Origin of the sequence: Streptomyces sp. NPDC059443, from assembly GCF_042750105.1 — a bacterium.
Lineage (GTDB): Bacteria > Actinomycetota > Actinomycetes > Streptomycetales > Streptomycetaceae > Streptomyces.
Map to the genome: position 1 here is coordinate 1 of NZ_JBHYVM010000048.1, position 54805 is coordinate 54805.

Annotated in this window: 53 protein-coding genes and 1 riboswitch; of the genes, 32 read left to right on the forward strand and 21 right to left on the reverse strand. The window is 70.8% G+C overall.

Translation table 11 applies throughout. From position 1 onward, the window contains the following. Positions 1-168 precede the first annotated feature (168 nt). From ACFXDJ_RS32970 to ACFXDJ_RS33015, 10 genes are all read left to right on the forward strand, one after another. Complete coding sequence (locus ACFXDJ_RS32970; protein ID WP_384663848.1) at positions 169-759, forward strand: CDP-alcohol phosphatidyltransferase family protein; 591 nt, start codon at positions 169-171, stop codon at positions 757-759. 100 nt (positions 760-859) lie between these two features. After that, complete coding sequence (locus ACFXDJ_RS32975) at positions 860-3355, forward strand: sugar phosphate nucleotidyltransferase (protein WP_384663846.1); 2496 nt, start codon at positions 860-862, stop codon at positions 3353-3355. 113 nt (positions 3356-3468) lie between these two features. Beyond that, positions 3469-4374: a DUF881 domain-containing protein gene (locus tag ACFXDJ_RS32980; RefSeq protein ID WP_384661772.1), complete on the forward strand. Its 906-nt coding sequence runs from the start codon at positions 3469-3471 to the stop codon at positions 4372-4374. Then, the gene (locus tag ACFXDJ_RS32985; RefSeq protein WP_112452698.1) at positions 4371-4703 is read left to right on the forward strand and encodes a small basic family protein; all 333 of its coding nucleotides are present in this window, start codon (positions 4371-4373) and stop codon (positions 4701-4703) included. Before ACFXDJ_RS32980 ends, ACFXDJ_RS32985 begins: the two co-directional genes overlap by 4 nt. A gap of 5 nt (positions 4704-4708) precedes the next feature. Continuing rightward, positions 4709-5611, forward strand: coding sequence for a DUF881 domain-containing protein (locus ACFXDJ_RS32990; protein WP_384661775.1), 903 nt, complete (start codon positions 4709-4711; stop codon positions 5609-5611). 189 nt (positions 5612-5800) lie between these two features. Continuing rightward, entirely contained in the window at positions 5801-6637 is an 837-nt protein-coding gene (locus tag ACFXDJ_RS32995; RefSeq protein ID WP_384661777.1) for an FHA domain-containing protein, read from the forward strand. A gap of 44 nt (positions 6638-6681) precedes the next feature. Next, positions 6682-7443 carry a MerR family transcriptional regulator gene (locus tag ACFXDJ_RS33000; protein WP_384661780.1) on the forward strand — a complete coding sequence of 254 codons (762 nt, stop codon included), beginning with the start codon at positions 6682-6684 and terminating at the stop codon, positions 7441-7443. Positions 7444-7539: 96 nt separating this feature from the next. After that, complete coding sequence (locus ACFXDJ_RS33005; RefSeq protein ID WP_330295267.1) at positions 7540-8013, forward strand: bifunctional nuclease family protein; 474 nt, start codon at positions 7540-7542, stop codon at positions 8011-8013. Positions 8014-8216: 203 nt separating this feature from the next. Continuing rightward, complete coding sequence (locus ACFXDJ_RS33010) at positions 8217-8873, forward strand: MerR family transcriptional regulator (RefSeq protein ID WP_384661782.1); 657 nt, start codon at positions 8217-8219, stop codon at positions 8871-8873. Positions 8874-8996: 123 nt separating this feature from the next. Continuing rightward, entirely contained in the window at positions 8997-10472 is a 1476-nt protein-coding gene (locus tag ACFXDJ_RS33015; RefSeq protein ID WP_384661785.1) for a DNA polymerase IV, read from the forward strand. Here ACFXDJ_RS33015 and ACFXDJ_RS33020 read toward each other — a convergent pair. Further along, positions 10469-10834: a PRC-barrel domain-containing protein gene (locus tag ACFXDJ_RS33020; protein WP_384661788.1), complete on the reverse strand. Its 366-nt coding sequence runs from the start codon at positions 10832-10834 to the stop codon at positions 10469-10471. The two genes, ACFXDJ_RS33015 and ACFXDJ_RS33020, sit on opposite strands and share 4 nt — an antisense overlap. A gap of 118 nt (positions 10835-10952) precedes the next feature. Continuing rightward, a riboswitch (glycine riboswitch) is annotated at positions 10953-11051 on the forward strand. Positions 11052-11247: 196 nt separating this feature from the next. Here ACFXDJ_RS33020 and gcvP point away from each other — a divergent pair. Continuing rightward, positions 11248-14133 carry an aminomethyl-transferring glycine dehydrogenase gene (gene gcvP / locus ACFXDJ_RS33025; protein WP_384851132.1) on the forward strand — a complete coding sequence of 962 codons (2886 nt, stop codon included), beginning with the start codon at positions 11248-11250 and terminating at the stop codon, positions 14131-14133. 125 nt (positions 14134-14258) lie between these two features. Here gcvP and ACFXDJ_RS33030 read toward each other — a convergent pair whose 3' ends face one another. After that, positions 14259-14465: a DUF5999 family protein gene (locus ACFXDJ_RS33030; protein WP_330295262.1), complete on the reverse strand. Its 207-nt coding sequence runs from the start codon at positions 14463-14465 to the stop codon at positions 14259-14261. A 292-nt stretch (positions 14466-14757) separates the two neighbouring features. Continuing rightward, on the reverse strand, positions 14758-15378 hold the full coding sequence (locus ACFXDJ_RS33035) for a hypothetical protein (RefSeq protein ID WP_384651572.1): 621 nt from the start codon (positions 15376-15378) through the stop codon (positions 14758-14760). Between the two features lie 508 nt (positions 15379-15886). Between ACFXDJ_RS33035 and ACFXDJ_RS33040 the strand changes: the two genes are divergently transcribed. Continuing rightward, entirely contained in the window at positions 15887-17422 is a 1536-nt protein-coding gene (locus ACFXDJ_RS33040) for a glutamate-cysteine ligase family protein (protein ID WP_384651570.1), read from the forward strand. A 159-nt stretch (positions 17423-17581) separates the two neighbouring features. Further along, a complete protein-coding gene (locus tag ACFXDJ_RS33045) occupies positions 17582-18364 on the forward strand; it encodes a CPBP family intramembrane glutamic endopeptidase (RefSeq protein ID WP_384651582.1) in 783 nt (260 codons plus the stop codon). Positions 18365-18374: 10 nt separating this feature from the next. On the opposite strand, the gene ACFXDJ_RS33050 is transcribed toward ACFXDJ_RS33045, so the two are convergent. Both ACFXDJ_RS33050 and ACFXDJ_RS33055 read right to left on the reverse strand, forming a co-directional pair. Further along, positions 18375-19220, reverse strand: coding sequence for a PhzF family phenazine biosynthesis protein (locus tag ACFXDJ_RS33050; protein WP_384651568.1), 846 nt, complete (start codon positions 19218-19220; stop codon positions 18375-18377). 79 nt (positions 19221-19299) lie between these two features. Next, positions 19300-19608, reverse strand: a complete 309-nt coding sequence (locus tag ACFXDJ_RS33055; protein WP_384651566.1) for a hypothetical protein — start codon at positions 19606-19608, stop codon at positions 19300-19302. Positions 19609-19806: 198 nt separating this feature from the next. Here ACFXDJ_RS33055 and ACFXDJ_RS33060 point away from each other — a divergent pair, with 198 nt between their 5' ends. Then, entirely contained in the window at positions 19807-20640 is an 834-nt protein-coding gene (locus ACFXDJ_RS33060; protein ID WP_384651564.1) for a PIG-L family deacetylase, read from the forward strand. 779 nt (positions 20641-21419) lie between these two features. Here the strand turns inward: ACFXDJ_RS33060 and ACFXDJ_RS33065 are convergent. Next, a complete protein-coding gene (locus ACFXDJ_RS33065) occupies positions 21420-21992 on the reverse strand; it encodes a hypothetical protein (protein ID WP_384651562.1) in 573 nt (190 codons plus the stop codon). A gap of 329 nt (positions 21993-22321) precedes the next feature. On the opposite strand from ACFXDJ_RS33065, the gene ACFXDJ_RS33070 reads away from it, so the two are divergent. Next, positions 22322-22924, forward strand: coding sequence for a PadR family transcriptional regulator (locus tag ACFXDJ_RS33070; RefSeq protein WP_384651560.1), 603 nt, complete (start codon positions 22322-22324; stop codon positions 22922-22924). 89 nt (positions 22925-23013) lie between these two features. On the opposite strand, the gene ACFXDJ_RS33075 is transcribed toward ACFXDJ_RS33070, so the two are convergent. After that, entirely contained in the window at positions 23014-23442 is a 429-nt protein-coding gene (locus ACFXDJ_RS33075) for an SRPBCC family protein (RefSeq protein WP_384651558.1), read from the reverse strand. Positions 23443-23623: 181 nt separating this feature from the next. Between ACFXDJ_RS33075 and ACFXDJ_RS33080 the strand changes: the two genes are divergently transcribed. Both ACFXDJ_RS33080 and ACFXDJ_RS33085 read left to right on the forward strand, forming a co-directional pair. Continuing rightward, positions 23624-24583 (forward strand): DMT family transporter, encoded by a 960-nt coding sequence (locus tag ACFXDJ_RS33080; RefSeq protein WP_384651556.1) that lies wholly within the window; start codon positions 23624-23626, stop codon positions 24581-24583. Positions 24584-24842: 259 nt separating this feature from the next. Beyond that, a complete protein-coding gene (locus ACFXDJ_RS33085) occupies positions 24843-25862 on the forward strand; it encodes a DMT family transporter (protein WP_384651580.1) in 1020 nt (339 codons plus the stop codon). Here ACFXDJ_RS33085 and ACFXDJ_RS33090 read toward each other — a convergent pair. Further along, complete coding sequence (locus ACFXDJ_RS33090) at positions 25844-26533, reverse strand: pyridoxamine 5'-phosphate oxidase family protein (RefSeq protein ID WP_384651554.1); 690 nt, start codon at positions 26531-26533, stop codon at positions 25844-25846. The two genes, ACFXDJ_RS33085 and ACFXDJ_RS33090, sit on opposite strands and share 19 nt — an antisense overlap. 37 nt (positions 26534-26570) lie before the next feature. Here ACFXDJ_RS33090 and ACFXDJ_RS33095 point away from each other — a divergent pair, with 37 nt between their 5' ends. After that, complete coding sequence (locus tag ACFXDJ_RS33095) at positions 26571-27902, forward strand: aminotransferase class I/II-fold pyridoxal phosphate-dependent enzyme (protein ID WP_384651553.1); 1332 nt, start codon at positions 26571-26573, stop codon at positions 27900-27902. Between the two features lie 44 nt (positions 27903-27946). Here the strand turns inward: ACFXDJ_RS33095 and ACFXDJ_RS33100 are convergent, their stop codons facing one another. Then, positions 27947-28918, reverse strand: coding sequence for a DMT family transporter (locus tag ACFXDJ_RS33100; protein ID WP_384651551.1), 972 nt, complete (start codon positions 28916-28918; stop codon positions 27947-27949). A gap of 74 nt (positions 28919-28992) precedes the next feature. Here ACFXDJ_RS33100 and ACFXDJ_RS33105 point away from each other — a divergent pair, with 74 nt between their 5' ends. Continuing rightward, a complete protein-coding gene (locus ACFXDJ_RS33105; RefSeq protein ID WP_384651549.1) occupies positions 28993-29892 on the forward strand; it encodes a LysR family transcriptional regulator in 900 nt (299 codons plus the stop codon). 9 nt (positions 29893-29901) lie between these two features. Here ACFXDJ_RS33105 and ACFXDJ_RS33110 read toward each other — a convergent pair whose 3' ends face one another. After that, positions 29902-30327 (reverse strand): pyridoxamine 5'-phosphate oxidase family protein, encoded by a 426-nt coding sequence (locus ACFXDJ_RS33110; RefSeq protein WP_384651578.1) that lies wholly within the window; start codon positions 30325-30327, stop codon positions 29902-29904. Between the two features lie 163 nt (positions 30328-30490). Between ACFXDJ_RS33110 and ACFXDJ_RS33115 the strand changes: the two genes are divergently transcribed. Next, positions 30491-31129 carry a cysteine hydrolase gene (locus ACFXDJ_RS33115; protein ID WP_384651547.1) on the forward strand — a complete coding sequence of 213 codons (639 nt, stop codon included), beginning with the start codon at positions 30491-30493 and terminating at the stop codon, positions 31127-31129. Here ACFXDJ_RS33115 and ACFXDJ_RS33120 read toward each other — a convergent pair. Both ACFXDJ_RS33120 and ACFXDJ_RS33125 read right to left on the reverse strand, forming a co-directional pair. Then, positions 31126-31482 carry a hypothetical protein gene (locus tag ACFXDJ_RS33120; RefSeq protein WP_384651545.1) on the reverse strand — a complete coding sequence of 119 codons (357 nt, stop codon included), beginning with the start codon at positions 31480-31482 and terminating at the stop codon, positions 31126-31128. The two genes, ACFXDJ_RS33115 and ACFXDJ_RS33120, sit on opposite strands and share 4 nt — an antisense overlap. A gap of 29 nt (positions 31483-31511) precedes the next feature. Continuing rightward, complete coding sequence (locus tag ACFXDJ_RS33125) at positions 31512-34106, reverse strand: ATP-binding protein (protein ID WP_384651576.1); 2595 nt, start codon at positions 34104-34106, stop codon at positions 31512-31514. Positions 34107-34591: 485 nt separating this feature from the next. Between ACFXDJ_RS33125 and ACFXDJ_RS33130 the strand changes: the two genes are divergently transcribed. After that, on the forward strand, positions 34592-35263 hold the full coding sequence (locus ACFXDJ_RS33130; RefSeq protein ID WP_384851134.1) for a hypothetical protein: 672 nt from the start codon (positions 34592-34594) through the stop codon (positions 35261-35263). 366 nt (positions 35264-35629) lie between these two features. On the opposite strand, the gene ACFXDJ_RS33135 is transcribed toward ACFXDJ_RS33130, so the two are convergent. After that, the gene (locus ACFXDJ_RS33135) at positions 35630-36352 is read right to left on the reverse strand and encodes a hypothetical protein (protein WP_384651541.1); all 723 of its coding nucleotides are present in this window, start codon (positions 36350-36352) and stop codon (positions 35630-35632) included. Positions 36353-36729: 377 nt separating this feature from the next. Further along, the gene (locus tag ACFXDJ_RS33140) at positions 36730-37197 is read right to left on the reverse strand and encodes a hypothetical protein (RefSeq protein ID WP_384651539.1); all 468 of its coding nucleotides are present in this window, start codon (positions 37195-37197) and stop codon (positions 36730-36732) included. Between the two features lie 374 nt (positions 37198-37571). Here ACFXDJ_RS33140 and ACFXDJ_RS33145 point away from each other — a divergent pair, with 374 nt between their 5' ends. From ACFXDJ_RS33145 to ACFXDJ_RS33175, 7 genes are all read left to right on the forward strand, one after another. Continuing rightward, a complete protein-coding gene (locus ACFXDJ_RS33145; protein WP_384651537.1) occupies positions 37572-38411 on the forward strand; it encodes a HipA family kinase in 840 nt (279 codons plus the stop codon). Beyond that, positions 38408-38791, forward strand: a complete 384-nt coding sequence (locus tag ACFXDJ_RS33150) for a DUF3037 domain-containing protein (protein WP_384651535.1) — start codon at positions 38408-38410, stop codon at positions 38789-38791. Before ACFXDJ_RS33145 ends, ACFXDJ_RS33150 begins: the two co-directional genes overlap by 4 nt. Positions 38792-38927: 136 nt before the next feature. Then, on the forward strand, positions 38928-39689 hold the full coding sequence (fabG, locus tag ACFXDJ_RS33155) for a 3-oxoacyl-ACP reductase FabG (protein WP_384651533.1): 762 nt from the start codon (positions 38928-38930) through the stop codon (positions 39687-39689). 47 nt (positions 39690-39736) lie between these two features. Beyond that, positions 39737-40495 carry an SDR family oxidoreductase gene (locus tag ACFXDJ_RS33160; protein WP_384651531.1) on the forward strand — a complete coding sequence of 253 codons (759 nt, stop codon included), beginning with the start codon at positions 39737-39739 and terminating at the stop codon, positions 40493-40495. A 152-nt stretch (positions 40496-40647) separates the two neighbouring features. Further along, entirely contained in the window at positions 40648-42231 is a 1584-nt protein-coding gene (locus ACFXDJ_RS33165; RefSeq protein ID WP_384651529.1) for an ABC transporter substrate-binding protein, read from the forward strand. 128 nt (positions 42232-42359) lie between these two features. Continuing rightward, the gene (locus ACFXDJ_RS33170) at positions 42360-43037 is read left to right on the forward strand and encodes a uracil-DNA glycosylase (protein WP_384651528.1); all 678 of its coding nucleotides are present in this window, start codon (positions 42360-42362) and stop codon (positions 43035-43037) included. 95 nt (positions 43038-43132) lie between these two features. Further along, on the forward strand, positions 43133-43621 hold the full coding sequence (locus tag ACFXDJ_RS33175) for a hypothetical protein (protein ID WP_384651526.1): 489 nt from the start codon (positions 43133-43135) through the stop codon (positions 43619-43621). Positions 43622-43637: 16 nt separating this feature from the next. Here the strand turns inward: ACFXDJ_RS33175 and ACFXDJ_RS33180 are convergent, their stop codons facing one another. Beyond that, positions 43638-44243 (reverse strand): hypothetical protein, encoded by a 606-nt coding sequence (locus ACFXDJ_RS33180; protein WP_384651524.1) that lies wholly within the window; start codon positions 44241-44243, stop codon positions 43638-43640. Between the two features lie 122 nt (positions 44244-44365). Next, positions 44366-44890 carry a DinB family protein gene (locus tag ACFXDJ_RS33185; protein WP_384651522.1) on the reverse strand — a complete coding sequence of 175 codons (525 nt, stop codon included), beginning with the start codon at positions 44888-44890 and terminating at the stop codon, positions 44366-44368. An 83-nt stretch (positions 44891-44973) separates the two neighbouring features. Between ACFXDJ_RS33185 and ACFXDJ_RS33190 the strand changes: the two genes are divergently transcribed. Further along, a complete protein-coding gene (locus ACFXDJ_RS33190) occupies positions 44974-45879 on the forward strand; it encodes a Gfo/Idh/MocA family protein (RefSeq protein ID WP_384651520.1) in 906 nt (301 codons plus the stop codon). Here the strand turns inward: ACFXDJ_RS33190 and lnt are convergent. The 4 genes from lnt to ACFXDJ_RS33210 form a co-directional block, all read right to left on the reverse strand. After that, positions 45824-47422: an apolipoprotein N-acyltransferase gene (lnt, locus tag ACFXDJ_RS33195; protein ID WP_384851136.1), complete on the reverse strand. Its 1599-nt coding sequence runs from the start codon at positions 47420-47422 to the stop codon at positions 45824-45826. The genes ACFXDJ_RS33190 and lnt overlap by 56 nt on opposite strands. A 101-nt stretch (positions 47423-47523) precedes the next feature. Then, entirely contained in the window at positions 47524-47994 is a 471-nt protein-coding gene (locus tag ACFXDJ_RS33200) for a nuclear transport factor 2 family protein (protein WP_384651518.1), read from the reverse strand. A gap of 357 nt (positions 47995-48351) precedes the next feature. Further along, positions 48352-49227 (reverse strand): undecaprenyl-diphosphate phosphatase, encoded by an 876-nt coding sequence (locus tag ACFXDJ_RS33205; protein WP_384651516.1) that lies wholly within the window; start codon positions 49225-49227, stop codon positions 48352-48354. A gap of 48 nt (positions 49228-49275) precedes the next feature. Beyond that, complete coding sequence (locus ACFXDJ_RS33210; RefSeq protein WP_384651514.1) at positions 49276-50016, reverse strand: TVP38/TMEM64 family protein; 741 nt, start codon at positions 50014-50016, stop codon at positions 49276-49278. A gap of 320 nt (positions 50017-50336) precedes the next feature. On the opposite strand from ACFXDJ_RS33210, the gene tuf reads away from it, so the two are divergent. From tuf to ACFXDJ_RS33225, 3 genes are all read left to right on the forward strand, one after another. Further along, positions 50337-51515 carry an elongation factor Tu gene (gene tuf, locus ACFXDJ_RS33215; RefSeq protein ID WP_384851138.1) on the forward strand — a complete coding sequence of 393 codons (1179 nt, stop codon included), beginning with the start codon at positions 50337-50339 and terminating at the stop codon, positions 51513-51515. An 85-nt stretch (positions 51516-51600) separates the two neighbouring features. Next, positions 51601-52506, forward strand: coding sequence for a patatin-like phospholipase family protein (locus ACFXDJ_RS33220; protein ID WP_384663890.1), 906 nt, complete (start codon positions 51601-51603; stop codon positions 52504-52506). 67 nt (positions 52507-52573) lie between these two features. Next, entirely contained in the window at positions 52574-53365 is a 792-nt protein-coding gene (locus tag ACFXDJ_RS33225; RefSeq protein ID WP_384663894.1) for a spermidine synthase, read from the forward strand. Here ACFXDJ_RS33225 and ACFXDJ_RS33230 read toward each other — a convergent pair. Next, positions 53352-54656: an MFS transporter gene (locus tag ACFXDJ_RS33230; RefSeq protein ID WP_384851140.1), complete on the reverse strand. Its 1305-nt coding sequence runs from the start codon at positions 54654-54656 to the stop codon at positions 53352-53354. The two genes, ACFXDJ_RS33225 and ACFXDJ_RS33230, sit on opposite strands and share 14 nt — an antisense overlap. Between the last annotated feature and the right edge of the window lie 149 nt (positions 54657-54805).

Below are 54805 nucleotides of genomic sequence, written 5' to 3' on the forward strand. Positions count from 1 at the left end.
AGGGGGGACCCTGTGGGAGAGTAGGACGCCGCCGAACAATCATTGTAGAGAGCCCCGTACCAGGGAACTGGTACGGGGCTTTTCTGCGTTTACGGCCGGGTCGAACGCCTCCTGTAGGGTCAGGGGGCATCGTTCGACGCTTTTTCTACAGTCAGTGGAGGCCCCCGGGTGGAGGTCCAGGAGACTCGGGTTCAGACCGACCGAATTTTCACCATTCCGAACATCCTGAGCATGGCTCGCCTTGCCGGCGTACCCTTGTTCCTGTGGCTGATCCTGGCCAAGCACGACGGCTGGGCGCTCGCCGTTCTCATGCTCAGCGGGGTCAGTGACTACCTCGACGGGAAGTTGGCCCGGCGCTGGAATCAGATCAGCAGCCTCGGCAGGCTGTTGGATCCCGCCGCCGACCGGCTCTACATCCTGTCCACCCTGTTCGGTCTCACGTACCGCGGGATTCTGCCGATCTGGCTCACGGCGGCCCTGCTCGCGCGGGAGCTGATGCTTCTGGTGATGGTCTGGATCCTGCGCCGGCACGGCTATCCGCCGCCGCAGGTCAACTTCCTCGGCAAGGCCGCGACCTTCAACCTGATGTACGCGTTCCCCTTCCTGCTCGTCAGCGAAGGGACGGGCTGGCTGGCCTGGACGGGGTCCGTTTTCGGATGGGCGTTCGCCGGATGGGGTACAACGCTCTATTGGTGGGCAGGAATCCTTTACGTGGTGCAAGTCCGCCGGCTCGTGAAGGCGGACGCCACGGCCGATTGAGCTCGCTCGGCGCCTGACTGACGCGGAGGAGTGTTCCAGTCACCGTCCGGGACGGGTGAGGTCGGCGAAGACGCCGTCTCTCAAGGAGGACTCTTCCGACATGAAGGCCGTCGTGATGGCTGGTGGCGAAGGCACTCGTCTTCGCCCCATGACCTCAAGCATGCCCAAGCCGCTCCTGCCGGTGGCGAACCGGCCCATCATGGAGCACGTGCTGAGGCTGCTCAAGCGGCACGGGCTCAGCGAGACCGTGGTCACCGTGCAATTCCTGGCATCGCTCGTCAGGAACTACTTCGGTGACGGCGAAGAGCTCGGAATGGAGCTCACCTATGCCAACGAGGAGAAGCCACTCGGGACCGCCGGAAGCGTGAAGAACGCCGAGGAGGCCTTGAAGGACGACACGTTCCTCGTCATCTCCGGCGACGCGCTGACGGACTTCGACCTCACCGACCTCATCGCCTTCCACAAGGAGAAGGGCGCACTCGTCACGGTGTGCCTGACCCGGGTGCCGAATCCGCTGGAATTCGGCATCACCATCGTGGACGAGGAAGGCAAGGTCGAGCGCTTCCTGGAGAAGCCCACCTGGGGGCAGGTCTTTTCGGACACCATCAACACGGGCATCTACGTGATGGAGCCCGAGGTCTTCGACTACGTGAGCCCGGACGTATCGGTGGACTGGTCCGGCGACGTCTTCCCCCAGCTGATGAAGGAAGGCCGGCCCATCTACGGCTACGTGGCCGAGGGCTACTGGGAGGACGTCGGCACCCACGAGAGCTACGTCAAGGCCCAGGCAGACGTGCTCGAGGGCAAGGTCCAGGTCGACATGGACGGCTTCGAGATCTCCCCCGGGGTCTGGATCGCGGAGGGGGCCGAGGTGAGCCCGGACGCGGTGCTGCGCGGGCCGCTGTACATCGGGGACTACGCCAAGGTCGAAGCCGGGGTGGAGATCCGCGAGCACACCGTCATCGGGTCGAACGTGGTCGTCAAGAGCGGCGCGTTCCTGCACAAGGCCGTCGTGCACGACAACGTGTACATCGGCCCGCACAGCAACCTCCGGGGCTGTGTCATCGGCAAGAACACCGACATCATGCGGGCCGCCCGGATCGAGGACGGGGCCGTCATCGGTGACGAGTGCCTCGTCGGCGAGGAATCGATCATCCAGGGGAACGTGCGGGTCTACCCCTTCAAGACGATCGAGGCCGGCGCCTTCGTCAACACGTCCGTGATCTGGGAGTCCCGGGGGCAGGCACATCTGTTCGGCGCCCGCGGGGTCAGCGGGATCCTGAACGTGGAGATCACCCCCGAGCTCGTGGTCCGGCTCGCCGGTGCGTACGCGACGACCCTGAAGAAGGGGGCGACGGTCACCACCGCCCGTGACCACTCGCGCGGCGCGAGGGCGCTCAAGCGCGCCGTGATCTCGGCCCTCCAGGCCAGCGCCATCAACGTCCGCGACCTGGAGAACGTACCGCTGCCCGTGGCGCGTCAGCAGACCGCTCGGGGCAGCGCGGGCGGGATCGTGCTGCGGACCTCGCCCGGTGTGCCGGACTCGGTGGACATCATGTTCCTCGACGAGCGGGGGGCGGACCTCTCGCTCCAGGGGCAGCGGAAGCTGGACCGGGTGTACGCGCGCCAGGAGTACCGGCGGGCGTTCCCCGGCGAGATCGGCGACCTGCAGTTCCCGGGCAGCGTCTTCGACGCCTACACCGGTTCGCTGCTGCGCCGGGTCGACATCACCGGGGTCGCGGATTCCGGTCTCAAGGTGGTCGTGGACGCCTCCAACGGCAGTGCCGGGCTCGTGCTCCCCAGCCTGCTGGGCCGGCTCGGGGTGGACGCCCTCACCGTCAACCCGGGGCTCGACGAGTCCCGGCCGACGGAGACCGTCGAATCCCGGCGGGCCGGGCTGGTGCGGCTGGGCGAGATCGTCGCCTCGTCGCGGGCCGCCTTCGGGGTGCGCTTCGACCCGGTGGGGGAGCGGATCTCCCTCGTGGACGAGCGCGGACGGATCATCGAGGACGACCGGGCCCTGCTGGTGCTGCTCGATCTGGTGGCCGCCGAGAAGCGCAGCGGCAAGGTGGCGCTGCCGGTGACCACGACCCGGATCGCCGAGCAGGTGGCGGCGTACCACGGCACCCAGGTGGAGTGGACGACGACCTCGCCCGACGATCTGACCCGGGTGGGCCGGGCGGAGAACACCATCTTCGGCGGCGACGGGCGGGGCGGTTTCATCGTCCCGGAGTTCAGCAGCGTCTTCGACGGGTCGGCGGCCTTCGTGCAGCTGATAGGGCTCGTGGCGAGGACGCAGCTCACCCTGAGCCAGATCGATGCCCGGATCCCGCGCGCGCACGTGCTCAAACGGGACGTGCCGACCCCGTGGGCGGTGAAGGGGCTCGTCATGCGGCGGGTCGTGGAAGCGGCCGGTGACCGGCAGGTGGACACCACCGACGGGGTACGGGTGGTCGAGGCCGACGGGCGGTGGGCGCTGGTGCTGCCGGACCCGGCGGAAGCGGTCACCCATCTGTGGGCCGAAGGTCCCGACGACGCGTCCGCACAGGCGCTCCTGGACGGCTGGGCAGCCGTGGTGGACGGCGCCGGGCACTGAGCACCGGGCACGCGGCGGCGTAGGTCCGCGAGACCGGTGGGCCGGGCGGGAGCATGTCCCCGCCCGGCCCACCGGTCGGGCGCATTCGGCGTGTGCGGTGCCGACATGCGACGATGTGCGGCATGTCGCAGCCGCCCCACAACCGGAGTTCGGCGCAGCCTCCCGCGCGCCCGGACGCTTCCATGTCGCTGCTGACGCACGTGATGGACCACAGTCTCGACGAGGGCTACGCGGAAGCCTCCGCCCGCCGCGCGTCGGAGGGCACGGTGGGCCTGCCGCGCACGCTCAAGGCCAAACTGGGGCTCGCCGCCGGGCTGGTGCTCGCCGCGATGGTCGTCACGCTGGGTGCCGCGCAGGCGCGGGTCGCCGCGCCGGTGCTGGCCAAGGAGCGTCAGGAGCTCATCGACCGGGTCGACCGCGCCGACGGGCACGCGGACGACCTGGGGCGGGACATCGAGAGGCTGCGGGGCGCCGTCGCCGACCGCCAGCGCGCAGCGCTCAAGCAGCACGGCGGTGACCAGGGCCAGCTCGTGGCGCTGCTGTCCGGGGCCACGGAGGTGCGCGGGCCCGGGATCAAGCTGACGGTGGACGACGCCAAGGGCGCGTCCTCGGGCAACGGTTCCAAGCCGCGCGAGAACACGGGTTTCTCGGACACCGGCCGGCTGCGCGACCATGATCTCCAGAAGATCGTCAACGGGCTGTGGCAGTCCGGGGCCGAAGCGATCTCGATCAACGGGCAGCGGCTGACGTCGCTCTCGGCGATCAGGGCCGCCGGTGACGCGATACTGGTCGACAACAGGCCGCTGGTGCCGCCGTACGAAGTGCTGGCGATCGGTGACAAGAAGCGGCTCGGAACCACGTTCCAGGACTCCGCGGACGGCCAGTACCTGCACGTGCTGCAGGAGAGCTACGGGATCCGCTACACCTTGTCCCCCGAGGACGAGGTACGGCTGCCGGCCGCGTCGAGCCTGACCGTACGTACAGCTACAGCAGTAGAGCAGCAGAAGGGTGCATCGTGATCGCGGTACTGGGCCTCGTGGTCGGAGTGGTGGTCGGGCTTCTGGTCCGGCCCGAAGTGCCGGCCGTGGTGGAGCCTTATCTCCCGATCGCCGTGGTGGCGGCGCTGGACGCGGTGTTCGGGGGCTTGCGCGCGATGCTGGACGGCATCTTCGTGGACAAGGTCTTCGTGGTGTCGTTCCTGTCCAACGTGGTCGTGGCCGCGCTGATCGTCTTCCTCGGTGACAAGCTGGGCGTCGGTTCGCAGCTCTCCACGGGTGTGGTCGTCGTCCTGGGCATCCGCATCTTCTCAAACGCCGCGGCCATCCGCCGGCACGTGTTCCGGGCGTGAGGCCGATGAGTACGAACGACACCCCGCCCGAGGAGCCGAAGGTTCCGGGGCAGCCGCCGAAGGAAGAGCCGCAGGCGGGGCCTGCCGGTCCCGCCGAGCCTGCCGGGCCTGCTGGGCCTGCCGGTCCCGAGCCCGTGGCCGAAGAGAGGGTCGGGGCGGAGTCCGGGCCCGTGCGGACCGAGCCCGAGGAGACCGGCCGGCAGCGGCTGGCGGCCGGGCTGTGGCCGCCGCGGGTGAGCCGGGCCCAACTGATCGTCGCGGTGCTGCTGTTCGTCCTGGGGCTCGGTCTGGCCATCCAGGTACGGTCCAACAGCGACTCCAGCGCGCTGCGCGGTGCCCGCCAGGAGGACCTCGTACGGATCCTCGACGAGTTGGACGGGCGGACCAAGCGGCTGGAGGACGAGAAGCAGAAGCTCGAAGAGCAGCGCAGGGAGCTGGAGAGCAGCTCCAACCAGGCCGAAGAGGCCCGGAAGCAGACCATCGAGAAGGAACGTCAACTCGGGATCCTGGCCGGTACGGTGGCCGCGCAGGGTCCGGGGATCATGCTGAAGATCTCGGATCCCAAGAACCAGGTGCAGTCGGACAAGCTGCTGGACACCCTCCAGGAGCTGCGTGCGGCCGGGGCCGAGGCGATCCAGATCAACGGCGTGCGGATCGTGGCGGGCTCGTACTTCTCGGATGAGGGCGGCGGGGTCGCGATCGACGGTAAGAAGATCGCACAGCCCTACGAATTCAGGGTGATCGGCAAGCCGCAGGACCTGGAGCCGGCGCTCAACATTCCGGGCGGCGTCGTCCAGTCGCTGGAGAAGGAGCAAGCGGTCGTCACCGTCACACGACCGGCGAAGATCGTCGTGGATGCCTTGCGGGCTGCGAAGCAGCCTGACTACGCTCGGTCGTCATCGCCGTGAGGCGGGACGCAGAGCAGACCGGCTCACGCGGGCGGATGCCTGCGGGGGGTCGGCGCACCGAAGTCGTGGTACGTGGTGGAAACTGTCTGATGGTTACGGACGTTGTGAGAATGTCCGGGTCGGCAGGTGTTGCATTCGGAGTTCGTCCTGCCCCACGGGCGGGTCTGTTTCGGTCAAGGGGAATCGCCCGTGAAGTTGTTTGAGAAGTTGTTCGGCAAGAAGAACCGCGAGGAAAGCGGTGCGGCCAGGCACCGCGCGGGGCAGGGAGACGTGGAAGGGCAGGGCGACCGGCCGCTCTTCCGCGACGAGGTCGCCGGCGCGGGTGATATTTCGGGCGCGCAGGGCGCGTCGTCTGTTGACCCTGCCGGTACCGGACGCATAGGTTTCGGTGAACCATCAACCTCAAGTACGGGTGGAGGGTTTAACCCCGACCCGTATGCCACCAATGCCTCCGCGGGGCAGCCGCGGCGCGAGGAGCCGTCCATGTCGGCCGAGCAGATTTGCAGCAGGTGCGGGCACCGCAGCGATGCGGCGAGCCGGTTCTGCTCCAACTGCGGGGCGCCGTTGCGGGCGGGTCTGACGCCGGAGCGTGCCTCGGAGACCACGTCCACCATCTCGATCTCGGGCCTCGAGGCCTACGAGGCCGAGGTGTCGGGACAATCGCACGTGTCGTCCTCGCTGTCCCCCGAGGCCCAGGCCGCGGTGGAAGCACTGCCTCCGGGTTCCGCTCTGCTCATCGTGCGGCGCGGTCCCAACTCCGGCAGCCGCTTCCTCTTGGACGGAGAGCTGACGACGGCCGGCCGGCACCCGCAGAGCGACATCTTCCTGGACGACGTCACCGTCTCCCGGCGCCATGTCGAGTTCCGCAGGAGCCACGACGGCGGTTTCACCGTCGCCGATGTCGGCAGCCTCAACGGCACGTACGTGAACCGTGAACCGATCGACTCCGTCTCCCTCCACAACGGCGACGAAGTGCAGATCGGCAAGTACCGGCTGGTCTTCTACGCGAGCCTGCGGGGCATCTGACCCTCCCCCGGATCCTGTCCGGGGGACTCCCCAGGGAAGGTCCCATGCTGCGCACCCCGACAGGCGGTGCCGGAAACGGCACCGCCGCCTCGGCCCGGCGGCTGGTGAGCATCGGCACGGTGCTCACGATGCTGCGTGACGAGTTCCCCGAAGTCACGATCTCGAAGATCCGCTTCCTGGAGGCGGAGGGGCTCGTGGAGCCCAGGCGCACACCTTCCGGATACCGCAAGTTCAGCACTGACGACGTGGAGCGCCTCGCCCACATCCTGCGGCTCCAGCGCGATCACTACCTTCCGTTGAAGGTCATCCGCGAGCAGCTCGACGCGCTCGCCCGCGGCGAGCAGATCCGTATCCCGGCGCCCACGGCGCACGGGGAGTCCGTCGACCCCACGAGCCCCGTGGTCCTGTACGGCGAGGTGGGCCGGGAGCGGCCGACCGTGGCCCGGGTGGGCCGGGCCGAGCTGATCGCCGCCGCGGAGGTGGACGAGGTACAGCTCGTCGAGTGGGAGTCGTACGGGCTGATCTCGGAGGCCCCCGGCGGCGGATTCGACGCCGAGGCCGTCACGGTGGCCCGTCTGGTGGCCGATCTCGGACGGTTCGGGCTGGAACCGCGCCACCTCCGGGCGATGAAGGCCGCCGCCGACCGGGAGGCCGGTCTGGTCGAACAGGTGGTCTCACCGCTGCGCCGCCACCGCAACCCGCAGACCAGGGCACATGCCGAGGCCACCTTGAAGGAGCTCGCGGGGCTCTCCGTGCGGCTGCACGAGGCCCTGGTGCAGACGGCGCTCGGGGTGCGGCTGCACTGATCCGGGGGCCTTCGCGGGAGTCGCGGAGGGCTTCTCCGGGCAGCCTTGGGGGAGCCCGACTACCCAAACCGGCCGGGCAGGTCCTAGGGTTGCTGTGTGAACGAGCTCGACGTTGTGGGTGTCCGGGTGGAAATGCCCTCCAACCAACCGATCGTGCTCCTGCGTGAAGTGGGAGGCGATCGGTACCTCCCCATCTGGATCGGACCAGGGGAGGCGACCGCCATTGCCTTCGCGCAGCAGGGCATGGCTCCTGCCCGGCCGCTGACGCACGACCTGTTCAAGGACGTGCTGGAGGCGATCGGCGAGGAACTCACCGAAGTCCGGATCACGGATCTGCGGGAGGGCGTCTTCTACGCGGAGCTCGTCTTCGCCAGCGGGGTCGAGGTGAGCGCGAGGCCGTCCGACGCCATAGCGCTCGCCCTGCGCACCGGGACGCCGATCTACGGCAGCGACGGCGTGCTGGACGACGCCGGAATCGCGATCCCGGACGAGCAGGAGGACGAGGTGGAGAAGTTCCGCGAGTTCCTCGACCAGATCTCGCCCGAGGACTTCGGCACCGGCCCGCACTGAGCCGGGGGCCGCGGCGTCCGCCGGCCGTTCCCGTCGCAGCCTCAAGGGAGATTGCAGCCCATTCGACTAGCCTTTCCCCGCAATGGGGTACGGGAAACCACTCTCAGGGTGATTATCACTCGGCGTGCCGAGTGTGGCGATCGTTGACGCACCCCTGGTGACTGCCTACCTTCGAGATGGCAGGTCAAGGACGGAGGGTCGGCGTGAGAGTCACGGGCGACGGTACGACCGGGGGCATCCCCGCACGGAGTGACGGTGGGCCGTACCCGCTGCACGGTGGTGCGGTGAGTTCCGCGCGCCGTCAGCCGGAGCCCGCGCCGCTGGGTTCGGTGGGGCCGGTGGGGCCCCAGGGTGGCGAGGCGGCACCCGAGCAGGTCGGCTACCGCGGGCCGACGGCGTGTGCCGCGGCCGGCATCACCTACCGGCAGCTCGACTACTGGGCGCGCACGGGGCTGGTGGAGCCGAGCGTGCGTCCCGCGTACGGGTCGGGCACGCAGCGGCTGTACAGCTTCCGGGACGTGGTCGTCCTCAAGATCGTCAAGCGCTTCCTGGACACCGGGGTGGCGCTGCAGAACATCCGCACCGCCGTGCAGCACCTGCGTGACCGCGGGTTCTCGGACCTGGAGCGCATGACGCTGATGAGCGACGGCGCCACCGTGTACGAGTGCACCTCACCGGAACAGGTCGTCAGCCTGCTCCAGGGCGGTCAGGGAGTCTTCGGGATCGCCGTCGGGGTGGTCTGGCGCGATGTCGAGAACGCGCTGTCACAGCTCCACGGGGAGCGCGTGGACACCGGTGAGACGGTGGTCGGGCACAACCCCGCCGACGAGCTGGCCGCGCGGCGCAACCGGGCGGTCTAGGCCGTCTCCTTCCGGCTCTTTCCGGCACGTGTACCGAGGCCGTCGGCCCCGGCCCGCCTCGGCAGCGGGCCCGGTCGGACGGCCTCGGGCCGTTTGTCAGTGGCGTAGGGCAGCATCGGTGCTGTGAGAGCCGCGCCGACCATCATGCATCTGGACATGGACGCCTTCTACGCGTCCGTGGAGCAGGCGTCGAAGCCGAGCCTGCGCGGCAAGGCCGTCATCGTCGGCGGGCTCGGTCCGCGCGGGGTGGTCGCCACCTGCTCCTACGAGGCCAGGCGGTTCGGGGTCCACTCGGCGATGCCGACCGCCCAGGCGCGGCGGCTCTGCCCGAACGGCGCGTACCTGATCCCGCGCTTCAGCCTGTACCGGGCGGTCAGCGACACCGTCATGGGCCTCCTGCGGGAGCTGTCGCCGCTGGTGGAGCCCCTCAGCCTGGACGAGGCCTTCGTGGACCTGGAGGCGGGCGGGGTCGCCTTCGACGCGGAGTCCGCGCGGGCCGTGGGAGAGCGGCTGCGGTCCGACATCATGGCCGCGACCGGGCTCAGCGGATCGGTCGGGCTGGCCGGGTCCAAGATGCTGGCCAAGGTGGCCTCCGAGGAGGCCAAGCCCGCGGGGCTGCTGCTGATCGACATCGGCACCGAGCGGGCGCACCTCGCGCCGATGCCCGTACGGACCCTGCCCGGGGTGGGGCCGGCCACCGGGGAACACCTGCGGCGGGCCGGGATCACCACGGTGGGGGAGCTGGCGGAAGCCGGCGAGGACGAGCTGGTCCGGATGGTGGGGCGCTCGCACGGGGTCGGGCTGTACCGGATGGCGAGGGGCGTGGACGAGCGGCCGGTGGTGGCCGAGCGCGACGCGAAATCGGTGTCGGTCGAGGACACCTTCGACGTGGACCTGCACGACCGGGTCCGGATCCGGGGCGAGGTGCAGCGGCTCGCGGACCGGTGCGTGCGGCGGCTTCGGGAGTCCGGGCACTCGGGGCGGACCATCGTGCTCAAGGTGCGGCGGTACGACTTCTCGACGCTGACCCGGTCCGAGACCCTGCGGGGGCCGACCGATGACCCGGCGGTGGTCCGGGAGGCCGCGGCCCGGCTGCTGGAGGGCGTGGACACCACGGGCGGGGTGCGGCTGCTGGGGGTGGGCGTCACGGGGCTGGCGGACTACACGCAGGAGGATCTGTTCGCCTTCGCCGGTGCGCTTGCGCTGGCCGCTGAGGGGGAAGAGCAGGGGGATGCCGCTGGGCTGGATGGGGTCGGTGGGGCCGATGAGGCTGCCGAGACGGGTTCGGGCGAGGATGCGAGTGAGCCCGTAGAACCCGGCGGGGGGAACGGCGCGGGCGGTCCCGAGGCGGCCCCGGCTGCCGATGAGGCAGCCGGAATCGAAGACGGCGCCGGGCGGTTGTGGCACGCCGGGAGCGACGTCCGGCACGCGGTGTACGGGCCCGGGTGGGTGCAGGGCAGCGGGGTCGGGCGGGTGACCGTACGGTTCGAGGAGCCCGGCTCGGAGCCGGGCCGGGTGCGGACGTTCCGGGTGGACGACCCCGAGCTGGAGCCGTCCGATCCGCTTCCGCTGGTGGGGGCCGGCGGTGTGCTGGGCTAGCCTTCGTCGCCCGCCAGGCGGCCGAAGTCGCGGTGGAAGTCTCCGGGCAGGGCCACGTCGAGGCCGTAGTGGTGGTAGAGCTGCAGCTCCTGTTCGGGGGAGAGGTGGCGGCCGACGCCGAAGTCGGGGGCGTCCTTGATGAGGGAGCGCTCGAAGGGCACGCGCAGGGTGTCGCCCACCATCTCGCTGGGTTCCAGGGGGACGAAGGCGTCCCGGCTGAAGAGGCCGGTCCGGACGGCAGCCCATTCGGGGATGCCCGTGGCATCGTCGAGGTAGACCTCGTCGACGGTGCCGATCTTGGCGCCATTGCGGTCGAACGCCTTGCGGCCGATCAGGCTGCGGGGATCGATGTCGGTCTGCACGGTCCGGTCCCTCCATTTGGTCGCAACTCCTCCGTAATGACTACAAAAGTGCATTTCTGGAGAGGGGGCCACTCGGGGAGGGCGCGAGATCCTCGCTGGTAGGCTGGGTGACGGCTGTTGACCCTGTGCGGGAGAGTCCTCCGAGTGAGCGAGACGGAGGCGCCGAAGGAGCAAATCCTCCCCGGAATCTCTCAGGCATACGTACCGCACGTGGTGAGGCCACTCTGGAAAGTAGGGGCGGTACCGGGCGCGCAGTGCCGGTTCCTCTCCTCACCGACGGTGAAAGCCGGACCCCGGGCGACCCCCGAGCGGCCCGGTGAAGCTCTCAGGTTGTGATGACAGAGGGGGAGGCCGTCCGGGTGCCCGCGCCGTGGTGCCCCTCGCAGGTCGTACGACCCAGGAGGCCTCCGTACATGACCGCCAACCGCATTCCGCTCTCCCAGCTGGAGCGAGGCATCCCCTTTGAGCAGCGCCACATCGGCCCGGACGCCGAGGCGCAGGCGAAGATGCTCGCCCAGGTGGGCTACGGCTCCCTGGACGAACTGACCGCCGCAGCGGTGCCGGATGTGATCAAGACCACTGCCGCGCTGAACCTGCCCGAGGCGCGGACCGAGGCCGAGGTGCTCGCCGAGCTGCGTCAGCTCGCCGACCGCAACCAGGTCCTCTCCTCCATGATCGGCCTGGGTTACTACGGCACCTTCACGCCGCCGGTGATCCTGCGCAACGTCATGGAGAACCCGTCCTGGTACACGGCGTACACCCCGTACCAGCCGGAGATCTCGCAGGGCCGCCTGGAAGCGCTGCTGAACTTCCAGACCGTCGTCGCTGAGCTGACCGGGCTGCCGACCTCCGGCGCCTCCCTCCTCGACGAGGGCACCGCGGCCGCCGAGGCCATGACGCTGGCCCGCCGCGTGGGCAAGGCCAAGGGCAACGTCTTCCTCGTGGACGCCGACGCGCTGCCGCAGACCATCGCCGTGATCCAGACCCGCGCCGAGCCGATCGGCATCGAGATCGTCGTCGCCGACCTCTCCGAGGGCATCCCGGCCGAGGCCGCCGAGCGCGGGATCTACGGCGTGCTCGTCCAGTACCCGGGCGCCTCCGGTGCCGTACGGGACATCAAGCCGGTCATCGACCAGGCCCACGGGCTCGGCGCCATCGTCGCCGTCTCCGCCGACCTGCTCGCCCTGACCCTGCTGACCTCCCCGGGCGAGCTGGGCGCGGACATCGCCGTCGGCACCACCCAGCGCTTCGGCGTTCCGATGGGCTTCGGCGGACCGCACGCCGGCTACATGGCCGTCCAGGCTAAGCACGCCCGCTCGCTGCCCGGCCGCCTCGTCGGCGTCTCCGTGGACGCGGACGGCAACAAGGCCTACCGCCTGGCCCTCCAGACCCGCGAGCAGCACATCCGCCGCGAGAAGGCCACCAGCAACATCTGCACCGCGCAGGTGCTGCTCGCCGTCATGGCCGGCATGTACGCGGTCTACCACGGCCCCGACGGCCTGCGGACGATCGCCCGCCGCACCCACCGCTACGCCGGCCTGCTCGCCGCCGGTCTGCGGGCCGGCGGGGTCGAGATCGTGCACGGCGCCTACTTCGACACCATCACCGCCCGGGTTCCGGGCCGCGCCGCCGAGGTCGTGGCCGCGGCCCGCGAGGGCGGGGTCAACCTGTACCAGGTGGACGCCGACCTGGTCTCCGCCGCCTGTGACGAGACCACCCTGCGCGCCGACGTGGACGCGGTGTGGGCGGCCTTCGGGGTCACCGCCGACCTGGAGGCGCTGGACGCCACCACGGCCGACGTGCTGCCCGAGGGGCTGCTGCGCGAGGACGCGTACCTGACCCACCCGGTCTTCCACCAGCACCGCTCCGAGACCGCGATGCTGCGCTACCTGCGCAAGCTCTCGGACAAGGACTACGCGCTGGACCGCGGCATGATCCCGCTGGGCTCCTGCACCATGAAGCTCAACGCGACCACCGAGATGGAGTCGGTCACCTGGCCCGAGTTCGGCCAGCTGCACCCGTTCGCCCCGGTGGAGCAGGCGGAGGGCTACCTCACGCTCATCACCGAGCTGGAGGAACGTCTCTGCGAGGTCACCGGCTACGACAAGGTCTCCATCCAGCCGAACGCCGGTTCCCAGGGTGAGCTCGCCGGTCTGCTGGCCGTCCGCGCCTACCACCGGGCCAACGGCGACGAGCAGCGCACCGTCTGCCTCATCCCGTCCTCCGCGCACGGCACCAACGCCGCGAGCGCCGTGATGGCCGGCATGAAGGTCGTCGTGGTCAAGACCGCCGACGACGGCGAGGTGGACGCGGCCGACCTGCGCGCCAAGATCGAGCAGTACCGCGACGAGCTCGCCGTACTGATGATCACGTACCCCTCCACGCACGGTGTGTTCGAGGAGCACGTCGCCGACATCTGCGCCCAGGTGCACGACGCCGGCGGCCAGGTCTACGTGGACGGCGCCAACCTCAACGCCCTGGTGGGCCTCGCCAAGCCGGGTCACTTCGGCGGCGACGTCTCGCACCTGAACCTGCACAAGACCTTCTGCATCCCGCACGGTGGCGGCGGCCCCGGCGTCGGCCCGGTCGGTGTCCGGGCGCACCTGGCCCCGTACCTGCCCAACCACCCGCTCCAGCCGACCGCCGGTCCGGAGACGGGCGTCGGCCCGATCTCGGCCGCCCCGTGGGGCTCGGCCGGCATCCTGCCGATCTCCTGGTCGTACGTGCGCCTCATGGGCGGTGAGGGCCTCAAGCGCGCCACCCAGGTGGCGGTGCTCGGCGCGAACTACATCGCCAAGCGCCTGGAGCCGCACTACCCGGTGCTCTACACCGGCCCGGGCAACCTGGTCGCGCACGAGTGCATCATCGACATGCGCCCGCTGTCCAAGGCGACGGGCGTCAGCATCGACGACATCGCCAAGCGCCTGATCGACTACGGGTTCCACGCGCCGACCATGTCCTTCCCGGTCGCCGGGACGCTCATGATCGAGCCGACGGAGTCCGAGGACCTCGCCGAGATCGACCGCTTCTGCGACGCGATGATCGCGATCCGTGCCGAGATCGAGCGGGTCGCCGGCGGCGAGTGGCCGGTGGACGACAACCCGCTGGCCAACTCCCCGCACACGGCGGCGGCGCTGGGCGGCGAGTGGAACCACCCGTACACCCGCGACGAGGCCGTCTTCCCGGGCGGGGTGTCGGCCGCGGAGAAGTACTGGCCGCCGGTGCGCCGGATCGACGGTGCCTTCGGTGACCGGAACCTGGTGTGTTCCTGCCCGCCGCTGGACGAGTACGACAACTAGGTCACCGCGGCGGGAGCCGTGCGGTACCGAGGCATGAAGTACTGAGGCATGACGAAGGGGCCGGTCCGGGAGTGGTACTCCTGGGCCGGCCCCTTTCGGCGCCCGCCGTCATCGGACGGCCCCGGCTAGGCGGCCTTCATCACGTGCGCCGCGGCGAGCGCGCGGTGCGGGGCGATGATCTGGCCGTCCGGCAGCAGCTCACCGGTGTCCTCGAAGAGCAGGACGCCGTTGCACAGCAGGCTCCAGCCCTGTTCCGGGTGGACGGCCACGGGGTGTGCGGCCTCCCGGTCGGCGGAGTCGGCGGACGGGCACGCTGGCTTGTGCTGGCACATGGATGCGTTCTTTCGCTGCGGTGTGGTCTGTGTGCTGCGGCTCGATGCGTTGTTCATGGCCGCCCCCCGTATCAACGATTTGGCTTGGTCAGGGTCCCCAGTGTTCCCCTAGGACTCCGCGTCCGCAGGGATTTCCCGGCAGCTGTCCTCATAGATTGATGACGCATCACTCGTGCGGGCGGTTCAGGTCAACTCCCCTGTCATTTCGGGTGGTTCGCAGGGGGCCCGAGTGGGCTAGGCCGAATGGGCAATTCCGGCCACGGTGCTCCGTTCGGGGCGCACCGGGCTCCGTTCAGGCGGCCGGGGCCGCCATCGAGGGCGGGACCGGCGGCGCCTGAGGAGTGAGCCTGTGGGTCATCACGGGCAGCAGTTCGGACACCGGGTGCGGCCGGTAGGCGGCGATGCCGGGTGGGGCGGGTGCCAGCGGGACCAGCAGATCGGCGGCGGCCGGCATCCCGGACGCCGCGTCGGCGCCCACCGCCCCGTGCAGCCACAGCGTCAGCATGTACAGCTCCGGTACGGACAGCAGCCGTGGCTGGTAGCCCTTGCCGAGGGATTCCGCCTGGCGCAGCGCGCGTTCGGTGGCGGCCACGTAGGGGCCCTCGAAGAAGTGGGAGAAGGCCCACCCGTCCGGGGTCAGTCGGGTGTCGGCCGCCGCCACGTAGCGGTCCCCGCTGCGGATCAGGAACCGCCAGCCGGTCAGCCGGGTGCGCGGCGGTCGACCGCCCGAGGCCAGACCGGAGAGGTTCAGCCGGTCCAGGACGTGGACGGGCAGCGGCAGTTCGGCGGTCATCGGCCCCTGGAGGGCACGCAGGGCCGGGGTGTGCGCTTCATTGACGGCGCTGGGGGAACCGAGGGCCGCGAGGACACTGCGCAGGGCGGGCGCGGGGGCCGGAGGGACGTGCAGCGGCATGGTGGGTCGCCTCTCACTTGGGAGACCGGTGGATCGGGGGGAGGTGCGGACGGCGCTGTCGCATTCTGGGGCCAGAGGGGGGCTGAGGGGCAATGGCCGCGCGCCAACTCTCTGCCTCGTTTGCGGAGTTTATACGACATGTGTTCACGCAGTGTTTCGGCTAGCTGTCCCGCCTATTGCCGGCAAGGCGCTTACCGGTCCCTCTGACATGGCATTCATGCCGGTCGCGCGCAAAAATGCCGCGCTGACCTCGGAGGTTACCGGACGGGGGCTCGGCTGGAAAGCGCCGGTTATCCGGAACCGGCAAAGTCTACGGAGTATTTGCGCATTGCGGCTTGCCAGGTGAATGTGCCAAAGCGCCTGTCGGCCAAACCGGCGCGCGCTCCTCGCCAGTCACGCCCCTTCCGCGTTATCGATCACGCCGCCGGGGCATCATCGACCGTAACGCGCGCCTGGGGTGATGGATCTTTTCCAAGCCGGCCAGGCCCAGTCGAGGAGGGACGCTTCGATGGGGGAGAAGGTCGTGGCGGGCGGATTCGACCTGTCCGATCGGCAACGGTACCGGAGGAAGCTTCACGAGTGCCTGGAGGGACTGGAGCGGCTTCTGGCGGAGAAGAGGTTCGATCGCCCCAAGAATATGATGGGGCTGGAGATCGAGCTGAATCTCGCGGGTGCCGACGGGTTGCCGAGAATGGTGAATGCGCAGGTACTGGAGCGCATTGCGAGCCCCGATTTCCAAACGGAACTGGGGATGTTCAACCTGGAGGTGAACGTACTTCCGCACCGGCTCGGCGGCCGGGTATTCGACCAGCTCGCCGAAGAACTGAGCGCGGGCCTCGGCTATGCCCACCGGCAGGCCGTGGAGATCGACGCCGGGGTGGTGATGATCGGCATTCTGCCGACGATCTCGCGCGCCGACCTGGTCACCGCCAACCTCTCGGCGGTGGACCGCTACTCGCTGCTGAACGAGCAGATCCTGATGATGCGGGGCGAGGACTTCACGCTCGACATCGACGGAGTCGAGCGGCTGACCTGGACCTCCGGGTCGATCGTGCCCGAGGCCGCGTGCACCTCCGTACAACTGCACCTCCAGGTGACTCCGGCCCGGTTCGCGGACGTGTGGAACGCGGCGCAGGCGGTGGCCGCCGTACAGATAGCGGTCGGCGCCAACTCGCCGTTCCTGTTCGGGCGCGAGCTGTGGCGGGAGTCGCGGCCGCCGCTCTTCCAGCAGGCCACCGACACCCGGCCGCCCGAGCTCCAGGCGCAGGGGGTGCGGCCGCGCACCTGGTTCGGTGAGCGGTGGGTGGATTCGGCGTACGAGCTCTTCGCCGAGAACGTCCGCTACTTCCCGTCCCTGCTGCCGATCTGCGACGAGGAGGAGCCGCTGCGGGTCCTCGCCGAGGGCGGGGTGCCCAGCCTCCAGGAACTGGTGCTGCACAACGGCACGGTCTACCGGTGGAACCGGCCCGTGTACGGGGTCGCCGGCGGGGTGCCACACCTGCGCGTGGAGAACCGGGTGCTGCCGGCCGGGCCGACGGTGGCCGATGTCGTCGCCAACGCGGCCTTCTACTACGGGCTCGTACGGACCCTCGCGGACGAGCAGCGCCCGGTGTGGAGCCGGCTGCCCTTCGCCGAGGCGGAGGCCAACTTCGACGCGGCCTGCCGCTACGGGATCGACGCCCGGGTGCGCTGGCCGCGCCGGGGCCGGGGCGGGGGACTGGCCAGCGTGCCCGCGGTGCGGCTGGTGCTGGACGAGCTGCTGCCGATGGCGGCCGCCGGACTGGACGCGTGGGGCATCGAGCCCGCCGACCGGGACCACTACCTCGGCATCATCGAGGAGCGATGTCGGCGACGGGTGAACGGAGCCACCTGGCAGGTGGAGACGTACCATCGGGCGCTCGCGGCCGGGCTGGAGCGGGACGCGGCGCTCGCCGCGACCACGCGCCGCTACAGCGAGCTGATGCACAAGGGCGACCCCGTGCACACCTGGCCGGTCGGCCTCGCGGAGTCGGAGGTGAGCGCCGTGACGGCGGCCGAGGGCTGACCCGGGGGGCCGACCCCGGGGACTGGCCCGGGGGCGCCCGGACCCCGTGATCCGGCTCCGGTCCCGTCCGGTGATCCTGTTCCCCCGCCGACGAGGCAGTATGGGGTGATCGCAGTGGTCGGCGGACGGGAGACGAGCGTGCGGACGGAGCCGGAGCCGGTGGTCGGGGAACTCGAAGAGGGCCGGGACGGGCGCAAGGCCCTGCGCGACGAGACGCTGCTGGTGCTCGCGCTCTCCCTGGGCGCGAGCGGCGTTTCGGCGCTGATCAGCTTCATCGGCTCGCTGACCAAGCCGGGCGGGCTCAAGGACCAGGCCGCCACGCTCAACGGCTCGCACGCGCCGGGCCGGCCCTGGCTCGACCTGGCCTGGCAGCTGTTCGGCATCGCGAGCGCGCTGGTCCCCGTACTGCTCGTCGCGCACCTCCTGACCCGTGAGGGCGCCCCGGGGCTGAAGGTACTGGGCTTCGACCGCACCCGGCCCGGGTGGGACCTGGGCCGGGGCGCGCTCGTCGCGGCCGGCATCGGGAGCGCCGGGCTCGCCTTCTACCTGGTGTCGCGGGCCACGGGCTTCAACCTGACGGTGGTGCCGGAGGCGCTGCCCGACGTGTGGTGGAAGTTCCCGGTGCTCATCCTCTCCGCGGTGCAGAACTCCGTGGTGGAGGAGGTCATCGTGCTGGCCTACCTGCTGCGCCGGCTCGGCCAGCTGGGCTGGTCGCCGATGGCCGCGCTGATCGCCAGCTCCGTGCTGCGCGGTTCGTACCACCTCTACCAGGGCATCGGCGGCTTCATCGGCAACATGGTGATGGGCGTCGTCTTCGTGCTCGCCTACCGGCGCTGGGGCCGGGTCGGGCCGCTCGTCGTCGCCCACGCGCTGCTGGACATCGTGGCCTTCGGCGGGTACGCCCTGCTCGCGGGCAAGGTGGGCTGGCTGCCCACCCCGTAGCCGCCGGTGCTCAGGGCGCGGAGAGCAGCTCGCCGTCGATGACGGTGACCGCGCGTCCGGTCAGCAGCGTACGGTCGCCCGTGAGCCGGACCGTGACGAAGCCGGTGCGCGCTCCGCCCTGGAGGCCGACGAGCTCGGTGCGGCCCAGGCGCGCGGCCCAGAAGGGGGCCAGCGCGGTGTGGGCGCTGCCAGTGACCGGGTCCTCGTCGATGCCGAGGGCCGGGAAGAAGCCGCGGGAGACGAAGTCGTAGCCGCGGGAGGGGTCCTCGGCGGCGGCGGTGACGATGATCCCGCGGCGGCCGTAGCCGCGCAGGGCGGGCAGGTCGGGCGTGAGCTCGCGTACGGTCCGCTCGTCGGCCAGTTCCACGACCAGGTCGCCGATGTGCTCGGAGGTGTCGTGGACCGACTTGATCCCGGCGCCCAGGGCGAGCTGGACCTCGGCTTCCGGCTCCACCTCCGTCAGGGAGGAGGTCGGGAAGTCCATGGTGATCGTGCCGTCCTCGGCGGCCTCCGCCGTGAGGATCCCGCAGCGCGCGGTGAAGCGGATCAGACCGGTCGCCAGGCCGCTCGTGGCGAGTACGTGCGCGGTGGCGAGGGTCGCGTGGCCGCACATGTCGACCTCGCCGGCCGGGGTGAACCAGCGCAGCGCCCAGTCGGCGTCCCCGCCTGGCGGCAGGGGGTGGGCGAAGGCCGTCTCGGAGAGGTTGACCTCGGCGGCGACCTGCTGGAGCCAGGAGTCCGGGGGGAATCCACCGTCGAGGCCGTCGGTGCCGCCGGGGCCGTCGAGGAGCAGGACTCCGGCGGGGTTGCCGGCGAAGGGGCGGTCGGTGAAGGCGTCCACGATTCTGATGCGCATGATTCCGACCGTAGGGAGGCCGGCCCGGCCGCCGCAAAGGCCAATCCGGGATGACTGGCCTGTTCGGCTGCCTCCCCGGTCAGTCGCGTGGCAGCCGCTCGGCGAGGGCGCGGAGGCCGGGGAGCCGGTGGGTGTCGCAGGGCATCCGGAAGCGGTAGTCGGAGCGGCCGAGGGTGATCGTCAGGGTGGGCCGCCGGCCCTCGGTGCATTCGATGCGGGGCCGCTGCCAGACGTGCCACCGATGCACGTCGTTGAAGCCGAACAGCTCCAGCACGCGACCGTCGAAGACCAGGAGGACGGTGTCGGTCACCGGTGCTTCGAGCACTTCGAGCACTTCGCGTACTTCGCGCACTTCGCGTACTTCGAGTTCTTCGCCGGGTGAGCTCATTGACCTGCCTTGCTGAAGGTGGGGCGGGGCGATTCTCGGCGGGCTGGGTGAATGCCCTTCAGTCTCACCGATATTGGGCCGGTTGGCGACGGGCGGGCCCGTGCGCGAGGCCGCCGTAGTCTGCGGGGAACAGCAGGTCCGGGCGGCGCTGTTGCACCGAATCGGACCCGTACGCATTTTCCGCAGGAGGACTGATTCATGACTGACCGGCCTTTGACGCTGATGGCAGTGCACGCCCACCCCGACGACGAGGCAACCGGAACCGGAGGGGTCCTCGCCCGGTACGCGGCGGAGGGCATCCGCACGGTTCTCGTGACGTGTACCGACGGCGGCTGCGGTGACGGACCGGGGGGCGTGAAGCCGGGTGATCCCGGGCACGATCCGGCGGCCGTCGCCCTGATGCGCCGTCAAGAACTGGAGGCGAGCCGTGAGGTCCTGAAGATCAGCGACCTGGAGACGCTGGACTACGCCGACTCCGGGATGATGGGCTGGCCGAGCAACGACGCCCCCGGGTCCTTCTGGAAGACCCCGGTGGAGGAGGGCGCGGCCCGGCTCGCGGAACTCATGCGCCACTACCGGCCCGACGTGGTCGTCACCTATGACGCGAACGGCTTCTACGGCCACCCCGACCACATCCAGGCCCACCGCATCACGATGGCGGCGCTGGAGTTGGCCGAGCTGACTCCGAAGGTGTACTGGACGACGGCGCCCCGCTCGATGATGCGGAGCTTCGGGGAGATGATGCGCGAGTTCCAGGAGGACATGCCGGAGCCGGACCCCGCGGAGGCCGCCGCGCTGGCCGAGATCGGCCTCCCCGACGACGAGATCACCACGTGGGTGGACACCACCGCGTTCAGCGGTCAGAAGTTCGACGCGCTGGCCGCGCACGCCAGTCAGGGCGAGAACATCTTCTTCCTCAGGATGGGCAAGGAGCGGTTCGGCAAGCTGATGGGCGTGGAGACCTTCTTGCGCGTCCGGGACACCACCGGCGCGGCCGTACCCGAGAACGACCTCTTCGCCGGACTGCGCTGATCCGTCCGGCTGTCCGCCTCGACCGTGGCCGGTGAAGCCCCGATCGAGGCGGACGGCGGAGCCCCGCTACCGCCCGATCATCCCGAGCGGCGTTGGCGGTGTGCCCGGCGCCGGAAGGGCGAGAGCGCGGGCAAGGGCGGCGGTGAGGTGGACGGTGTCCCCGACGCGCTCGGCCAGCGACGACTGTGGAGGGTGGCCGTACCCGATCCCGCCGCTGCCGTCGGCGACCTGGTACCAGTCGTGCCAGTCGTCCGGTCCGTCACAGCAGCCGGGCGGGAAGGTGATGCCCGTGGAGTCGTCGGGCGACAGGCCAGAGGTCGAAGCCGTCGGGGGTGTTCATCTCCAGGACGGGCTGCATCACGATCATCCGGCGAAGTGTTCCCCACCCTTCGCCGATCCCGCCTCCCGATAAGCCACGTGTCCCGTCTCAAATGATCTGGTCGGCGGGTGGGGCTGTGACCTGCGGCGACCAGATCAATTGAGACGCCAGGCGGCCGAGAATCTCGGGTGATCTGGTCCCGGCTGCTTGGATGCCGGGTGCTGTCTCAGTTGATCTGGTCCGGTGACGCCGTTTCGAACTGGTACCAGGGCCGGGTGGTCAGCCATGACTGGTAGTCCCTGAAGGTCCTGGCGAGGCTCTCCGACTGCTCTCGTCGAAGAACTCGGCGAGGAGCCGATGGAGAGTGATCACGGCCTTGGTATCGGCCAGGGGCGCGAGCCGGTGGATCCAGCTGCTGGGCGCGAAGTGGCGGACCGCAGCCGGCCAGGTCAGGTTGTGGTCAAAGTCGATCCGGCCCGACGCGGAACGTGCGTCGCGCGGTGTGGTCTCTGATGCCTTTGCGCCAGTCGAGTTCGAGTTTCTTGGACGGACGCGCGAAGAGCTGAATAAGGAGGTTGGTCGGTTTGCCCAGGTCGATCCTGTAGTCGAACAAACCCAGGATGTCGACGATCTGCACAGCAGCCGGGAGAGCGACAGGCACGCCGTACCGCTGGGTCACGGCGGGCTGGACGAAGGTACGTTGCTCCACCAGGACGATGGCGTCGCCGGTAGCGAGGTTATGAGCGAGGCGGGGCTGAGTCCCCTCATCGGGGTATCGATCCTCAGGGTCCCCGGCAAGCCGGTAGCGGCAGCGGATCCTGACGTTCTCCACCACCGCCATGTTCGGACCGACGTTGCGCACGATGCAAGCGACCTCGCCGACCGTCTGCGACGGACCCCGGTGGAGCAACGCGAACTCGACGTCGAACTCGACACACGGGAGCAGCGACCGCCTGAGCACGAACTGGACGTAGCCGCCGCAGACGGCGAACAACGCCACAACCGCGGTGATGACTGTCGCGACCTCGCCCATAACACTCACCCAGACCGTCCGGAGAAACGCCTGTTAGGTCACGCTACTCGAAACCGCCCCTCGTCTGCCTAGGTTCGCACGCACTGCCAACCTCATAGCCCCCTCTCCCGTCTCCCCTCCCCTCTCCCGGGCGAGCCATACGCGCGGATCGGATCAGATCACCTGAGACAGCGGCCAGATCGACTGAGACGGGACACCGCGCACGGTGATCCAGTGCTGTTCGGTAAAGATGTTTCCGATATATCGTTGACGCATCGCGATGGGTCAACGATAGTGGAGGCATCGCAACAGCGACAACCAGATCACCGAATGACGAAAGGAGCGCAGTCATGCGTTCACACGGACAGCACGAGCACGGGCGGGGTCACGGCCACTGCGGGCCGGAGCGTCGGGAGGAGTTCCAGGGGCGGCGTGCCGCCTTCGGGCCGTTCGGTCCGCCCTTCGGCGGCGGACCCTTCGGTGGGCGGGGCGGGCGCGGCGGACCGCGTGGCCGGGCCCGGCGGGGTGATGTGCGCGCCTCCATCCTGGCGCTGCTCGCCGACCGGCCGATGCACGGCTACGAGATGATCCAGGAGATCGGCGAGCGCAGCGGCGGGGCCTGGAAGCCCAGTCCGGGGTCGGTCTACCCGACCCTGCAGATGCTTGAGGACGAGGGGCTCATCACGAGCGTGAGCGAGGGCGGCAAGAAGCTGTTCACGCTCACCGACGCCGGCCGCACCGAGGCCGAGTCCGGTCCGGACGCCCCCTGGGCGGAAGCCGGGCGAGGGTTCGACTTCGAGGCGATGAACGAGATCCGGACGGCCGGCTTCGGCCTGATGGAAGCCTTCGGCCAGGTCTTCAAGACCGGTACCCCCGCACAGCGGGAGAAGGCCCTCGCGGTCATCAACGACGCCCGCAAGAAGCTCTACCTGATCCTGGCCGACGAGCACTGAGCCCGGCCGGCGGGACCTCCCGCACGAAGCAGCGCGCCCCGCGAGGTTTCTCGCGGGGCGCGCTGTCGTACGTACGGAAGGACCGGCGGTCAGGCGACCAGGCCGGCGAGCTTGCGCAGCGACTCGTTCAGGGCGGCCGTGGCCGAGTCCTTGAGCTTGCCCGCCATCATGGCGACCGCGGCGCCCGTGAACGAGCCGTCGATGCGGACCGTGGTGGCCTCGCCGTCGGGGATCAGGCTGTACCGGGTCAGGACGGCCACGCCCATCGGGCCCTTGCCGGTGATGGCGATGACGCGCTCCTCCTCCAGCTCCGAGATCGTCCAGAGGACCTCGGCCGGGAAGCCCATCATCTTCATGTTCTCGGCGAAGGTGGACCCGATCGCGAGGGTCTCGGGACCGCCCTTCGGGAAGTTGGTGTGGGTCATGCTCCACTGGCCGTAAGCGTCCCAGTCGGTCAGCTGGGACCAGAGCTTCGCGGCGGACGCCTCGATGCGTGATTCCGCGGTGACTTCAGCCATGCGACCACCCCTTCTCGTCAGGTACGTGCGGCGGAACGTAGTCGCGGCGGACGCAACATTCAAGACTGACGACCTGTCAGATATTGAGGTACGGGCCGGTCCCGGCCGCGCCCGGTGTCGACTCCGTCTCAACAGGCGTCACCCCCGTGTCGCTCCTGACGGGCCCTGCCATGATGTTCGGATGCAAGCGTCAGGGAAACGTTCCGGACTGGGCCTCGCCCTCGTCTCGGCGATCGCGTTCGGTGGTTCGGGTGTGGCGGCGAAGCCGCTGATAGAGGCGGGTCTGGACCCGCTCCACATGGTCTGGCTCAGGGTGGCCGGGGCGGCTCTCGTGCTGTCCCCGCTGGCCTGGCGCCATCGCGATCTCGTACGCCGCAAACCCCTGCTGCTCGCCGGCTTCGGGCTCGTCGCGGTGGCAGGTGTCCAGGCCTTCTACTTCGCCTCCCTGTCCCGGATCCCGGTCGGCGTGGCCCTGCTCCTGGAGTACCTGGGCCCCGCGCTGCTGCTCGGCTACATCCGCTTCGTCCAGCGCAAGCCCGTGACCAGGGCCGCCGCGGCCGGAGCCGCCGTGGCCGTCGTGGGCCTCGCCTGCGTGGTCCAGATCTGGGCCGGGCTGAGCCTGGACCTGCTCGGGGTGCTGCTCGGCCTCGCGGCCGCCTGCTGCCAGGCCTTCTACTTCGTCTTCGCCGACCAGGGCAGCGACGGGGACGACGTGCCCGACCCGATGGGCGTGATCGCGTACGGCATGATCGTCGGCACCCTCGTGATGACCGTCATCGCCCGCCCGTGGCAGATCGACTGGCAGGTGCTCAGCGGCTACGCGGCCGTCGGCGACCTGAGGATCCCGGCCGCGGTGCTGCTGGGGTGGGTGGTCCTGATCGCCACCGTGTTCGCGTACCTGACCGGCGTGGTCTCCGTACGCAGGCTGTCGCCGCAGGTCGCGGGCGTGGTGGCCTGCCTGGAGGCGGTCGTGGCGACCGTACTGGCCTGGGTGCTGCTCGGCGAGCACCTCGCGACCTGGCAGATCGTCGGAGGCGCGCTCGTCCTGGGCGGGGCCTTCATCGCGCAGACCTCCCGGCCGGTTGCGCCGGGTACCGCGGAGCCGGTGGCCGCGCTGGACCGCGATCCGAGCAAGGTCTAGGGTTCGGGGCATGCCGCAGACCGTGCTTCCGCCTCCCGCCTCCTAGCGCGGGCGGCTGCCACCACGTGGAGAACCCGGCCCGGGCCGTGTCCCGGGCGGGTTCGCGCTGTCCGCGAAGCGATGAGCCCTGCTTCCTTCATCCTTCACGCACGCGCGGAGACTTCTCGTGTCGAACCACGATTCACGCCACCATTCACGCCACCATTCAGGTTCTTCCGGTCCGCGGCCTTCCTCCCACGGGCCCTCCACCGGGCGCGGTCTGCTGTACCTCGTCGTCGCCGGAGCCGCCTGGGGCACCGCCGGGGCGGCCGCCTCGCTGCTCTTCCTCGCCAGTGACCTCGGCCCTCTCGCCCTGTCGTTCTGGCGGTGCGCGGGCGGGCTGGCGGTGCTGCTCGCGGTGCTCGCCGTACGGGGTTCCAGGCGCGCTTGGGGCTCACGGGGCTCCCGGGCGTCCGGGCGGTCCGGGGCGGCGGCCCGGACGCGGCCTTCGGCGGGGTCGCTGATCGGGACCGGGCTGATGTTCACGCTCTTCCAGTCCGCGTACTTCGCCGCCGTCCGCGAGACCGGCCTCGCCGTCGGCACCGTGGTCACCCTCGGGGCCGGGCCGGTGCTCATTGCGCTCGGCGCCCGTCACTGGATGGGGGAGCGGCTCGGCCGGGGCGGGGTGGCCGCCGTCGGCGGGGCGCTGGCCGGGCTGGCCGTACTGGTCCTCGGCAGCGGAGGCGGTGAGGTGCGGCCGCTCGGCGTCGGCTGGGCGTTGCTGTCCGCCGCCGGCTACGCGGCGATGACCCTGCGGGCCCGGCTGCTCGGGCAGCGCGGGGCCGGCGGGGATCCGCTGGTCACCACCGCCTGGTCGGTGGGGGTGGGCACGGTGTGCCTGTTGCCGCTCGCCGCCGTGGAGGGGATCCTTCCGCACACCGCCGAACCGGTGCGGGTGCTGTGGCTGCTCGTGTACATGGCCACCGTGCCGACCGTGCTGGCGTACGCGCTCTACTTCAGCGGGGCCGCCGTGGTGCGCGCCGCGACCGTGTCCGTGATCATGCTGATCGAGCCCGTCAGCGCTGCGGTGATCGCCGTCCTGCTGCTCGGGGAGCGGCTGACCGGCGCGGTGGTGCTGGGCACCCTACTGCTGCTGACGGCCGTGGGCGCGCTGATCGCCGCCGAGTCGCGGGGGGCGGCGGACGGGTGCGCGGAGGGCGGTGCGCAAGGGCCGGAGGCTGGTTTCGGGGGCGGGCCGGAGGTCCGGCGCGCCCCCGAGCCTCAGAGTGCGGCGATGTAGTCCGGCGTGGTCATGCCGGCGGTCAGGTCCGCCGCCGGGATCGGGGTCCCGTACGCCGGTGCGACCGGGACCACGCCCGACCAGAACGGCAGCCCCAGGTCCTCGGGGTCGTCGTTCGGGCCGCCCGTACGGAGCTTCGCGGACACCTCGTTCAGGTCCAGTCGGATCACGGCGGTGGCCGCGAGCTCCTTGGCGTTGGCGGGCCGCGAATCGGCGGAGCGGCCCGGTACGACGTGGTCGACGAGGGCGTCGAGCGCCATCCGGCACTCTTCTGGGTCGGTGACCTCGTAGGCGATGCCGTGCACGACCACCGAGCGGTAGTTGATCGAGTGGTGGAAGGCCGAGCGGGCCAGGACCAGGCCGTCGACGTGCGTCACGGTCAGGCAGACGGGCAGCCCCGGGTCGGCCTTGCCGGCCGCGAGGAGGGGGCGGGAGCCGGTGGAGCCGTGGACGTAGAGGGTCTCGCCGACCCGGCCGAAGAGGGTCGGCAGGACCACCGGGGCGCCGTCGCGGACGAAGCCGAGGTGGCAGAGGTAGGCCTGGTCGAGTATCGAGTGCACGGTCTCGCGGTCGTAGCGGGCACGGTCGCGGGACCGGGTCGGGACGGTGCGGTCGGTGGGCTCGTACCCCGCGGCGGTCTCGGTGGTGGTCTCGGCAGGCGTGGCGCTCATGGTGCGGACTCCGTTGTATTAGTGCATACTTGGCTTTGTGCTAGGAGACTATCGGATCATTGGGCGTCGCGCATCGGAAATCGCGGCAAGTGTCGAAGCGGGCGTCGGATCGGGCGAGCTCCCGCCGGGAGCCCTGTTGCCGCCGATGCGGGAGCTCGCCGGTGTGCTCGGGGTGAACCCCAACACCGTGGCCGCGGCGTACCGCACGCTGCGCGACCGCGGGGTCATCGAGACCGACGGGCGGCGCGGCAGCCGGGTCCGGGCCCGCCCGGCGACCGCGCCGCGCGACGAGCTGCGGATGGCCGTCCCGGCGGGGGTGCGCGACGTCACCTCCGGCAACCCCGACGTACGGCTGCTGCCCGCGCTGGACGAGGCGCTGGCGGGCGCGGCGCGCCGGTACGCCCTGGAACCGACGCTCTACGGGCAGGATCCGGTGGCTCCCGAGCTGGCGCGGCTCGCCCGGGCCGACTTCGACGCGGACGGGGTGCCGGCCGGGGCGGTGGCGGTGACCTCGGGCGCCCTGGACGGCATCGAACGGGTGCTGGCCGCGCACCTGCGGCCCGGGGACGCGGTGGCGGTCGAGGATCCGGGGTGGGGGAGCGTGCTGGACCTGGTCCCGGCGCTGGGGCTGAGGGTGCTGCCGGTGGCCGTGGACGACGAGGGCCCGCTGCCCGGCTCGGTGGCGCGGGCGTTGGCGGAGGGCGCGCGGGCGCTGCTCGTGACGGCCCGCGCGCAGAACCCGACCGGGGCGGCGGTGAGCGCGGAGCGCGCGGCGGAGCTGCGGTCGGTGCTGTCCGCCTACCCGGAGGTGCTGGTCATCGACGACGACCACGGACACGGCATCGTGGACCTGCCGCTGAACGCCCTGGGCGGCGCGACCCGGCACTGGGTGCTGATCCGCTCCACGGCGAAGGCGTACGCGCCCGACCTGCGGCTCGCCCTGCTGACCGGCGACGGAGTGACGCTCGACCGGGTACGGGGGCGGCAGCGGCTGGGCCCGGGCTGGGTGAGCCGGCTGCTCCAGTACACGGTGGTGGAACTGTGGAACGCGGGGGCGGTCGACCGGGCGGCGGTCGCACGGTCCTACGGGGCGCGGCGCGACGGGCTGGTCACGGCGCTCGCGGAGCGGGGCGTACGGGCACACGGGCGGAGCGGGATGAACGTGTGGGTGCCGGTGGCCGACGAGACGGCGGTGGTGACGAGGCTGCTGGGCGCGGGCTGGGCGGTGGCCGCGGGGAGCCGGTTCCGGGTGGAGTCGGCGCCGGGCGTGCGGATGACGGTGTCGGGGCTGTCGCTCCCGGACCTGCCGGGGCTGGCGGACGCGGTGGCGACGGCGGTACGGCCGACGGGCGGGGGACGCTTCGACTGAGCGACGGGCCGGTGTTCCGCGGCCGGCTTCCGCGGCCGGTCGGGCTACCGGCGGCGGGGCTGGGTGAGGGCTGCGCCCGCCAGGACGACGGCGGCGCCGACCGGGGTGTTCCAGTGGAGCTGCTCGCTCAGCAGGAGCACGCCCGCCGTGGTGGCGATGACCGGGATGAAGTACGTGACCATCTGCGCGGTGGTCGGGCCGATCTCCGTGACCAGGCCGTACTGCATCTGGAGCGCCATGCCCGTGCCCAGTGCGCCCAGGGCGATCACCGACAGGGTCGGCCAGAGCGGGAAGGAGGTGGGGGCCGTGGTGAATAGGGCGCTGACCGCCGCCAGTTGGAGAGTGGAGACCAGGAGCTGCGCGCCCGTCAGGGCGACCGGGGAGCCGGGGGTCGAGGCCAGCGTGCGGCGGACGTAGATCCAGCCGATCGGGTAGCAGAGCGCGGCCAGCAGGGCGAGCGCGGTGCCCTTGGCGTCGATGCCCGAGAAGCCCTGCCACGCGCCGAGGACGGTGAGCACGCCGAGGAAGCCCAGGCCCAGGCCCGCGAAGCGGCGGCGCGTCGGGCGGTCCTCGGAGAGGGCGACCAGGGACAGGGCCATGCCCCAGAGCGGGGAGGTCGCGTTGCAGATGCCCGCCAGGCTGGAGGGGATGCTCAGCTCCGCGTACGCGAAGAGCGAGAAGGGGGCGGTGTTGAGCAGCAGCGCGGCCACCGTCAGGTGGAGCCAGGTGCGCCGGCCCCGGGGGAGCGGTTCGCGGCGGATCAGGAGCACGGTGAGCAGGGCGAGCGCGCCGAAGAAGACCCGGCCGAGGGCGACTTGGAAGGGGGCGTAGGCCTCCGTGCCCACCTTGATCAGCAGGAAGCTGAAGCCCCAGATCACGGACAGGATCGCGAAGCGCAGGCGCCAGTCCAGCCGTCCGGCGGCGGGCGCGGCCGGGGTGGTGGGAGCGAGGGGGGTGGCGGGGGTGGTCGCGGAGGTCTGGGAGAGGGGTCGGCGGGGGGTCGCGGGTGCGCTCATGGGCCTCACTCTGGCCCTCCCGACCTCTTAGGACAAGCGAGAGTTATTGGGGGTGACCGCGTAGCATTGCTTACATGTTGAACCTGGAGCGCCTGCGCACCCTCGACGCCCTCGCCCGCCACGGCTCCGTGAGCGGCGCCGCCGACGGGCTCCACGTCACCACCTCCGCCGTGTCCCAGCAGATGGCGAAGCTGGAGCGCGAGGTCGGCCAGCCGCTGCTGGCCAAGAACGGGCGCGGGGTCCGGCTCACCGACGCCGGCCGGCTCCTCGCCGATCACGCGGCCCGGATCATCTCCCAGGTCGAGCTGGCCCAGGCCGAGGTCGAGGCCCGGCGCGGCCGAGCCGTCGGCGAACTGCGGATCGGCGCCTTCCCGACCGCCATGCGCGGCCTGCTGCCCCGGGTGCTGGCCGTCCTGCGCGTGGACCACCCCGAACTGCGGCCCCGGGCGAGGGAACAGGAGCCGGGGGAGAGCATGTCCGCCGTGGTGCGGGGCGACCTCGATCTGGCCCTCGCCATCGACTGGCACAACAAGCGGATGCCGGTGCCGGGGGAGCTCACCCGGATGCACCTGCTGGACGACTCCGCGGACATCGCGGTACCGGCCGGCCATCCGCTCGCCGGCCGCGCGGAGGTCTCCCTCGCCGAGTTCCGCGAAGACGACTGGATCTCCTGGAACGAGGGGCAGTTCTGCCACGAGTGGCTCGTCCACACCCTTCGCGGCACCGGCAGCGAGCCCCGGATCGCGCACATCGCCGAGGAGCACCACACCCAGCTGGCCTTCGTCGAGGCCGGGCTCGGGGTGTGCGTGGCCCCCCGGCTGGGGCGCGGACCCGTACCGGCCGGGGTCCGGCTGCTGCCGGTGAGCGACACCGTACGCCGCCACGTGTACGCGGTCTGGCGGGCGGACGCCGACCGGCGGCCGTCGATCCGGGCCGCCGTCGAAGCCCTCCGGCAGACGGCCGCCGCGCTTTAGCGCTACCCCCTAGAGCTTGCGGAAGTCCCAGGAGACGATCGCCTCCGGGGTCAGCCGGATCCAGGCGTGCCGCCCGTCGTGCGGCATCTCCTCGATGCCGAAGTTCTTCACCGGGAAGATCCGCTCCGGCTCGGCGAGCTCCTCGCACGGCTCGCCCGTACGCGGGGCCTCGCCCACGAAGACGGCGTTGCCGGACAGCTCCACGCCGCGCAGTTCGTCGTAGGCCTCGCCCGCGTCCACGACCACCGAGATCCGGGGGTCCTTGCGCAGGTCCGACCAGCGCCGGCTGCGGGTGATCGAGTACAGCCACATCGAGGTGCCGTCCCAGGCGAACCAGAGCGCGCCGACGTGCGGGCGCCCGTCCGGGGAGACCGTGGCCACCCGGCAGGTGCGCTGCTCGCGCAGGAAGGCGTCCAGTTCCCCGTCGGTCATCATGATGCGGCGGCCGCGCCGCTGCGTCCTGTCCGTGTGTGCCTCGTCCGTGTGTGCCTCGTCCGCTTGGTCCGCCACCTGGTCCGCCATCCGTTCCGCACCCCTTCACATCTGACTGTGTGTCAGGAATCATGCGGGCTCTTCCGTCGTCACGCCAGGGGGAGCCATGGCCGAACCAGATGCAGCCACCACCGCCTTGCTCACCGTCGAGTGTCAGAGCGGCGTCGTCGGCGAGGAGAGCGCCCTGCCGGAACTCGCCAAGGAGGCCCGGGACTCCGGAATGCTGGACCGGGTCGCCGCGCTGGTCGAGGCCGCGCGCGGGGCCGGGGTGCAGGTGCTGCACGCCGTCGCCGAACGGCGGCCGGACGGGCTCGCGGCCAATACCAACGCCCGGCTGTTCCGGGCCGCCGGGAGACTCCCCGTGCGCCAGCTGACCGGGAGCCCGGCCGTCGAGGTCGCCGCGCCCATCACGGTCGCCGAACAGGACCTGGTGGTGCGCCGGCTGCACGGGCTCTCCCCGATGGCCGGAACGGACCTGGACGCGCTGCTGCGCAACCTCGGCATCCGCACCCTCGTCGTCACCGGGGTCTCCTCGAACATCGCGATCCCGAACACCGTCTTCGACGCGGTGAACCTCGGCTACCAGGTGGTCGTCCCCTCGGACGCCATCGCCGGGGTGCCGGCCGTCTGCACCGCCGAGGTGATCCGCAACTCCCTTTCCCTGGTGGCGACCATCACCACGGCCGAAGCACTGATCGAACAGTGGGCACCCGGCACCGGCCCCAGCCCGGGCCCCGGCCGTTAGGGCGGGCCGGCGGGACGGACGTCGTCGAGACTGTCCACGATGATCACCGGCGGCGGAGGCGAGGGCGTGGGCACCTGGATGAGCACGGGGACGTAGACGATCTCGCCGTGCCGGTACTCCGCCTTCAACGAGGTCCGGTAGCACACGACCAGGTCCGGGCTGCTCCGCGTCGCGTAGCACCGGGGCACGGACGTCGCGGGCGCGGGCGCGGACGCGGGAGCTGGCGCGGCTCGCGATTCCTGTGACGGGCGCGGGCCGCCCGCCTCGCTCGCCGGTGCGCCCCATGCGCCGAGCGCCATGCAGCAGGAGGCCGCGGCGGCAAGACCGATACCCCTGAAGGCTGCTCTCTTCATCCTCATCACCTGAACACTCGGATCCCCTGTCAGCGCTCGGACCGGTGGAGCCTGCGGGCCGCTTCGTGGCGGGTGTGGACGCCCAGCTTGGCCAGCACGGCGCCCACGTGATGTCCGGCCGTCTTGGGGGTGATGTAGAGGCGGGCGGCGATCTCGACGTCCGACAGGCCCTCGCCCAACAGCTTCAGGACGTCCAGCTCCCGGTTGGTCAGCCCGTACGGATTGGCCCGGGTCGCCGCCCGCGGCCCGCGCCGGACGGGGCGGACACCACGGGTACGCATCAGGGCGCGGGTGCGTACCACCGCCGAGCGGGCGCCGAGGGACTCGAAGGCGGCCAGGGCCTGGTGCAGCGCGGGTGCGTCGCCGGAGAGGCGGGCCAGCGCGGCATCGTACGGGCAGCCGAGCCTGTCCCACAGGGCCGCGGCGCCGGCCCAGTCGCCTGCCAGCTCCAGCGCGTAGGGGCCGGCCGCCGGCACCGGCGGTGGTGTCCCTCCGGCGCGCCGGATCCAGCAGGCCAAGGGCCCGGACAGCCAGGGGTGGATACGGCCCTGCTCCGTCAGCGTGGCCAGACCGCGTCCGGCCGCCGCCCGCACCAGCTCGTGATCACCGACCAGCCAGGCCGCCTCGACCCGGGCCTCCCAGCCCAGGCCCGTGTCCAGCAGGCAGTCCGGGTCGACCAGGTCCGCCGCCCGCTCCAGCAGTGGCCACACCCGGGCCCTGCCCTGCCGGGCCTGCCCGAGGCCCAGGACGGTCAAGGCCATGGACCGGGCGACCGGTGGTGAGCCGGGATGGGACAGCACGGCCTGTGCGGCATCGGCGGCCGGTACCCACAGGCCCCGGTTCAGAAGCCCCCAGCTTCCCCAGGCCCTGGTGCACAGCAGGTAGGGCAGCAGGCCGCGATCGATGCAATGGGATTCCGCCCGGCTCACGGCAGTCGTGGTCCGGGCGGCGTCACGCCGCAGCGCGGCGAACCAGCAGGTGACGAGCGCCAGGAGGCCCGCGTCCACCGGCAGATCCTGTGCCATCGCGCTGGACAGCGCCTGTTCGCAGTCCTCCCAGCCGTCCCCCTCGCACAGCATGCGTGCCGCCGCGGCATGGAACCGCGCCTGGACGAGCACCCCCGCGTCGCCGAAGCGCTCGCCCAGGGCGATCGCCTTCTCGGCATGGGCGGCGGTGGCCTCCACGCCCGCGTGCTCGTAGCAGGCCAGCCGGCAGAGGTTGAGGTACGCCTGCGCCAGCTCCCGGCTCGGCCCCAGCCCTTCGAGCACCCGCACGGAGTCCAGGCCGGTGGCTCTGGCCTCGGCGGCCCGCCCGGCCGTCCATAGCCAGCCGGACAACCAGCGCAGGTCCTCCCCCTCGCGCAGCCGGTCGCCCAGCGCACGGCGCAGCCGGACGGCCGTACGGCCGGAGGCGATGCCCTCGTCCAGCCCGCCGGACAGGAGACAGGCCCGCGAATGGCCCTCCAGCAGGGAGGCCGACTCATCGGGTGGCAGGAGCTCGGCGTACAACAGGGCGCGGGCGTACTGGGCGGCCGCTTCCCGGTACACGCCCGCCGCGGCGGCATGGGCGGCCGCCGCGGGGGCGTACTCCAGCACGGCGGCCGGGTCCATGGCGCCCTCGGCGTGGTCGGCGAGCAGCGCCAGATCGCTCGCGGCGACCGGACCGGACCGCATCACCGCCAGCACCTGCCGGTGTACGCGCAGACGGCAGGCGGCGGGGACGGCGTCCAGCACCGCCAGCCGGGTGAGCTCGTGGCGGAACTCGGTCACCTGCCCGTCGTTGCACACGATTCCGCAGGCCACGGCCTCGTCGAGCGGTTCCTCCGGGGCCGGCAGGATGCCGGCCAGCAGCTGCAGCGAGACCCGGCGCCCCAGGACGGCCAGCACGTCGACGACCGTTCGCCCGGATGCCGAGAGGCCGGCCAGGCGGCCGGCGACGGCCTCGCGCACCGTGGCCGGAATGGGTTCGGAGGGGGCGGCCAGGACCTCGGTCACGATGAAGGGATTGCCGGCGGAGACGTGATGGAGCCGCTCGGCGTCGACGGCATGTCCGCTGGCGAGCCGGGCCACGGCCCGGCGGCTCAAGGGAGCCAGGTCTTCGCGGTACACCCACGGGTAGCCGGCCAGGGTGCCGAGGAGACCGGTCAATGGGTGGGTGCGGCCGATCTCGTCGTCGCGGTAGGTGGCCACCACCAGCGCCGGCACGCCCGGCAGCCGACGGGCCAGGTAGCGGAGCAGGTCCAGCGTGGCCTCGTCGGCCCAGTGGACGTCCTCCACGACCAGCAGGGTGGGGCAGGTACCCAGGTCCGCGAGCAGGCGGTCGAAGACCTCGTCAATGCGGCAGGTGCCGGCCAGTGCCTCGGTCAGGGCGGTGCGCACCTCGGGGCCCAGGCTCGGGGCCAAGTCCATCAGGGGCCCCAGGGGGCGGGGCGTGGCCAGCGGGTCACAAGCGCCGGTCAGGACCCGGATGTGCGGATCGGCCAGCTGTGCCAGACGCCGGACGACGGCGGTCTTGCCGATCCCGGCTTCGCCGCGCAAAAGGGTCAGACGTCCTGGGCCGCTCTCGGTCGCTTGGAGGTGACCGACGAGGGCCTGGAGCACGGCCTCCCGCTCTAGCAGGTCCATCACCAGCCAGTTTCCTCCCTTGGCCGGAGCCGTGCAAAAGATCCAGACCGTGCGAGACCGGTTGGCCGCTGGGGTGGTGTCACGGGAACCCAAGGAGGGATGTGGGGCGTGCCGGAGGGGAATTTAGGGCGTCCCGGGGTGAAACCTGGGGTGTTTGCCCGATGTGCCCCCTACTGCCGCAGAGCATCCTGGCGAAAGAGCTCCGGAACCCGGGTCTCCCTGGTTCGCATGTTCACGCGTTTGGCATGCCATCGACCCCGCGCCTGCGAAATGACTCCGGTGGTGAACCCGGTCGGAGAGTGCGGGCAATGGATTCCGAAGTCGAACTGGACTGCGAATCGGCAGGGTTCATACGGAAAGGAATCGTCATGCTCAACAAGTTCGCAAAGCGTGCGGCGATGCTGACCGCGTCGGCCGCTCTGGCCGTTGGGGGCGCTGCGGTGCCTTCTGTCGCCTTTGCAGCTACGACGCCCACAGTGGCTCACGTGACGGTACCGAACGACAACGGCGGAAACAACAACAATAACAACAACAATGGCGGTGGCGGAGGAAATAACAACAATAACAACAACAACGGCGGTGGCGGAGGAAATAACAACAATAACAACAACAACGGCGGTGGAGGCGGGAACAACAACAATAACAACAACAACGGCGGTGGAGGCGGGAACAACAACAATAACAACAACAACAACGGCGGTGGAGGCGGGAACAACAACAACAATAATAATAACAACAAGAAGAAGGGCGGGAACAACAACAACAATAACAACAACAATAACAACAAGAAGAAGAAGGGTGGAAACAACAACAACAACAATAATAATAACAACAACGGTGGTGGGGGCGGAAACAACAACAATAACAACAATAACGGCGGTGGTGGAGGGAACAACAACAATAACAACAACGGCGGTGGGGGCGGAGCCAATAACAACAACAATAACAACAATGGCGGTGGAGGCGGAGCGAACAACAACAATAACAACAACAACGGTGGTGGAGGAGCGAACAACAACAATAACAACAACAACGGTGGCGGGGGTGCGAACAACAACAACAATAACAACAATGGTGGCGGTGGAGCCAACAACAATAACAACAATAACAACAACGGCGGCGGGGGCGCGAACAATAACAACAATAACAACAACTGAACTTCAAAATCCGGCGGCCGGTGGTTCGAAGTCACCTGGCCGCCGGATTGTCGTGTGCGCGCCCTGCGGCGGGCGGAGGCTGGCGAGGATGGTTGGTCGGTGCCTGTGCGTCCGAGACGTCGGCTGGCGTGGACAACCCGAGTGAGAGGGTCTTCCGTCAGACCCATTCTGCCGAGTCCAATCGGCGGCAGAATCGACGGAAAGCGCTTGCGAATGCCATCGGTTTCCACGGGTGGCGTCACCTGCCTGTGCCGGGTGGGACGGCCCACCCGGCATTCTTGAGATGTGCTGCCGCACCCGTGGAAGGAATCGGCGCACGCGAATTCTCCCGTGTCGCCCCCGTCGCTTCCCGCCGGGCCTGTGCCCTTAGTGCTGATTGCAGCTGATGTTCAGGGTGCCGACATAGATGTCGCCCTGTCCGACGCGGTCCACCGGGTAGCAGGTTTGAAGGTGGGAGAGCGTCGTGTCGTCCAGAAAGGATAGGATCCCTCCGGCGCTTTGAGCCTCGACGTCGCCATGAGGCTTGGTGACCTTGGCCTTGTCCTTTTCCTTGTCCTTGTCGGCAGTCTTGCCGTTGTTGTTATTGTTATTGTTGTTGTTCGGTCCTCCGTCATTGTTGTTGTTATTATTGTTGTTGTTTACGCCGTCACCGTTGTTGTTGTTATTGTTGTTATTGTTCGTTCCTCCGCCGATGTTGTTGTTGGTGTTGTCGTTCTGGGTTCCGGTGTGGGTGTTGCCGGCCCCGACCTGCACCGAATACGAGGGCCGTACGAGCGCCGTGCTGCGCAGAAGCGAGAAGAATCCCGCGTCATCGTCGTCGTGAGACTGAGTCACACTTCCGCTGTTGTTGTTATTGTTGTTGTTGTTGTTTACACCTCCGCCGATGTTGTTGTTCGTGTTGATGTTCTGAGTGCCGATGTAGGTGTTTCCGTGTCCGACCTGTACCGGGTTTGAGGCCTGGAGGAGTGTCGTGCTGCCGAGGAACGAGAGGAATTCCCCGTCGTCTTGCGCCTGGGCGCCGCCGGCGCTGAGGAGTACCGCTGCCGTAGCGGCGGTGCTGATCGTGACAAACCGCTTGGTGAGCTTCACTCGGCCAACCTTTCGTCGTCCCTGGAGTCCGGATCTTGAGTCCAGTCGACAGGATGGTGGCCGTAGGGATTGAACGATCATCAGGCACGCTGAATCATCCGCCTTTTCCCCCGTACAGCCCCCCGAGCGGTCGTCGGGGGCAGAGCCGGCGAGGCCCAGGGCCGTCGTTCGGAGGGGCCGATGCGGTCGATCGGCAGCAGGGTGCCGTCGAAGATGAGGACGGGCAGGCAAACGCGCGAAGCTCCTGGCAGACACGGGTGACCTTGGCCGGTATCCCGTCTGCCAGGAGCTTCGTCGTTACGCGGGGCGATTCAACTCGCTCTCGGCACCGTCGGTTCGGAAAGTGCTCAGCGGTTCGGGTGCCCTCTGCCCGGTGCTCAGCCGAGGTACTCGCTGGGGGAGTACAGGGTGCCGTACTGGACGCCGTCGATGATCAGGTAGCCCTGGCCCTGGGCGTAGTTGCCGTATCCGAGGGATACCGAGGAGCCGAAGCACCAGGAGCCGTTGTAGTCGGTGAGGCCGTTGCAGTTGCCGTATCCCATGTAGTTGCCGCGGGAGTTGGTCCACGTCGTGCCGCTGATCGAGTGGTTCCCGTGGTTGCTGACGTGCAGGTAGGAGTACGCGTTGCCCCCGCTGATGTTCACACAGGCCTGGGCGTAGACGTCACCGGCGAGCTGCGCCGTCGAACCGCAGTAGTTGCCCGAGGTCACGGCCTGGGCGCTGCCGGCGCCCAGCAGGCCCGCTCCGCACACCATCACGGCGACCGCTGCCGCGGCTGCCGCGCGCTTGCTCCGGGACGTGGCCCGCGAAGACTGAACGCTGTTCTGCATGCTGGAGCGTCGCATTTGTGTGCCTGCTTTCCGTCAGTGGTGCTCGCGTGGACCGGGGTACTCGACGACCCCGGTGATCGACTCTCGAACGCGTCCCATTTCCGGCCGGATTGGCGACAGCACGGAGTACAGCAGCTATTCCGAGGCTCGGCCCGGAACCTCAGTCACGCCTTGAGGCGGACCCCAGCGATTCCCTAAAACGCCAGGTCAAAGGCCGATCAAGCCCGTCCAAGCGGCCGGCAAAAGCGCCTGGTGACGCCCTTGGCGCGATCGCGCCCGGTGTCTTCGCCGCGGTGAACGAGGCGGGATCCGCGTCGCCGGTGCCGCGCGGCGGGGCCTCTCCGGATATGCCTTGGATGTGAAGATCGGCTGCCGGATAGCCTGGGGAAATGCTCACAGAAGTGATCGCGACCCGTTACGTCACGCCCTTGCGTGAGGGCGGCTCGCTGCCCGGGATCGTCGAGGCCGACGATCTCGGCACATACGTCATGAAATTCACCGGAGCAGGCCAGGGGCGCAAGACCCTGGTCGCGGAGGTCATCTGCGGCCGGCTGGCCCAGCGGCTGGGGCTGCGCGTCCCGCGGCTGGTCCAGATGCAGCTCGACCCCGTGATCGGGCTCGGCGAGCCCGATCAGGAGGTCCAGGAGCTGCTCAAGGCCAGCGGCGGGCTGAACCTCGGAATGGACTACCTCCCCGGCTCGATCGGCTTCGACCCGCTCGCGTACCAGGTGGACCCGGTCGAGGCGGGGCGCGTCGTCTGGTTCGACGCGTTGATCAACAACGTCGACCGGTCCTGGCGCAATCCGAACATGCTGGTCTGGCACGGGGACCTGTGGCTCATCGACCACGGCGCCACGATGATCTGGCACCACAACTGGCCCACCGCCGAGAGCGCCTCGGCCAAGCCGTACAACGCCTCCGACCACGTACTGGCCCCGGTCGGTCCGGACATCGCGGCGGCCGCCGCCGAGCTCGCCCCCCTCGTCACGAGGGAGCTGCTCACCGAGGTCGCGGCCGACGTGCCCGACGAGTGGCTGGTCGACGAGCCCGGCTTCGACTCCACCGACGCGCTGCGCCGCGCCTACGTGGACGCGCTGCTGCCGCGCGCGGCGACGATCCACGAGAGGATCTCGATGGAGGCCGAGGTGAAGCCCCGGTCGGGTCCTCCCGGCTGGCTCGCCGACCGCCTCGACCCCCGTCCCCGGAAGAACAAGAGCGACAACGAGTGACCAAGCGGGACGTGTTCGAGTACGCGCTGGTGCGGGTGGTTCCCCGGATGGAGCGCGGCGAGTGTTTCAACGCCGGCGTGATCGTCTACTGCCGGGCGAAGTCCTACGTGGCTGCGCGCACCCACCTCGACGAGGCCAAGCTCCTCGCGCTGGATCCGGGGGCGGATGTGGCGGGGGTGCGGGCCGCGCTGCGCGGGGTCGAGGGAGTGTGTACGGGCGGCGAGTCCGCGGGGCAGGCGGCCGGTGACGACGCGGGCCGCCGGTTCCGCTGGCTGATTGCGCCGCGCAGCACGGTCGTGCAGCCGGGGCCCGTTCACACAGGGCTGACGGCCGACCCCGCCGCCGAGGTGGAGCGGCTGCTCGGCCTGCTGGTCCGCTGACCGGCATGACCTCGGGAGCCCTGGTGCCTGGTGCCGTTGACACCGGGTGCCAGGGCTCCTAGCGTCTCCTCAGCTGAAGCTACTAAGCGGTTGCTCACCCACGAGGGGCCGCTTTCCGAGGGCGAGGAGATCCAGCATGTCCACCACCGAGCAGCGCGTCGCGATCGTGACCGGGGCGGCCCGGGGCATCGGCGCGGCCACCGCCGTGCGCCTGGCCGCCGAAGGACGGGCGGTCGCCGTACTCGACCTTGACGAGGCGGCCTGCAAGGACACCGTGGAGGCGATCACGGCGGCCGGCGGCAAGGCCGTCGCGATCGGCTGCGACGTCTCCGACAGCGCGCAGGTGGAGGCGGCCGTCGAGCGCGTGGTGAGCCTGCTCGGCGCCCCGACCATCCTGGTCAACAATGCGGGTGTGCTGCGGGACAACCTGCTCTTCAAGATGAGCGACACCGACTGGGACACCGTCATGAACGTGCACCTGCGTGGCGCGTTCCTGATGTCGAAGGCCTGTCAGAAGCACATGGTGGCGGCCAAGTTCGGCCGGATCGTGAGCCTCTCCAGCAGCTCGGCGCTCGGCAACCGCGGCCAGGCCAACTACTCGGCGGCCAAGGCCGGTCTGCAGGGCTTCACCAAGACCCTGGCCATCGAGCTCGGCAAGTTCGGCATCACCGCGAACGCCGTCGCCCCCGGTTTCATCGTCACCGAGATGACCGCGCACACGGCCGCCCGGGTCGGCATGGACTTCGAGGACTTCCAGGCCGCGGCCGCCACCCAGATCCCGGTGCAGCGCGTCGGGCGCCCGGACGACGTGGCCAACGCCATCGCCTTCTTCACCGGCGAGGCCGCGGGCTTCGTCTCCGGCCAGGTCATGTACGTGGCCGGCGGCCCGCTCAGCTGACGAGAGGCAGGGCTCACCACATGAGCGACGAAGGGGCAGGCGGCGCAATGAGCAGTGGAACGGACAGCGGCAGGGTCGCGCTGATCACCGGCGCGAGCCGGGGCATCGGCTACGGCATCGCCGAGGCGCTGGTGGCGCGCGGCGACCGGCTCTGCATCACCGGGCGCAACGAGGAGGCCCTCAAGGAGGCCGTCGAGCGGCTCGGCGCGGACCGGGTGATCGGGGTGGCGGGGAAGGCGCACGACGAGGCCCACCAGGCCGTCGCCGTGGAGCGGACGATGGAGGCCTTCGGCCGCGTCGACTTCCTGATCAACAACGCGGGGACCAATCCGGTCTTCGGGCCGATCGCGGACCTGGACCTCGGGGTCGCCCGCAAGGTCTTCGAGACCAATGTGATCTCGGCGCTCGGCTTCGCCCAGCGCACCTGGCACGCCTGGCAGAAGGAGAACGGCGGGGCGATCGTGAACATCGCATCGATCGCCGGAGTCTCGGCCTCGCCCTTCATCGGGGCGTACGGGATGAGCAAGGCCGCCATGATCAATCTGACCCTGCAGCTCGCCCACGAGATGGCGCCGGGGGTCAGGGTCAACGCGATCGCGCCCGCCGTGGTGAAGACGAAGTTCGCGCAGGCGCTCTACGAGGGCCGGGAGCAGGAGGCCGCGGCGGCGTATCCGCTGGGCCGGCTCGGGGTCCCGGAGGACATCGGAGGGGCCGCCGCGTTCCTTACATCTGCACAAGCGGAATGGATCACCGGACAAACTCTCGTCGTCGACGGGGGCATGTTCCTCAATGCCGGAGTGCATTGATCGATAATCGGACGCATTTGCCTCCGAAGGGGAGGCAAATGCGTACCGAATACGCACTTAATCGGTCAAGTGCCTCACGAAACCTGCCCATTGGATTCGTGAGGCACTGCGGTAGGGTCTGCCGCACCCCTGGCTGATCGAGGAGCGTGCACGTGTTCAACCGGACCAGATGCCTGCAGATCACTGCGGCCCTTGCGTCCATATCCCTGCTCTCCGGATGCGGCCTGTTCTCGGACAGTGGCGGAGACGGCGCGAAGCGGATTGTCGTCGGAACGACGAGCGCACCCAGCACCCTCGATCCGGCAGCGGCCTGGGACGGCTCCTGGGAGCTGTACCGGAACGTCTACCAGACGCTGCTGGCCTTCCCCACGGGTGCCACCAAGCCCCAGCCCGACGCGGCCCAGAGCTGCGATTTCACGGACTCCGGGAACGAGTCGTACCGCTGCGTCCTGAAGAAGGGCCTGAAGTTCTCCGACGGCGAGGTGCTCGACGCCAAGGCCGTCAAGCACTCCCTCGACCGGATCCGGACCATCGACGCCCCGGCCGGCCCCAAGGCCCTCTTCGGCAGCCTGGACAAGATCGAGACGCCGGACGCGCAGACGGTGGTCTTCCACCTGAAGACCCCCGACGCCACCTTCCCGTTCGTGCTCGGCTCGCCGGCCGCCTCGCTGGTCGCGCCGAGCCTGTACCCGGCCGACAAGCTCCGGGAGGACGACAAGGTCACCGGCTCCGGCCCGTACACCCTGGAGTCCTACAAGGAGGGCTCCGAGGCGGTCCTGAACCGCAACGGCAGCTACACCGGCTTCGCCAACCGCCGCAACGACGGCGTGACGATCCGCTACTTCGCGGACTCCAAGAAGATGATCGCGGCGCTCAGGGGCAAGGAGATCGACGCGACCTACCGAGGCCTGTCCGCCCAGGAGATCAAGGGCCTGCAGACCCCGGAGGCGCGCAACGAGGGCGTCCAGGTCGTCGAGAACGTCGGCGCGGAGATCCGCTACCTGGTCTTCAACCCGAAGGACCCGCAGGCCGCCAAGCTCCCGGTGCGCCAGGCGATCGCCCAGATCGTCGACCGCGGGGCGCTCGTCTCCAAGGTCTACCAGGGCACCGCCGAACCGCTGTACTCGATGGTCCCCAAGGGGGTCGTCGGCCACAAGACGCCGTTCTACGACAAGTACGGCCAGGCCGACGTCGCCAAGGCCAAGAACATCCTCAAGGCCGCCGGGATCACCCAGCCGGTGGAGCTGACCTTCTGGTACACCACCGACCGCTACGGCGCCTCCACGGCCGACGAGTTCACCGAGCTCAAGCGCCAGCTGGAGGAGAGCGGACTCTTCAAGATCACCCTCCGCGGCCAGCCGTGGAAGGCCTTCCAGGAGGGCTACAAGAAGGGCGACTACCCGGTGTTCGGCCGCGGCTGGTTCCCCGACTTCCCGGACCCGGACAACTTCATCGCACCGTTCGTCGGCAAGGACAACGCGGTCGGCACCCCGTACGACGCCACCGAGATCCTCACCGACCTGCTGCCCAAGTCCCGTCGCGAGAGCGACCGGTCGGCCGGCGTCCACGAGTTCGAGCAGGCCCAGCAGATCTTCGCCGAGGACGTCCGGCTCCTGCCCCTGTGGCAGGGCAAGCTGTACGTGGCCGCGCGCGACGACATCGCGGGCGCCGAGCGGGCGCTCGACCCGCAGACCGTCATGCAGGTGTGGGAGCTGTACCGCAAGACCAGCTGGTAGCCGCCTCGGCGGTACGGGCGGGTGAGGCGTTGTCAGTGGCCCCCGGTAGGTTCTTGAGCAGTCGCGCGAAGCAGTTGCGCGAGGTGAAGACTCGAAGTCTTGAAGAACGTGTACCGGAGGTTGTCGCCGTGACCCAGAAGCTGCCCGAGTCCTGGCTCCCCGTCCTCGGCGGGGAGCTGGACCAGCCCTACTTCAAAGAGCTCGTCGAGTTCGTAGAGAAGGAACGGGCGAACGGGCCGGTCTACCCGCCCCGCGAGCAGGTCTTCGCGGCCCTGGAGGCCACCCCCTTCGACCAGGTGAAGGTACTGGTCCTCGGCCAGGACCCCTACCACGGCGCCGGCCAGGGCCACGGGCTCTGCTTCTCCGTGCAGCCCGGCGTGAAGACCCCGCCCTCGCTGCGCAACATCTACAAGGAGATGCACGCCGAGCTGGGCACCCCCATCCCGGACAACGGCTATCTGATGCCGTGGGCCGAGCAGGGCGTCCTGCTCCTCAACGCGGTGCTCACCGTCCGCGAGGCCGAGCCCAACTCGCACAAGGGCAAGGGCTGGGAGAAGTTCACCGACGCGGTGATCCGCGCGGTGGCCGAGCGCCCCGACCCGGCCGTCTTCGTCCTCTGGGGGGCGTACGCGCAGAAGAAGCTCCCGCTGATCGACGAGGAGCGGCACGCGGTCGTCAAGGGAGCCCACCCCTCCCCGCTGTCGGCCAAGAAGTTCTTCGGCTCGCACCCCTTCACGCAGATCAACGAGGCCGTCGCCGCGCAGGGGCATGCGCCGATCGACTGGCGGATCCCGGACCTGGGCTGATGCCCGACCGCGCCTAGGCGGCATTGCCGGTGCCTCCGGCTAGCGTCTTGATGATCAGACCGCAGCAGGTCTGGCAGAGCTAGCCGGAGGCCGCGTTGACGGAGCAGCAGGAGGCGTCGGAGGACGCCGTCATGACCAGGATCGGCCAGGCGGTCATCCTGCTGCACGCAGGCGACCGCGAGGAGGCCCGCAACCGGCTCGGCGAGATCTGGTCCGAGATCGGCGAGCGGGGCGACTCCCTGCACCGCTGCACGCTCGCCCACTACATGGCCGACGCCCAGGACGACCCGGCCGAGGAACTGGCCTGGGACCTGCGCGCCCTGACCGCCGCCGACGGGCCCGGTCCGCCGCCGGCCGTCCGCGTCTTCTACCCCTCGCTGCACCTCAACCTGGCCGCCGACTACGTGAAACTGCGGCGGCCCGAAACGGCCCGGATCCACCTGGCGCGGGCCCGCGCCGCCACCGGCGCGCTGGCCGACGACGGGTACGGGAACGGCGTACGGGCCGCCATCGCCCGGCTGGAGCGGCGGCTGGAGGCGGAGCCGGGCGACGGACCCAGGCCGTTCCCGGAACAGCATCCCTAGGGAGTGTCCCTCACGCTCAGCCGCCGTGGACGCCCGCGCAGATACGGGCCTCCGGGCTGTCCGGATGCCAGCGCCCGTGCCGGCGGCCCAGCGCGCACACGTCGGCCGGCCGCACCGGCAGCTCACCCACCAGCTCGCGCGGAACCTCGGCCTCCCCGGGCCGGGGACGGTGCGGGTGGTGACCGCCGGGGCGGCCGTCGCCGTCGCCGTCGCCCTCGCCCCGGCCCGGCCCGGCCGCGTGCTCGCCGGGCTGTCGGGGCTCGGGGATGTCCGGGACCGGAGGGGCGGCCCCGCCCCCGGCGGCCGCGTCCCGATCCGGCGTCCCGGTGTCCGGGCCCGCCGCCGGGCCGCCGGAGCGCGGAGCGGACTGCCGGCCGGCGGCCGGGGACGGCCCCGCCGACCGCCCCGGCAACGCCTTCAGAGCCTCCAGAGCGGGCGCCTGGACGAGCACCGGCGCGCCCCCGGGCCCCCCTCGCGGCTCGTGCCGGGGCGCCGACCCCGGGGTGCTGGGGGCTGCGGCCGGCTGCATGGAAGCCGGGGTCACGTTCACGCAGCCGGAGACGGCCGAGACCGCACAGGCGACTCCGAGCAGCAGTTTTGTCGTGGTTCGGGTTGGATGCACTCGCGCAACTCTGCTGTGCGAGGACCCCGTTGCGAAAACCCGGAGCCGATATTCACCCCGCACGGGTTACGGCCGTCCGCTCATTGACACGCGGGGCCGCCGCCGGCCCGCCGCCCCCGGGACTACTCGCCCGTGGCGCCGTCGAGGTGTTCCCGGAGCAGGTCCGCGTGGCCGTTGTGGCGCGCGTACTCCTCGATCATGTGGGTGTAGATCCAACGCAGGCTGAACACCTCGCCGCGGTGGTGGCTCGCGGCCGACGAGGTGAGGTCCAGGGAACGCCCGGCGGCGGCCTGCCGGGACAGTTCCACCTCGGTCTGCCACACCTGCTCGGCCTCGGCCCACGTGTCCTCGTCGGTGAAGTCGAAGTCCCCGTCCCGGTCTTCCTCGGTGCAGTACAGCTCGGGCAGGTCCTCACCCAGCAGGATCTCCCGGAACCAGTACCGCTCCACTTCCGCCATGTGCCGCACGAGCCCCAGAAGGCTCATCGAGGACGGCAGAAGAGGGGTGGTGCGCAGCTGCTCCTCCGAGAGCGCTTCGCACTTCCAAGCAAGGGTGGAACGGTGGTAGTCGAGCCAGCCGTCGAGCATGTCACGCTCGTTGGCCGTGGTGGCGGGCTCGATGCGGTGCGATCCGTCGCTGGGAGTCATGATCCCCATCCTGGTCGAACACGCTCCGGGTCACCACCGATTAGGCTGTTACTTCGCGCAAGGAACGAACCTGGAGGCTTCCGGTGAAGGTCGGCTGTATCGGACTCGGCGACATCGCGCAGAAGGCGTACCTGCCCGTCCTGACCACGCGTCCAGGGCTCGAACTGCACCTGCAGACCAGGACTCCGGCCACGCTGGAGCGGGTCGGCGCCCACCACCACATTCCGTCCGGACGGCTGCACACCGACCTCGATTCCCTGCTCGCGCAGAAGCTCGACGCGGCCTTCGTGCACGCCCCGACCGCCGTCCACCCCGAGATCGTGGAACGGTTGCTGGAGGCGGGCGTGCCGACGTACGTGGACAAGCCGCTCGCCTACGAGTTCGCGGACTCGCGGCGTCTGGTCGAACTGGCCGAGGAGCGCGGGGTGTCGCTCGCCGTCGGCTTCAACCGCCGTCACGCGCCCGGCTACGCGCAGTGCGCCGACCACCCGCGCGACCTGATCGTCATGCAGAAGAACCGGGTCGGCCTGCCCGAGGACGTGCGGACCTTCGTCCTGGACGACTTCATCCACGTCGTCGACACCCTGCGGTTCCTGCTGCCCGGCGAGGCCGACCACATCGACGTGCGGGCCGTGGTGCGCGAGGGGCTGATGAGTCAGGTGGTGCTCCAGATGTCGGGGGCCGGTTTCACCGCGCTCGGCATCATGAACCGGCTCTCGGGTTCCACCGAGGAGGTGCTGGAGGTCTCCGGACAGGACACCAAGCGCCAGGTCGTCAACCTCGCGGAGATCATCGACCACAAGGGTCAGCCCACCGTGCGGCGGCGCGGGGACTGGGTGTCGGTCGCCCGCCAGCGCGGCATCGAGCAGGTGGTGGACGCCTTCCTGACGGCCGTGGAAACGGGCACGACCCTGAGCGCGCGCGACGCGCTGCTCACCCACGAACTGTGCGAGCGGGTGGTGAGCTCGGCTCTGGAGCAGGCCTCCTGAACGGCTTCCCGCCGAACTTCCCACCGAGCCGCGTCCCGAGCCGCGGCGAGCGGACGCCCGCGGCCGCGCCGTAGGCCGCCAGGGCGGCCAGCGCCGCGCCCACGGGCCAGTCCCCGAAGCGGACGTAGAGAGTCGTGCCGCGGGCGAGCGGGACCTCGTACACCCGGGCCGTGCTCGCCGAGGTGGGCAGCGCCGGCCCGACCGGTTCGCCGGACGGGCCGCGCACCTCGCTGATGCCGGTCAGGGTGGCGTGGACCATGGGCCGGCCGGTCTCGGCGGCGCGCAGCGCGGTCAGCGAGGCGTGCTGGGCCGGGGCCCAGCCGTCCTGGAACGTGGACGTCGACGACTGGTCGATCAGCAGGGCGGCGCCGTCGCGGGCGAGGTGGCGGGTCATGTCGGGGAACGCCGACTCGAAGCAGACCAGCGGCCCGAGGCGGACGTCCGCCCGGCCGGGCAGGTCCATCAGGACCTGGGCGCTGCCCGGTACCCGGTTCTCCTCGGCCGCCTTGCCCACCGAGGTGGCCCAGCCCAGCAGCGCGCGGGCCGGTACGTACTCGCCGAAGGGCACCAGGCGCATCTTGTCGTACCGGTCGCCCGTGGGGCCCCGGGGTCCCACGAGGACCGCCGATTTACGGATCCCGGGCCGGTCGGCGGCCCGGGCGTCGACATTGACCAGCAGCGGTGCCCCGACCTGCGCCGACAGGGCGGCGAGGCGCCGGGCCAGGTCCGGGCGGGCGGTCAGATCCTCGCCCACGCTGCTCTCGCCCCAGACCACCAGGTCCGGGCGCTGCCCCGCCAGGGTCCGGGTGAGCTGCTCCCCGATGTCGAACCGGCGCTCCGGGCTGTCCGGGCCGTCCGCGACCAGGCCGGGCTGTACGACGGCCACGCGCAGCGTGCCCGAGACCTCCGGGCGGGGCACCCACAGCCACACCACCCCCGTCAGCACGGCGCACCCCGTCACCCCGGCCACCGCCTGGAACCGGGCCCCCGGCACCGCGACCAGCAGCACCAGGGCGCAGTTCACCGCCACGACCAGCAGGCCGACCAGCCAGACACCGCCCACCGAAGCCAGCCGCAGCGCCGGGGGCACCTGCCACTGGCTGGCCCCGAGCAGCCCCCACGGCCCGCCCAGCCCCTGCCAGGACCGGGCTAGCTCCGACAGCAGCCACCCCGCCGGTACGAGGACCAGCGCGGCCGTGGCCCGGCCCCCGCCCGGGGTCCCGCCGAGCAACTCCCGCACCAGCAGCGCCCAGGGGATCCAGAGCACGCCCAGCAGCGCGGCCAGGGCGAACAGGAACACGTGCAGGCTGGGCAGCAGCCAGTGGTGGACCGCGAAGATGAACCCGGCTCCGCCGAGCCACCCCTCCAGGGCGGCGCGCCGCCCGGTGGGGGCCGACCTCAGCAGCAGCATCCAGGGCACGAGGGCGACGTAGGCGAACCACCAGAGCGCGGGGGCGGGGAAGGCGAGGCAGGGCAGCGCCCCGGCCGCGACGGCCGCCGCCGCACGCCACCACCTCACCCGCTTCGAGACCGTCAGCACCATGAGGGGCCTCCGCTTCCAGTGTGGAACAGCCCTGCGGATCCGGCCCGGCCCGCAGGCCCGCAGGCCCGTAGGCCCGTAGGCCCGCCGGACCGGTGGGCCGGTCAGAAGGCCATGTGGCGCCACTTCTCGTGGACGGTGACCCGGGAGAGCCGCCAGCCGTCGCGGGCGGTGCGCGCCACGGCGAAGGTGTAGCGGCCCGCGGCGACGAAGTTGGGCGCGGTGACCGTGCCGTCGGAGTCCTCGCCGGCCAGCCGCATCGGATTGAGGAAGTCGGCCCGGACCTCGGCCGTGTCACCGGGGGAGCCGCCCAGGTCCGCCACCCGGATCAGCCGGTTGACGATGAGGTGCTGACGCACCGGGAACAGTTTCATCGTCTCCGCGAGCCAGTCCGCCACCTCCCCGGCCGGGCCCTCGACCCCGCCGGCCGAGCTGTAGTCGGCCCGCCCGCCCGGGGCGAACAGGGCGCGGTAGGCGGCCCAGTCCCCGTCGTCCACGGCCACCGCGTACCCCGTGACCAGCTCGTCGATCGCCAGCCGGTCCATCACGGTCGCAAGGTCCACACGCTGCGTCATCGGGCAAGTGTGGGGGTGCGGGGCGCGGAGGCCAAGGGGCGTGCGCGGCCGGGATCTTCCGGTGACGGCCTAGTGGCCGGAATGGGCCTCCCTGGGGCGGACCACGACGAGGAACGCGTCGCTGGCCAGGTCCATCACCACCTCGGCCGGCACGCCCTCGCGCATCCGCTGCGCCGCGTACTCCTCGGCCGGCCAACTTCCCCTCGGACTCCCGGCCGGAAACCGTTCCAGTACCACTCGACCCATGGGACACCCCCTGCTGCTTGCCTTCAGGTCTCTCCAGGGACAACGACGCGGAGGCCGCCCGGGAACGTTCCCGGACGGCCTCCGATTCACGCGAAACGGTGAGCGGCGCCGTTACCCGGCAGCGGCCTCGCCGGCGTGGGGGCTCAGCACGCCCATGGCGATCAGGGCGAACAGCACGATGCCCAGCAGGATCCGGTAGATCACGAAGGGCATGAAGCTCTTGCTGGAAATGAATTTCATGAACCAGGCGATGACCACGTAACCGACGACGAAGGCGATGAGCGTCGCGAAGACCGTCGGGCCCCAGGAGACCTGCCCTTCGCCGAGCTTCGTCAACTCCATGCCGCCCGAGGCCACTACCGCCGGGATGGCGAGGAGGAAGGAGTACCGGGCCGCCGCCTCGCGGGTGAAGCCCATCAGCAGACCGCCGGAGATGGTCGCGCCGGACCGGGAGACGCCGGGGATCAGCGCCATCGCCTGGCAGAGACCGAAGATCAGACCGTCCTTGACGCCCAGTTCCTTGAGCGTCTTGCGCTCGCGGACCGCGCGGTGCCGGCCGCCCTCCTCATCACGGGCCGCCAGCCGGTCGGCGATGCCGAGCACGATGCCCATCACGATGAGCGTGGTGGCGATGAGGCGCAGATCGCGGAACGGGCCCTCGATCTGGTCCTTGAGCGTGATGCCGAGGATGCCGATCGGCATCGAGCCGACGATCACCAGCCAGCCCATCTTGGCGTCCTGGTCCGAACGCATCGCCTTGTCCGTCAGCGAGCGGAACCACGCGGACAGGATCCGGCCGATGTCCTTGCGGAAGTAGATGATCACCGCGGTCTCGGTGCCGATCTGGGTGATCGCGGTGAAGGCGGCGCCCGGGTCCTGCCAGCCGGCGAATGCCGCGGTCAGCCGGAGATGGGCGCTGGAGGAGATCGGGAGGAACTCCGTAAGCCCCTGGACGAGACCGAGGATTAGGGATTCGAACCAGCTCATGTCGGGGTGCGCTCGTCCTTGTGATCGTCGGGCAGTTCGGGTCCGATGCTAGGGCCCGTGGGGTACGGCCTTGACCACAGGGGGGTGGTTGGGCGTCAGTTCGCGTGCCGGTACGCGGACTCGCGCGGGTTCGCCAACGGGCGCGAGGTGGTGGCGCTTGCGCCACGCGACGATCGCGGCGCCCACCCCGGAGACGGCGATGAAGCCGAACGAGGCGAGAAAGGCAGGGGAGGTGGGGGAGGAGGCGCTGGCCCCCGCGACCACGTACGCGGCGGTGTTCGGGACCACGCCGATCGCCGTGGCGAGGAGGAAGGGGGCCCAGCCGCAGCGGGACATCGCGGCGGCGTAGTTGGCCACCGCGAAGGGCAGGCCGGGGAAGATCCGTACCGCCAGCATCGAACGGAAGCCGTGCCGGGCCAGCTGGTCGTCGGCCGCCCGCAGCCAGCGGCCGCGGATCAGCGGACGCAGGGCCTCGCGGCCCATCATCCGGCCGAGGCCGAAGGAGAGCCCGGCGCCGAGCACCGAGCCGGCCACCGCCGCGACCAGGCCGAACTGGGAGCCGAAGAGGGCGCCCGAGGCGAGATTGAGCAGCGGGCGCGGCACCAGGGCGGCCGTGCACACCCCGTACGCCGCCGCGAAGAGGAGCACCGCCGCGCCCACCGGGAGCCCCGGGGGCCAGCCCTCCGACAGCAGCCGCTGGGGCTCGTACAGCACCACGCAGACGCCGGCGGCCAGGAGCAGCACGACGAGCAGCGAGAGCCGGGTCCACGGCGCGAGGAGGAGGGACATTCCGGGAGACTAACCGACCCCCGTGACCCGCGCCGTAACCAAGGACACCCCGCCGCCCGGCGCTGCGGTGAATAACCATTCGACGGGCCACGGCCGCTCCGGCAGGATCGACCACATGTCCAGGTACGCCTTCCCCGCAGCGCCGTCCGCAGTCGCGGACGCGCCGGAGGCTGCCTTCTTCGCAGAGGCATCTGCCCTCGCCGCGTTCGACGGCGCACGAAGCTGACCCTTCCCGGATCGTCCGGCGGACCCCACAGGGGGAGGGTCGGTTCGCTTCGGGGGTCCCGTATTTCCAGCTTCGGATCACACGGGAAGACATCATGGCCAAGACGGCCTTCGTACGCACCAAGCCGCACCTCAACATCGGCACCATGGGTCACGTCGACCACGGCAAGACGACGCTGACCGCCGCCATCACCAAGGTCCTCGCCGCGCGCGGCGGCGCCTCCTTCGTGCCGTTCGACCGGATCGACCGGGCTCCGGAGGAGGCCCGGCGCGGGATCACCATCAACCTCACGCACGTCGAGTACGAGACCGACACCCGGCACTACGCGCACGTGGACATGCCCGGGCACGCCGACTACGTCAAGAACATGGTCACCGGCGCGGCCCAGCTCGACGGGGCGATCCTCGTCGTCTCCGCGCTCGACGGGGTCATGCCGCAGACCGCCGAGCACGTGCTCCTCGCCCGGCAGGTCGGCGTGGACCACATCGTCGTCGCGCTGAACAAGGCCGACGCCGGGGACCCCGAGCTCACCGACCTGGTCGAGCTGGAGGTCCGCGAACTGCTCACCGCCAACGGCTACGGCGGGGACACCGCCCCGGTCGTACGGGTCTCCGGGCTCGGGGCGCTGGAGGGCGACCCGCGCTGGACCTCGGCGATCGAGGCCCTGCTCGACGCCGTGGACACGTACGTGCCGATGCCCGTGCGCTACACGGACGCGCCGTTCCTGATGCCGGTGGAGAACGTCCTCACCATCACCGGGCGCGGAACCGTGGTCACCGGAGCCGTCGAGCGGGGCAGCGTCCGCATGGGCGACCGCGTCGGCCTGCTCGGCGGCGACGGCGAGGCGGTGGAGTCCGTGGTCACCGGGCTGGAGACCTTCGGGAAGCCGATGGAGTCCGCCGAGGCCGGGGACAACGTCGCGCTGCTGCTGCGCGGGGTGCCCCGCGACGCGGTGCGCCGAGGACACGTGGTGGCCGCGCCCGGCAGCGTCGTACCCACCCGGCGGTTCACCGCGCGGGTGTACGTCCTCTCCGCCCGGGAGGGCGGTCGCAGCACGCCGGTGGCCTCCGGCTACCGGCCGCAGTTCTACATCCGCACCGCTGACGTGGTGGGCGACGTGGACCTGGGCGAGGCGGGCGTGGCCCGGCCGGGGGAGACGGTCACCATGACCGTCGAGCTCGGGCGGGACGTCCCGCTGGAGAGCGGGCTCGGCTTCGCGATCCGTGAGGGCGGGCGCACGGTCGGCGCGGGGACGGTGACCTCGGTCGGGTAGACGGCGGGGCGGTACCCGTTGTGGTGACGGCGGTCGGCTTGCGCCAGACTGCCGTCACCACTGGCATGCGGGGAGGGAGCGGTCCATGGGCGGCGACGGCCACGGCAAGACCGACGGCACGACGGACCACAAGGCGGACGGCAAGGGCACCGCGCTGGTGCTCGGCGGCGGCGGGCTGACCGGCGTGGGCTGGGAGGCCGGAATGCTGTACGGGCTCGCCCGCGCGGGCGTCGACCTGTCCGGCGCCGACCTCGTCGTCGGCACCTCGGCCGGCTCGGTCGTCGGCGCGCAGCTCACCTCCGGGCTGCTCACCCCGCGAGAGCTGTACGAGCGCCAGCTCGGCGACCCCGGCGGGGAGCTCCCCGCGAAGCTGGGGACCGGGCTGATCGCACGGTACGCCGTCGCGATGGTGCGCTCCCGCGACGCGAAGGCCTACCGGCGCCGGGTCGGGGCCATTGCGCTCGCCGCCGGCACGGAGTCGGAGGCGGAGCGCCGCGAGGTGCTGCGGGCCCGGCTGGTCTCGCACGAGTGGCCCGAGCGGCGCCTCGTCGTCGCGGCCGTGGACGCGCTGACCGGCGAACTCGCCGCCTTCGAGCGGGGGAGCGAGGCCGGGCTGGTCGACGCGGTCTCGGCGAGCTGCGCCGTGCCCGGGGTGTGGCCGCCGGTGACGGTCGCGGGGCGCCGGTTCATCGACGGCGGGATCCGCTCGGCGACCAACGCCGACCTGGCCGCCGGCTACGCCCGCGTGGTGATCCTCGCGCCGGTGTCCATGGGCGGCGGGCTCGTCCCCTCGCCCGCCGCGCAGGCCGCACGGCTGCGGGCGGCCGGGGCGAAGGTGCTGCTGATCACCCCGTCAGCGGCGGCCCGCAAGGTCTTCGGGCGCAACGTACTGGACCCGGCCCGGCGCGATCCGGCGGCCCGGGCGGGGCTGGAGCAGGCCGCCGAGCACGCGGCGGAGGCCGCCGGTGTCTGGGCGGATCCGGCGGCCTGACAATGGTGCGGTGAGTGACGAACAGATTCCGGTGATCCGGGACGTGGCCCAGGGCACCGCCAAACTGATGCCGGACGTCGACGGGGAGCGGGCCTGGCTGCTCACCGTGGACGGCGCCCCGCAGTCGTACGTGGACCTCGACGACCCGGAGCACCTGGAGTTCGAGTACGTACGCCGCCTCGCGCACGTACTGGACTGCGTGGGCGAGCCGGGGGCCCCGCTGGACCTGCTGCACCTGGGCGGCGGCGCGCTGACACTGCCCCGGTACGCGGCGGCGGCCCGTCCCGGGTCGCGGCAGGACGTGGTCGAGTTCGACGGGGGACTGGTCGAGCTGGTCCGCGAGTTCCTGCCGGTGGCGGACGGCGCCGGGATCACGGTGCACGTCGCCGACGCGCGGGCCTGGCTGGAGGCGGCGCCGGACGCGAGCGCGGACGTGGTGGTGGGGGACGTATTCGGCGGTTCCCGGGTGCCGGCTTCGCTGACCTCCGTGGAGTACGCGCGCCAGGTGGCGCGGGTGCTGAGGCCCGGCGGCGTCTACGCGGCGAACCTCGCGGACGGGGCGCCGTTCGGGTTCCTGCGCGGGCAGCTGGCGAACTTCGGGGCGGTGTTCGGGGAGCTGGGGCTGATCGCGGAACCGGGGGTGCTGCGGGGGCGGCGGTTCGGGAACGCGGTACTGCTGGCTTCGGACCGGGAGCTGGAGGTGGCGGGGCTGTCGCGGCTGTGCGCGGCCGACGCGTTTCCCTCCCGGGTGGAGGCGGGGGACGCGCTGCGGCGGTTCATGAAGGGAGCCCGGCCCGTGGCGGACGCCGATGCGGTGGCTTCGCCCGAGCCGCCGGAGGGGGCGTTCAGCCTCGGCTGAGGGCGGGGTCGGGGGTGGGGCCGGGGGTGGGCTCGGGGGGTCTGCGGGTCATGTGGCGGACGTCCGGGACCAGGAGGACGGCCGCGGTGACCACGATGACCAGGGCCGCGCAGCCCCAGAGGGCCTGGGTGCGGCCGATGGCGGATTCGACCGGGCCCGCGACCGCCGTGGCTAGGGGGAGCATCGAGACCGAGCCGAACCAGTCGTAGGCGGAGACCCGGGAGAACTTCTCTTCCGGGATCTCCTGGTGCATCGTCGTCATCCAGCTCACGCCGAACACCTCGATGGCCGTGCCGCTCACGAACATCACCGCGCACAGCCCCCACACCGGCAGCGGCACCGCCAGCCCGGCCGAGGGCAGCGCCAGCGGGAACACGCACAGGGTGCCGACCAGCAGCAGGCGGCGTGGTTTCCACACCATCATCAGGACGGCCCCGCCGATGGTGCCGATGCCGAAGAAGCCGAGCGCCAGGCCCCAGGGAGCCGGGCCGCCCAGCTGGTCCCGGGCGACGAGGGGACCGTAGACCGCCTCGGCGGCGCCGACGACGGCGACGACCACGGAGAACTGGAGCACGACGCTCCACAGCCAGGGGCGGCTCCTGAACTCCACCCAGCCCTCGCGCAGATCGGCCAGCAGGCCGCCGCCGGAGGTCCGTTCGGCGACGCGGCCGACGTCGAGGAAGGCCCGCAGGGCTCCGGCGACCGCGAAGGCGGCCGCGTCCAGGGCCAGGACCCAGCCGGGCCCCATCGCGGCGATCATGGCTCCGCCGAGGGCCGCTCCGCCGATGCCGGCGCCGTTCATGGCCATCCGGAAGAGGGCGAAGGCGCGGTTGGCGTGCTCGCCGGAGACGCTGGAGAGGAGCATGCCCTCGGCGGCGGGGTTGAAGAAGGCGGTACCGGTTCCGCACAGCGCGGTGAGCAGCATCATCTGCCACAGCTGCGGGTCGCCGGCGAGGACGAGCACGGCGAAGGCCGCCTGGGAGAGGCAGTTCAGGATGTTGGCCGCGACCATGACGTGGTGGCGGGGTATCCGGTCGGCTATGGCTCCGCCGATGAGGAGGAAGAGGACGAGCGGCAGGGTGCGGGCGGCGGCCACCAGACCGACGTCTCCGCCGGAGCCGCCGGCGTCGAGCACGGCGAACGCGGCCGCGATGAGCGCTCCGTGGCTCCCGAGGTTCGTGACGACCGCCGCACCCGTCAGCAGGGTGTAGTTGCGGCCGGCCCAGGCGGGCCGGCGCCGAAATGCGGACGAACGGGACGTTCCGGGGGAGGGGGTGGGGAGAGGACTCACCCCTGGACTATCCCCGTACCGGGGGGGGGCCGACAACCCCCACGCGCGCCCCCGCGGGGGGGCGGCGCGGCGCCGCGGGCGGGGTTGTGCGGGGGGCGCGGGCGAGGCGCCCGCCCCGCCGCGGCGCCACACCCCGCGCCGCGGCAGCG

Bases quoted from the DNA above. Each gene is read 5' to 3' on its own strand.
- gcvP (WP_384851132.1), top strand. From the start codon at position 11,248: ATGACCGCCAACCGCATTCCGCTCTCCCAGCTGGAGCGAGGCATCCCC.
- ACFXDJ_RS33105 (WP_384651549.1), top strand. From the start codon at position 28,993: ATGTTGAACCTGGAGCGCCTGCGCACCCTCGACGCCCTCGCCCGCCAC.
- ACFXDJ_RS33160 (WP_384651531.1), top strand. From the start codon at position 39,737: ATGAGCAGTGGAACGGACAGCGGCAGGGTCGCGCTGATCACCGGCGCG.
- ACFXDJ_RS32980 (WP_384661772.1), top strand. From the start codon at position 3,469: ATGTGCGGCATGTCGCAGCCGCCCCACAACCGGAGTTCGGCGCAGCCT.
- ACFXDJ_RS33200 (WP_384651518.1), bottom strand. From the start codon at position 47,994: ATGACGCAGCGTGTGGACCTTGCGACCGTGATGGACCGGCTGGCGATC.
- ACFXDJ_RS33220 (WP_384663890.1), top strand. From the start codon at position 51,601: ATGGGCGGCGACGGCCACGGCAAGACCGACGGCACGACGGACCACAAG.
- ACFXDJ_RS33035 (WP_384651572.1), bottom strand. From the start codon at position 15,378: ATGCCGCTGCACGTCCCTCCGGCCCCCGCGCCCGCCCTGCGCAGTGTC.
- ACFXDJ_RS33115 (WP_384651547.1), top strand. From the start codon at position 30,491: ATGGCCGAACCAGATGCAGCCACCACCGCCTTGCTCACCGTCGAGTGT.
- ACFXDJ_RS33055 (WP_384651566.1), bottom strand. From the start codon at position 19,608: ATGAGCTCACCCGGCGAAGAACTCGAAGTACGCGAAGTGCGCGAAGTA.
- tuf (WP_384851138.1), top strand. From the start codon at position 50,337: ATGGCCAAGACGGCCTTCGTACGCACCAAGCCGCACCTCAACATCGGC.
- ACFXDJ_RS33000 (WP_384661780.1), top strand. From the start codon at position 6,682: ATGCTGCGCACCCCGACAGGCGGTGCCGGAAACGGCACCGCCGCCTCG.
- ACFXDJ_RS33060 (WP_384651564.1), top strand. From the start codon at position 19,807: ATGACTGACCGGCCTTTGACGCTGATGGCAGTGCACGCCCACCCCGAC.
- ACFXDJ_RS33050 (WP_384651568.1), bottom strand. From the start codon at position 19,220: ATGCGCATCAGAATCGTGGACGCCTTCACCGACCGCCCCTTCGCCGGC.
- ACFXDJ_RS33120 (WP_384651545.1), bottom strand. From the start codon at position 31,482: ATGAAGAGAGCAGCCTTCAGGGGTATCGGTCTTGCCGCCGCGGCCTCC.
- ACFXDJ_RS33040 (WP_384651570.1), top strand. From the start codon at position 15,887: ATGGGGGAGAAGGTCGTGGCGGGCGGATTCGACCTGTCCGATCGGCAA.
- ACFXDJ_RS33030 (WP_330295262.1), bottom strand. From the start codon at position 14,465: ATGTGCCAGCACAAGCCAGCGTGCCCGTCCGCCGACTCCGCCGACCGG.
- ACFXDJ_RS33110 (WP_384651578.1), bottom strand. From the start codon at position 30,327: ATGATGACCGACGGGGAACTGGACGCCTTCCTGCGCGAGCAGCGCACC.
- ACFXDJ_RS33065 (WP_384651562.1), bottom strand. From the start codon at position 21,992: ATGGGCGAGGTCGCGACAGTCATCACCGCGGTTGTGGCGTTGTTCGCC.
- ACFXDJ_RS33125 (WP_384651576.1), bottom strand. From the start codon at position 34,106: ATGGACCTGCTAGAGCGGGAGGCCGTGCTCCAGGCCCTCGTCGGTCAC.
- ACFXDJ_RS33140 (WP_384651539.1), bottom strand. From the start codon at position 37,197: ATGCGACGCTCCAGCATGCAGAACAGCGTTCAGTCTTCGCGGGCCACG.
- ACFXDJ_RS33210 (WP_384651514.1), bottom strand. From the start codon at position 50,016: ATGTCCCTCCTCCTCGCGCCGTGGACCCGGCTCTCGCTGCTCGTCGTG.
- ACFXDJ_RS33090 (WP_384651554.1), bottom strand. From the start codon at position 26,533: ATGAGCGCCACGCCTGCCGAGACCACCACCGAGACCGCCGCGGGGTAC.
- ACFXDJ_RS33080 (WP_384651556.1), top strand. From the start codon at position 23,624: ATGCAAGCGTCAGGGAAACGTTCCGGACTGGGCCTCGCCCTCGTCTCG.
- ACFXDJ_RS33075 (WP_384651558.1), bottom strand. From the start codon at position 23,442: ATGGCTGAAGTCACCGCGGAATCACGCATCGAGGCGTCCGCCGCGAAG.
- ACFXDJ_RS33100 (WP_384651551.1), bottom strand. From the start codon at position 28,918: ATGAGCGCACCCGCGACCCCCCGCCGACCCCTCTCCCAGACCTCCGCG.
- ACFXDJ_RS33225 (WP_384663894.1), top strand. From the start codon at position 52,574: ATGCCGGACGTCGACGGGGAGCGGGCCTGGCTGCTCACCGTGGACGGC.
- ACFXDJ_RS33185 (WP_384651522.1), bottom strand. From the start codon at position 44,890: ATGACTCCCAGCGACGGATCGCACCGCATCGAGCCCGCCACCACGGCC.
- fabG (WP_384651533.1), top strand. From the start codon at position 38,928: ATGTCCACCACCGAGCAGCGCGTCGCGATCGTGACCGGGGCGGCCCGG.
- lnt (WP_384851136.1), bottom strand. From the start codon at position 47,422: ATGGTGCTGACGGTCTCGAAGCGGGTGAGGTGGTGGCGTGCGGCGGCG.
- ACFXDJ_RS33145 (WP_384651537.1), top strand. From the start codon at position 37,572: ATGCTCACAGAAGTGATCGCGACCCGTTACGTCACGCCCTTGCGTGAG.
- ACFXDJ_RS32990 (WP_384661775.1), top strand. From the start codon at position 4,709: ATGAGTACGAACGACACCCCGCCCGAGGAGCCGAAGGTTCCGGGGCAG.
- ACFXDJ_RS33070 (WP_384651560.1), top strand. From the start codon at position 22,322: ATGCGTTCACACGGACAGCACGAGCACGGGCGGGGTCACGGCCACTGC.
- ACFXDJ_RS33205 (WP_384651516.1), bottom strand. From the start codon at position 49,227: ATGAGCTGGTTCGAATCCCTAATCCTCGGTCTCGTCCAGGGGCTTACG.
- ACFXDJ_RS32975 (WP_384663846.1), top strand. From the start codon at position 860: ATGAAGGCCGTCGTGATGGCTGGTGGCGAAGGCACTCGTCTTCGCCCC.